The organism is Acidobacteriota bacterium (assembly GCA_016715115.1).
Lineage (GTDB): Bacteria > Acidobacteriota > Blastocatellia > Pyrinomonadales > Pyrinomonadaceae > JAFDVJ01.
In genome coordinates this window covers 1-45,883 of the sequence record JADKBM010000014.1, presented here as the reverse complement: position 1 = coordinate 45,883, position 45,883 = coordinate 1, and the positions used below count along the sequence as shown (strand labels likewise).

Annotated in this window: 35 protein-coding genes; 21 read left to right on the top strand and 14 right to left on the bottom strand. The window is 56.8% G+C overall.

Annotated elements, in window-relative coordinates:
• The first annotated feature begins 372 nt into the window (after positions 1-372).
• The 4 genes from IPN69_17680 to IPN69_17665 all read left to right on the top strand — a co-directional run bounded on the left by IPN69_17680 (position 373) and on the right by IPN69_17665 (position 3,259).
• The gene (locus tag IPN69_17680) at positions 373-621 is read left to right on the top strand and encodes a hypothetical protein (GenBank protein MBK8812544.1); all 249 of its coding nucleotides are present in this window, start codon (positions 373-375) and stop codon (positions 619-621) included.
• 413 nt (positions 622-1,034) lie between these two features.
• Positions 1,035-1,652, top strand: a complete 618-nt coding sequence (locus IPN69_17675; GenBank protein MBK8812543.1) for a hypothetical protein — start codon at positions 1,035-1,037, stop codon at positions 1,650-1,652.
• Entirely contained in the window at positions 1,624-2,478 is an 855-nt protein-coding gene (locus tag IPN69_17670) for a carboxypeptidase regulatory-like domain-containing protein (GenBank protein MBK8812542.1), read from the top strand. The genes IPN69_17675 and IPN69_17670 overlap by 29 nt, the downstream gene beginning before the upstream one ends.
• Positions 2,479-2,689: 211 nt before the next feature.
• Positions 2,690-3,259 (top strand): hypothetical protein, encoded by a 570-nt coding sequence (locus tag IPN69_17665; GenBank protein MBK8812541.1) that lies wholly within the window; start codon positions 2,690-2,692, stop codon positions 3,257-3,259.
• 65 nt (positions 3,260-3,324) lie between these two features.
• On the opposite strand, the gene IPN69_17660 is transcribed toward IPN69_17665, so the two are convergent.
• Together IPN69_17660 and IPN69_17655 are read right to left on the bottom strand one after the other, a co-directional pair.
• Positions 3,325-3,822, bottom strand: coding sequence for an MFS transporter (locus tag IPN69_17660; GenBank protein ID MBK8812540.1), 498 nt, complete (start codon positions 3,820-3,822; stop codon positions 3,325-3,327).
• Positions 3,823-3,858: 36 nt separating this feature from the next.
• Positions 3,859-4,455 carry an MFS transporter gene (locus IPN69_17655; protein MBK8812539.1) on the bottom strand — a complete coding sequence of 199 codons (597 nt, stop codon included), beginning with the start codon at positions 4,453-4,455 and terminating at the stop codon, positions 3,859-3,861.
• Between the two features lie 613 nt (positions 4,456-5,068).
• Here IPN69_17655 and IPN69_17650 point away from each other — a divergent pair.
• Positions 5,069-6,439 carry a M61 family metallopeptidase gene (locus tag IPN69_17650; GenBank protein ID MBK8812538.1) on the top strand — a complete coding sequence of 457 codons (1,371 nt, stop codon included), beginning with the start codon at positions 5,069-5,071 and terminating at the stop codon, positions 6,437-6,439.
• Positions 6,440-6,443: 4 nt separating this feature from the next.
• On the top strand, positions 6,444-7,721 hold the full coding sequence (locus tag IPN69_17645) for a hypothetical protein (GenBank protein MBK8812537.1): 1,278 nt from the start codon (positions 6,444-6,446) through the stop codon (positions 7,719-7,721).
• Here IPN69_17645 and IPN69_17640 read toward each other — a convergent pair.
• Positions 7,653-8,540, bottom strand: coding sequence for a hypothetical protein (locus tag IPN69_17640; GenBank protein MBK8812536.1), 888 nt, complete (start codon positions 8,538-8,540; stop codon positions 7,653-7,655). The genes IPN69_17645 and IPN69_17640 overlap by 69 nt on opposite strands.
• Between IPN69_17640 and IPN69_17635 the strand changes: the two genes are divergently transcribed.
• The gene (locus tag IPN69_17635) at positions 8,535-9,071 is read left to right on the top strand and encodes a DinB family protein (GenBank protein ID MBK8812535.1); all 537 of its coding nucleotides are present in this window, start codon (positions 8,535-8,537) and stop codon (positions 9,069-9,071) included. The two genes, IPN69_17640 and IPN69_17635, sit on opposite strands and share 6 nt — an antisense overlap.
• A gap of 112 nt (positions 9,072-9,183) precedes the next feature.
• Here IPN69_17635 and IPN69_17630 read toward each other — a convergent pair whose 3' ends face one another.
• From IPN69_17630 to IPN69_17580, 11 genes are all read right to left on the bottom strand, one after another.
• The gene (locus IPN69_17630; GenBank protein MBK8812534.1) at positions 9,184-11,334 is read right to left on the bottom strand and encodes a VCBS repeat-containing protein; all 2,151 of its coding nucleotides are present in this window, start codon (positions 11,332-11,334) and stop codon (positions 9,184-9,186) included.
• A gap of 665 nt (positions 11,335-11,999) precedes the next feature.
• On the bottom strand, positions 12,000-13,346 hold the full coding sequence (locus IPN69_17625) for a S8 family serine peptidase (protein ID MBK8812533.1): 1,347 nt from the start codon (positions 13,344-13,346) through the stop codon (positions 12,000-12,002).
• Between the two features lie 77 nt (positions 13,347-13,423).
• Positions 13,424-16,213, bottom strand: a complete 2,790-nt coding sequence (locus tag IPN69_17620; GenBank protein MBK8812532.1) for a CHAT domain-containing protein — start codon at positions 16,211-16,213, stop codon at positions 13,424-13,426.
• A gap of 114 nt (positions 16,214-16,327) precedes the next feature.
• Positions 16,328-16,831, bottom strand: coding sequence for a hypothetical protein (locus tag IPN69_17615; GenBank protein MBK8812531.1), 504 nt, complete (start codon positions 16,829-16,831; stop codon positions 16,328-16,330).
• Positions 16,832-16,998: 167 nt separating this feature from the next.
• Positions 16,999-17,589, bottom strand: a complete 591-nt coding sequence (locus IPN69_17610; protein MBK8812530.1) for a sigma-70 family RNA polymerase sigma factor — start codon at positions 17,587-17,589, stop codon at positions 16,999-17,001.
• 96 nt (positions 17,590-17,685) lie between these two features.
• The gene (locus IPN69_17605) at positions 17,686-19,725 is read right to left on the bottom strand and encodes a VCBS repeat-containing protein (GenBank protein MBK8812529.1); all 2,040 of its coding nucleotides are present in this window, start codon (positions 19,723-19,725) and stop codon (positions 17,686-17,688) included.
• A gap of 737 nt (positions 19,726-20,462) precedes the next feature.
• Positions 20,463-21,353, bottom strand: coding sequence for an SCO family protein (locus IPN69_17600; GenBank protein ID MBK8812528.1), 891 nt, complete (start codon positions 21,351-21,353; stop codon positions 20,463-20,465).
• 46 nt (positions 21,354-21,399) lie between these two features.
• Positions 21,400-23,367, bottom strand: coding sequence for a WG repeat-containing protein (locus tag IPN69_17595; protein ID MBK8812527.1), 1,968 nt, complete (start codon positions 23,365-23,367; stop codon positions 21,400-21,402).
• A 708-nt stretch (positions 23,368-24,075) separates the two neighbouring features.
• Positions 24,076-26,490, bottom strand: a complete 2,415-nt coding sequence (locus IPN69_17590; protein ID MBK8812526.1) for a transglycosylase SLT domain-containing protein — start codon at positions 26,488-26,490, stop codon at positions 24,076-24,078.
• Positions 26,487-27,695 (bottom strand): alpha/beta hydrolase, encoded by a 1,209-nt coding sequence (locus IPN69_17585; GenBank protein ID MBK8812525.1) that lies wholly within the window; start codon positions 27,693-27,695, stop codon positions 26,487-26,489. The genes IPN69_17590 and IPN69_17585 overlap by 4 nt, the downstream gene beginning before the upstream one ends.
• Positions 27,696-28,387: 692 nt before the next feature.
• The gene (locus tag IPN69_17580) at positions 28,388-29,344 is read right to left on the bottom strand and encodes a VCBS repeat-containing protein (GenBank protein MBK8812524.1); all 957 of its coding nucleotides are present in this window, start codon (positions 29,342-29,344) and stop codon (positions 28,388-28,390) included.
• Positions 29,345-29,539: 195 nt separating this feature from the next.
• Here IPN69_17580 and IPN69_17575 point away from each other — a divergent pair, with 195 nt between their 5' ends.
• The 14 genes from IPN69_17575 to IPN69_17510 form a co-directional block, all read left to right on the top strand.
• Positions 29,540-30,457 carry a bifunctional methylenetetrahydrofolate dehydrogenase/methenyltetrahydrofolate cyclohydrolase gene (locus IPN69_17575; protein ID MBK8812523.1) on the top strand — a complete coding sequence of 306 codons (918 nt, stop codon included), beginning with the start codon at positions 29,540-29,542 and terminating at the stop codon, positions 30,455-30,457.
• A 114-nt stretch (positions 30,458-30,571) separates the two neighbouring features.
• Positions 30,572-30,874: a nucleoside triphosphate pyrophosphohydrolase family protein gene (locus IPN69_17570; protein MBK8812522.1), complete on the top strand. Its 303-nt coding sequence runs from the start codon at positions 30,572-30,574 to the stop codon at positions 30,872-30,874.
• 64 nt (positions 30,875-30,938) lie between these two features.
• Positions 30,939-31,544 carry a dephospho-CoA kinase gene (locus IPN69_17565; protein ID MBK8812521.1) on the top strand — a complete coding sequence of 202 codons (606 nt, stop codon included), beginning with the start codon at positions 30,939-30,941 and terminating at the stop codon, positions 31,542-31,544.
• A gap of 7 nt (positions 31,545-31,551) precedes the next feature.
• On the top strand, positions 31,552-33,375 hold the full coding sequence (locus IPN69_17560) for a peptide ABC transporter substrate-binding protein (protein MBK8812520.1): 1,824 nt from the start codon (positions 31,552-31,554) through the stop codon (positions 33,373-33,375).
• Between the two features lie 159 nt (positions 33,376-33,534).
• Positions 33,535-35,994 carry a hypothetical protein gene (locus tag IPN69_17555; GenBank protein ID MBK8812519.1) on the top strand — a complete coding sequence of 820 codons (2,460 nt, stop codon included), beginning with the start codon at positions 33,535-33,537 and terminating at the stop codon, positions 35,992-35,994.
• A gap of 5 nt (positions 35,995-35,999) precedes the next feature.
• On the top strand, positions 36,000-36,914 hold the full coding sequence (locus IPN69_17550; GenBank protein MBK8812518.1) for an ABC transporter permease: 915 nt from the start codon (positions 36,000-36,002) through the stop codon (positions 36,912-36,914).
• Between the two features lie 6 nt (positions 36,915-36,920).
• Complete coding sequence (locus tag IPN69_17545; protein ID MBK8812517.1) at positions 36,921-37,883, top strand: ABC transporter permease; 963 nt, start codon at positions 36,921-36,923, stop codon at positions 37,881-37,883.
• Positions 37,884-37,913: 30 nt separating this feature from the next.
• Entirely contained in the window at positions 37,914-38,435 is a 522-nt protein-coding gene (locus tag IPN69_17540; GenBank protein MBK8812516.1) for a hypothetical protein, read from the top strand.
• Positions 38,436-38,443: 8 nt separating this feature from the next.
• Positions 38,444-39,106, top strand: a complete 663-nt coding sequence (locus IPN69_17535) for a Uma2 family endonuclease (GenBank protein MBK8812515.1) — start codon at positions 38,444-38,446, stop codon at positions 39,104-39,106.
• A gap of 7 nt (positions 39,107-39,113) precedes the next feature.
• On the top strand, positions 39,114-40,139 hold the full coding sequence (locus IPN69_17530) for an ABC transporter ATP-binding protein (protein ID MBK8812514.1): 1,026 nt from the start codon (positions 39,114-39,116) through the stop codon (positions 40,137-40,139).
• The gene (locus tag IPN69_17525) at positions 40,136-40,804 is read left to right on the top strand and encodes a hypothetical protein (GenBank protein MBK8812513.1); all 669 of its coding nucleotides are present in this window, start codon (positions 40,136-40,138) and stop codon (positions 40,802-40,804) included. Before IPN69_17530 ends, IPN69_17525 begins: the two co-directional genes overlap by 4 nt.
• A gap of 26 nt (positions 40,805-40,830) precedes the next feature.
• Positions 40,831-42,009, top strand: coding sequence for an ATP-binding cassette domain-containing protein (locus IPN69_17520; GenBank protein ID MBK8812512.1), 1,179 nt, complete (start codon positions 40,831-40,833; stop codon positions 42,007-42,009).
• A gap of 1,990 nt (positions 42,010-43,999) precedes the next feature.
• A complete protein-coding gene (locus IPN69_17515) occupies positions 44,000-44,146 on the top strand; it encodes a hypothetical protein (GenBank protein ID MBK8812511.1) in 147 nt (48 codons plus the stop codon).
• Between the two features lie 159 nt (positions 44,147-44,305).
• A partial coding sequence (locus IPN69_17510) for a hypothetical protein (protein MBK8812510.1) occupies positions 44,306-45,883 on the top strand: 1,578 nt, incomplete at its 3' end.

Below are 45,883 nucleotides of genomic sequence, written 5' to 3'. Positions count from 1 at the left end.
TGATATTCCCACCAAGCAGTGAGAATCACCCTTTTTCATCGCCAGAAACTTAGAAATCTCCAAAATCCCGCAATTCCGCCCTGTTTCAAAGATGGCATCCTTGCCCTGAATGTAGGGTGTAACTACCACTTAATGTTAGGAGGTGAGTAAGATGACTACTCCAAACCGAAAGGAGATTTATGTTCACGCAATCCGGGGTTTTGGGCTTTGCTATCCGGATTGGCTATTCTTATGTTTGCAGGAAGCACATTCTCTCAGCCTCCGTCAAGGCCAGTTCTGTCCTGCAAGAGGTTATCGCGACAGGAGCTTTGATCATTCCGATGGACAATGTTCATCAGGGAAATTCGTCCGGAACGACGTTCAACCTGAGTCATGCGGACGCCAAACTACCTTCTGCAGAACAATGTTCCAATCAAATGGGCAACAAAACCCGGTAAAGCGAAGGTTGATGAGGACTTTACCGCAGGCTTCTTCACCGATATTCCGGCAATACCCAGTCGGCCTCCGGAACGAACGTCGATTTTTCCGGCGGGGCCGTTCATCATCTCGCCGGAATACGGCGGTCATTACCAAGCCGGTTGTGACCGCTTTCAACAACATCATTTCCGGAACCACGGATGATGTCACGGTCTATCAAAACGACCGCGTCGGCAACGATCGATATCCGCTACACGCTGACACATAAGCCGCGGATCGCGATCGGCCCCGACGGCGGCGGTTTCGGAACGCTTGTTTGCAATTGCTGCTGAATTCGGCCGGCATCGGCAGCGCATATTATGCGGCCGTCGATGATTCGACGATCAATGTAGGTTCGTGTTTTACGATCCCCACTCAAGCGCACTCGACGTCGACCCAATGGGTCAGCGGCTACCGCGCTTTGTCGAAAGCAGCGCCAACTTGTTGCTTCAATGCGCGTCGATCAATACGTTCGAGAACAACGCTACATACAGGCGCTTTCAGGCGACCTTGGGCTATAGCGTTTTGGAACCAACGACGGCTCGGATGTTAACGGCACCGGCATATCGAACGGCGCGATGCCATTCGGCCAGTTCCGCGGAAATCTGAACGGCGAGCAGGACGGTGCGATCACCGACTATTCGCTCGCCAGCGGTTCGGTCTTCCAGAACGGAACACTGATCGCGGCGCGGCACACTGGCAGCAACGACGACGTGTATATCGCAACCGTCTCGCAGGTCGGAAACACCGGACTTGGCGGCGGCTATGTCTTTGAAATGGGCGGCCACGACTACACGCGCGGCACTTCGTCCGACCTTACGAACATCAACGGACGACGAATGTATTTGAACTCGTTGTTCGTTCCGCCTTCACGGCCGGTGACGTGCGGACTCGACCTCCCGACGATCTTCGGCTACAAGTGGGTAGCGCTGACGACCGACGTTCCGCCGACCGGATTGAGCCCGAACGACACGGTGACGTGGACGATAAACTATGTCAACACGGGTCTCGCGGCGGCGGCCAATTTTCAGATCGCGGATGTTCTCCAGTCCGATATTACGCTGGCCGGAACCGCGCCCAGCGCGGTCACGGTGACGGCAACAGGCACCGGGACGATCGCGGTCCGCAACGATTCTTATACGGGAATCAGGGGCGAATACGAATCTTTTGGCTCCGGGCGCGGTGCTCGGGGTTAACGGACGAATCGCGGTGACCATCAGGACGACGATCAACAGCGCCTATTACGGCACGATCCTGAACTGGCCGCTGGCAACCGGCACGAACGTGTCCGGTTCCGGCGTACGCTCGGATACGCTTGACGGTACGGTTGTCACCACACAGGGCGGTGTCGTCGCTCCGTCGACGTCGATCTGCCAGGGCGAGGCCGGCATTGGCTGTACAGGGCCATCGGAAACATTCCAGACCCCTGGAATCGATCCTACCTGTCTCAGAATCAACGCACCGACGGCCGCCGAAGCGTCGTATTCCGGAGCGGTTTACACGGCGGAAGGCATCGGCATTCGCGGCGTGACCATCTCGGCCCTGAATGTCTCGACGATGGAGGTCGCCTCGGCAGTTACCAATTCGTTTGGCAACTTTGCGCTCGAGGGGTTGACGGTGGGTGACTTGCACATCGTGACGCTTCGCCACAAGAGTTTCCATTTCTCGAACAATGACTTCAGGTTGACACTCGACGGCGATGTCGTCGGAGCGAGACTCGTCGCCGATCCCGAAACCGAGTTGACAACACCGGCAAGTCGCGATTCCGTGGAACGCAAGGTCGCGCCAATTTCAAACCCGATCATCAATTCGGCGAACGCTTCGATAAGCGGCTACGTAGTTGACTTAAACAACATTGGTCTTCCAAACATCTCGATCTCGGCTGTCGACACGCTGAATGGCGGTGTTTTCAGAACGCGAACGAATTCGTTGGGATACTATTCGCTTACGGATCTTCCAACAGGCGTGGTTTACAATGTGTCCATCGCCAGCAAAAGTACGCGTTCTCAACGAATGCGCTGACTTTGTTTCTTCGCGATGAACTGTCCGATCAGAACTTCTATCTCACGAACGAAAAGTGAGAACTGAAGGTTATTCGGGGCATCGGAAACTCGAAATTTCCGGTGCCTCTTTTCTTGTCCCGGCTTTTTCCCGCACGCCGGCCCGTTAACTTTTCCAAATCAACTTGCTATCATTTTGGCGCGCACGGACTTAACCATTCCGGGAGAATCGTATGAAAACCACCATCGGCTTGCTGCTATTGTTCATTCTTACTCAAGCGATTCCGGCTCAAAGCGTTTCATTCTGGGCCGAGCTAACAAAACTCTGCGGCAAAGCATATGTCGGAAAAGTCGAAGCGGCGCCGGCCGACGACACGACGTTCAAGGGAAAGGACCTTGTGATGCATATCCGTCGGTGCGACAAAAATCGCATTTTCGTTCCGTTCTTTGTCGGTGAGGACCGCTCGCGGACCTGGGTCTTTACGAAACTGAAAAACGGCCGGATCGAACTCAAGCACGATCACCGGCACGAAGACGGAACGCCCGACAAAGTGACGATGTACGGCGGCACATCGCCGAACGTCGGTTCTGCTATCCGGCAGATGTTTACCGCCGAAGAAGAAACGGTAAAGGTGATCGCCGCCGCGGCGACCAACGTCTGGTGGGTCGATCTCGTCGCGGGCAGTCATTTCACGTACAATCTCCGGCGAATTGGCACCGAACGATATTTTTCGATCAGATTTGATCTGAAAACCGAGGCGCCGGCACAGCCCGCGCCGTGGGGTTGGGTAGACAAGAAATAGCGGCCTCTATGCGTTCAGACTCTTCTCTTCGTTGTGCGTCATAAAATAGACGGCGACAAACAACGTCACCAAAGAATCGCAGCGGCCGTCCAGAAATTACGCTTGAGCGAATCCGCGTCGACTTGATTGACGGCGTTGTTGAGCAGATAACCGGTGAGCATCGGCGAGACCGCACGCGCGAGGCTCGCGGCCGATTGCATCACGCCAAGCGCCTTGCCCTGTTCGTGTTCGTGCGCGACCTTTGACGCAAGCGCCGTCAGCGATGGCGACGACAACCCGTTGCCGATGGCGAATCCGGCCGCGCCGATCAGCAATCCGATGAGCCCGAATGATTGCGCCGAAACATACGGGACCGCAAGAAAACTCACCAGTAAAATGAATACTCCGGCGATCACAAGCCGCGTCAATCCAAAGCGTTTCGACAGTTTGTCGAGCAAATAGCCCTGCATTATGACCGCCAGCAATCCAACGTAGGCGAGAACATATCCGGTGTGCTCGGCGTCGTAGCCGAAACTGAATCCGGTGTAGAGCGGAAACGCCGTGTTCATCATCGAAAACGCCATCACAAGCAGAAAATACTGCAGCGTCAGGGACGCGAATCAGGAATCGCGAACCGATTCGAACAGTTCCCTCAATCGGCCCTTTCTTTCGCGGACCGGCGCGCCCGGCTTCAGTGATTCCGGCAGAATGAAGTAAAGCAGCCCGGCGTTCAGGAAACTCAGTCCGGCGGCCACGAAGAACGGGATCTCGTGCCCCCATTTGCTCAGGATTCCAGCGATCGCCGGCCCCATTATGAACCCGAGCCCGAACGCCATACCGAATAGGCCCATCCCCTTGGCGCGATTCTCGCGCGTCGTGACATCGGCGATGTACGCCTGCGCCGTCGACAGGTTGGCGCCGGTGATCCCACCGAGCACACGGCCGGCGAACATCATCGCCAACGAACCGGCGAGGCCGATCATCAGATAACCGATACCGGAGCCGATGATCGAAAAGAAAAGTACGGGCCGCCGTCCGGTCCGGTCCGAAAGACTGCCGAGAATCGGCGCGAAGAAGAACTGCATCCACGAATAGACCGATACCAACAAACCGATCTCAAGCGGAGTCGCCTGAAAATCCTGGGCAAAAAACGGCAAAAGCGGGATGACCATTCCGAACCCGAGCAGATCAAGAAAGATCGTCAGGAAGATGATCAACAGGGGGTTTGGTGAAAAACTTTTGTTCGGCGGATTCCGTATGCATCTGGTCCAAAGTTTAGCAAATTATCTTAACGTAGTAGAATAACGGGAAATGAAACCGATCCTGGGGAGTTTGTCACTTCAATGCAGAAATCGCACAAAATAAAGGTTTTAGGGTTGCTTGCAATCGTAGTGTTCTTTTCTATGTATCAAGAATCGCCGGCTCAGCGCAAAAAGCCGAAGACCAAACCGCCGATCGTTGACATAAAACCGGTTCCGCCCGCGATCGGTTTCACGATTGGAATGTCGAAACCGTGGACGCACCGGCTCGAGGTCGAGATGCGCGTCAGTTGGGCGCAAATGCCGCCGACGGCCGAGATCGTGATGCCCGTCTGGACGCCGGGAAGTTACCTTATTCGCGAATACGCGCGGCACGTCGAGGATTTTTTCGGCGGAAACGCCGGGCGGCGCGAAACTTGTTTGGAAAAAGTCGAACAAGAATACCTGGGCAGTCGAGACCTCAGGGTCCAAAGAGCTCGTCGTGCGTTACAACGTTTATGCGAACGAACTTTCCGTGCGCACGAGCGAGCTCAATGCCGACCACGCGTTCATCAGTCCGGCGGCGCTGCTGATGCACCCCAAAGGCCAGATCGGTGCCGCTTCAACGGTTACGGTCGTACCGTTCGGCGATTGGAAGGTCGCGACCGGGCTGCCGAAAGTAGACGGTCAAACGAACGTCTTCAAATCGGAAAACTTCGACGTTCTCTACGATTCGCCCTTTGAGATCGGCAATCACACCGAGTTGAACTTCACGGTTCAGGGCAAACCGCACCGGTATGTCATCAACGGCGAAGGCAATTACAATCCACAAAAGCTCGTGCGGGATACGACGAAAGTGATTGAAGCGGCGTTTCAGATCTTCGGCGAACTGCCCTACACCGATTACACGTTTATCCTTAACCTTCGCGGCGGCGGCGGGCTTGAGCATTCGAATTCGACCGCGCTTCAGTGGAACCGCAACGGATTTGGCGGAGACCGCCATAACGATTTCATAGGCCTCGTCGCGCACGAGTTTTTTCATCTTTGGAACGTAAAACGGATCAGGCCGGACGCGCTCGGGCCATTTGATTATTCGAACGAGAATTACACGCGTCTGCTGTGGGTCGCCGAGGGGACGACGAGTTATTACGAAAACGTTTTGCTGCGCCGCGCCGGACTGATCACCGACAAAGAATTTCTTGCCGCGAAAGCGTCGATGATCCAGCAATTGCAGGAACGTCCCGGACGCTTCGAAACCAGTCTCGAAGAGGCGAGTTTCGACGCCTGGATAAAGTTTTACCGGCCCGACGAGAACTCGGTCAATAACCAGATCTCGTATTACGACAAAGGCGATATCGTGAGTTTTGTTCTCGACATCGAGATTCGTACGGCTTCAAAGGGCGCGAAATCGCTCGACGACGTTTTCCGTCATCTTTACGACGAGTTTTTCAAGAAGAACAAGAACTACACGCCCGAGGACTTTCAGAAATCCGCCGAGTTGATGGCCGGAAAGTCGCTCGGTGACTTCTTTTCGAAATATGTCCGCGGCCGCGAAGAGATCGACTTCAATGCGATCCTCGGCGGCATCGGACTGCGATTGAATGAGGGCCGCGGCAAGGAGACCGCTTACCTAGGCGCGACACTTCGAGAGGCGGGCGGGACTCTGACGGTCTCGGGCGTGCCCATCGGGACACCGGCTTTCGAGCAGGGATTGAACGTCAACGATCAGATCGTCGCGGTCGATGGCCAGCGCGCGAGTCAGCAGTTTTTGCAGTCGTATCTGAACGAGAAGAAACCGGGCGACAAGATCAGGCTGACGGTCTTTCGCTTTGACCAGTTGCGCGACATTGAGATCACGCTCGAGGGGCGTGGCCGCGCGAACTACTCGATCGTCAAGGTCGAGAACCCGACAGAAGATCAGCGACGGCTCTACAGCGACTATCTCGCGGCTGAGCTTAGGTAAAAATATGCGGACGAAGTTAGTATTTCTGGCTGTAATCGCGGCGGCGTTTTCGGTGGCCTGTCAGTCGAATGTTTTCAAATCACCGGCGATCGCTCCGGCGACCCTGCGTGAGGTTCCGTCGGTGAAACTCGGCTTTCGATATGAGGGCGATGTTCCGCAGCCCGCGACGGCAAGTCAAAACGCGGTTACGGAGGAACTTAATCCGGCCGTTCGGGCGGATTTTGACGGCAACCGTTCGGCCGACCTGCTCGCGAAGACGATCATTTCGCCGGACAACAAGCGAACTTTGGTGGCGTATAGTCGTGCCGGCGATCTGCCGGACACGTTTCGTCTGGATATGTACGGAGCGGACGGGAAGTTTCTTCGACGCGTTTCGCCGGACTCGATGGCGGTTGACTTTCTCGACAGCATCGTCTGGTCGCCCGATTCGACGAGCGTCGCCTTCGTCGCGATAACGCGCTCCGGCGGTTCCAGCCTTTCGACGATGCCGATGTCATCGAATTCGAACAGTACGGTTCCGGCGCTGGATTCGAATTCAAATACTGCCTTGCCCGTCGAACCGACTGCCGAAGCCACTCCGGCCCCGGCCCCGCCGCCGAACGTGCTGACGTTCCGAACCGAGCAGATCTACATTTGCACGGCGGAGGGGACGGACGTCAAGCCGATCACGCAGACTGAGAATCTGATCTACTATTACTTTGTCTGGTCGCCGGACAGTTCGATGCTGGCCGCGCTCGCGACGCGACTCGACGAATGGCGCTACCTGATGGCCGTCGCGAATCAAGCCGGCGAGAAGTTCGTGCCGGTCGGACGCCCGCGAATCATCGAAAAGAACGGCCGTGAGCGAACGCTCGATGACAGCCCGACCAAGGTTCATCCGGTCTGGTCGCCCGATTCCGGGAAGGTCGCGGTCGCTTTCGACAAGCCGGCGCAGATCCGCGTTTATGACGCCATCGGCAACGCGCCGACACAGGCCGCGATCCCGCTCCGCAACCCGCTGTTGATCTCGTCGCAGGCATACGACCGCGCCAAGGACAACCAGGCCGAGCAGAATTCGAACGTCGCGCCGGTGGTCGATCCGAATGCGGCGCAGGATGTGACGACGCTGCCGAACGAAAAGGATCTGGTTTCGTTTCAGCCGATCATCGGACTCGATTGGTCGGCCGACAGCAATCTGTATTTTCAGACCGGCTTCGTGCGCGAGTACCTGAACTCATCTGAAGATCGATTCTCGAGTCTCCGTTGGCACAGGCTGGTTTTGAGCGCGCAGGGAAGCAGGTGATTTTCGATTTCGGATTTTCGATTTGCGATTTGGGAATTGGGATTTCGGATTTCGGAATTGGGATTTGGGATTTGGGATTTGCGATTTGCCCCGAGTCAGTACCGCCTGCGTGAGCGGGCGGGCAACCGTTGGGATTGGGGAATGCCTGGAATCTGGAATGCCTGGAATCCGGAATGCCTGGAATCCGGAATGCCTGGAATCTGTAATACCTGGAATCCGGAATACCTGGAATCCGGAATGCCTGGAATCCGGAATGCCTGGAATCTGTAATACCTGGAATCCGGAATACCTGGAATCTGGAATGCCTGGAATCCGGAATGCCTGGAATCTGTAATACCTGGAATCTGTAATACCTGGAATCTGGAATACCTGGAATCTGGAATACCTGGAATCTGTAATACCTGGAATCTGTAATACCTGGAATCTGGAATACCTGGAATCCGGAATGCCTGGAATCCGGAATGCCTGGAATCCGGAATGCTTGGAATCCGGAATGCTTGGAATCCGGAATACCTGGAATCCGGAATACCTGGAATCTGGAATGCTTGGAATCTGGAATGCCTGGAATCTGGAATGCCTGGAATCTGGAATGCCTGGAATCTGGAATGCCTGGAATCCGGAATGCCTGGAATCCGGAATGCCTGGAATCCGGAATGCCTGGAATCTGGAATACCTGGAATCCGGAATGCCTGGAATCTGGAATACCTGGAATCTGGAATGCTTGGAATCCGGAATACCTGGAATCCGGAATGCCTGGAATCTGGAATGCCTGGAATCTGGAATACCTGGAATTTGGAATCTCGAACAAATCTTATGCAATATACAAAAATCTCTGAAATCTACGATGCGAACGATCAGATTCGCTTGAAACTCAAGGCCGTGATCGGCGATCTGACCGAAGCTCAGGCGGGCACGCGGGAAAACGACGAGGGGTGGACGATCCGCGAGATCGTCGAACATCTCGCGATCGTCGAAGACGGTATGACGAAGATATGTGCCAGGCTTCTCGCTGGCGGGGCCGAAAAGGGTGCGAAAGCCGACGGCGACGCAAAGATCTCGGGGGCGTTTCTCGAGAAGACATCCGCCTGGGGCAACGCGAAGGTCGAAGCGCCGGAACGCGTGCATCCGACCGGCACAAAGTCGATCGCCGAATCGGTCGCCACACTCGACGAAAACCGCATTCGCCTGAACGATCTGCGGAGCGCTTTCGAAACTGTCGAATGCACGGAGTTCACGTTCCCGCATCCGGCCTTCGGCGATATGAGCGCACACGAATGGCTCGCTCTTCTCGGCGCACACGAAGCGCGCCACATCTCACAGATCCGAAGAATTTTGGCCGGCACTGAATAAACAAAATGCAGAGTGCAAAATGCAGAGTGCAAAGTGCAGAGTGCAAGTATGAACTATGCACTCTACACTTTGCACTCTGCACTTGAATCCAAGGCGAACCGCCGTTCGATTCTTAGCGGGCCGTCGGGATGTCACCCGAAAGTCCGAACTGGCGGAAGTCGTACGTGTTGTCGACGCTTCTCCAGATGTACCACTGACCGGTCGACGGGCGGAACACCGCGATGTCCGTCTTGTTGTCGCCGTCGTAGTTGCCGGCCACCGGGATGTCTTCACTGATACCGAACTGGCGGATGTCGTAGCTTCCGTTGCCCGAGTTCCAGATGAACCACACGCCTGTTGACGGTCTGTAAACCGCGATGTCGTCGCGTCCGTCGCCGTCGAAATCGCCCCGGACCGGCTTGTCGCCAGGCGCTCCGAAGTGGAGGATCGTGATGCCGCCGTCCGAACTGCGGACCGAGTACCAGTCGCCGGTCGAAGGACGGAACACCGTGATGTCTCCCTTGCCGTCGCCGTCCATATCGTGCGACATCGGGACGTCTTCGGCGATGCCGAACTGACGGATCGTGTAGCCCGTGTTGTTGCTGTTGCGGACGTACCACGTTCCTGTTTCCGGACGGAAGACCGCGAGATCGTTCAAACCGTCGCCGTCGAAGTCACCGCGAACCGGCCTGTCGGTCGCGAAGCCGAACTGCGTTGCCGTCACGCCGCCGTCCGCGCTGCGGTTGACCTCCCAGACACCGAGGCCGTTGACGTTGCGGAATACCGCACGGTCGGTTTTGCCGTCGCCGTCATAGTCGGCCGACATCGGAACATCCGCCGCGTTGCCGAACGTTGCCGCCGTAAAGCCGGCGCCGTTCTGCGAGTACCAGGTTCCGGTTGACGGGCGGAAGACCGAGAGATCGTTGCTGCCGTCGCCGTCGAAATCCGAGTTGTGCGAATCGTTCAGGATTCTGCCGCCGATCTCGCCCGAAGGGTTATTGGCGCTGCCGATGACCGCGAACCACGAACCCATACGGAGAAGCTGGACTTGCTGAGCGGTAACGTTGACGGTCGTCGCATTGAAGTGTCCCTCGCCTTCGGGACTCGGAACCACGCCGAGATCGACGATCGTCGTCGTCACGTCGCCGACGGTTACCTGAACACGAGCCGACGTCTGCGTGCTCGTGAAGCGGTTGAATTCACCCGTCACGGTCGCCTGTGTTTCGGCGGCGTTGAGAAGAACCTTCATTTCGCCGATCGCATTGGTCGTGACGGCCGGCGTCAATTGCGCGCCGTTCAGGTGACCTTCGAAGTAACGGCCCTGCGGAGTGCTGTTCGGGCTCGGGCTCGGCGTCGGACCGCCGGCTGCTGTAAACGTTCCCGAAAGAACCGTCGTGCCGCCGTTCTTCATCGTGATCGTCGCGCCCGGAGTTACCACCGGAACCGTATCGCCGCGATCCGAACGGAGTCGAAGTCGGCCTTCGCCGCCGGTCTCAAGGACCAGACTGCCGATCGCCGCGTCGTTGATCGAAACCGCCAGCGACGTTCCCGCGGGTAGATTGACTTGATAAACACGCGCTTCGATCTCGGTGCGGCTGCTGTGAATTTCGTACGCCGCGTAACCGCGCGGCAGAATGCCGTTGATCGTCGCACCGTTCAGGATCGCATAGATCTCGCTTTCGCCCGGAGAAGGCGACGGCGAAGGACTCGGCGAACCGGTCGGAGTCGGACTTGCAGTCGGTGAAGCGGTCGGAGTCGCTGTCGGACTTGCCGTCGGTGAACCCGTCGGAGTCGCTGTCGGAGAACCGGTCGGAGTTGCCGTCGGGGTCGGCGTGCCGCCGGTGCCGCCGCCGAAAACGCCCGAAAGGATCGTCGTCGCGCCGTTCTTTACATCAACCGTCATCCCGTTGGAAACGGTCGGAACGGTCTGTCCGTCCTGTGTGCGAAGTTTCAGCCGCGCGCGAAGGTCGCTGCCGACCGTTGCCTGACCGATCGCGTTCCCGTTTAGGAAAGAGGTCAGGACCGCGCCGACGGCGTTGACGTCCTGCGATTCGACTTCGAGTTCGCGCTGACCGTCGTCATAAACGGTGTACGTCGCCAGCCCGTGCGGGTTGATCCCGCCGCCCGGCGCCGTCAATGTCGCCGTCAGCGTCAGAACCGGAACGCCTGCGGCATTCGCGGAAACCCTTTCGTTCATCACGAACGGCGCCGACACCCACGCGAAGATCGCGATCAAGACCAAACTAACTTTCCAGATTTGCCCATTTTTGTTTGCTTTTTTCATCTTTTATTACCTTCCTGTTTATTTCCTAAACGGGGGTTCAACAAAGGGACAGTGCGGAACGATCGACAAAAAAGACATTGGGGCGAAAAAAAGTTTCTGAATTCCTGACTCTCCCAAATTGCCGATCGGAAACGACTGAGCACGGAAAAGAGCCGTCACCGGCGACTACAATATCCGGCTTTTCCCGCAAACACGCGGAAAACGCGAAAAGCAGGATTGAAAAAAGTTCATTTTCAGGATTTTTGGCGTGTTTCACGGGAAAGAAGTTTTCTATGGCGCGATCCGGGATTATTGCGGCCTGTCGGAAAAATCGATGCCAGTGTGCGGAGCAAACGCACGTACGACAGCACCACGTGAAGCGGAGCGGAACCCAGGTGTCAGCTTCGATAAATTCAAGCAAGCGTGTAGAACACGCGGATCTGTTGCAGCCACAAGAGTTGCGCGTGTTACACACGCTTGGGAACTCGGTGCGACGGGCCACCATGTTCCGCTCCGCTTCACGTGGCGCTGTCGCAAGTTCGCGTGCTCCGCACGCTTGAAGAAGCAGATTCAGTTGTCAAACGGCTCTTTCCGACAGGCGCATTGGCCGTCCCAATGCGGAAAACAGGAAAGAGCCCGACTCTTCAGCCGGGCTCTTAAATAAGCGAAGACTATAATGGGGTCAGCTACTTTGGTTCTTTCGAAACCGGCACGACGACGAACGGCGACGTGACGGCGAGATACGCGTCGATTCGATTGACGTTCTGGGCATCGATTCGCAAGCCGAATTCCTTGACGTGGCCGACAATCTCGTCCGGCGTGCGCGTCGGATGTTTGGCCATCACGAGCGCGGTCACGCCCGAGGCGATCGGCGCCGACATCGAGGTTCCGCTCCACGTCGCGAATCGTCCGCCCGGAATCGCGCAGACGATGTCCTCGCCGGGAACGAGCATCCTGATCCAATCCCGGTTGAATGTCGAGAATGTTGACAAAATGTCGAATCGATCGGTGGATCCGACTCCCAGGAGGCCATGGATTCCGCCCGAAAACTTCGTTTCCGCGGCCGGAAGGATCGGTTGATCGTTGCCGCCGTTGCCGGCGCCGGCGATGACCGCGAGCCGGTTCGCGCCGATCTCCGGGAATGTCGTCATATCGTCGTCATCCATTCCGTCGTCGCAGGAGTCGATCAGTCTCTTCAGAAGATTGTTGCGATGCGGTCCGCTTTCGGGAGGATATCCGAAACTCACGTTGACGATCTTCGCGCCGTTGTTCGCGGCCCAGATGATCGCGTCCTTGACACGCCAGAGTTCGCCCGAGCCGTCCGAATCCAAAACACGGATCGGCATTATCTTCGCGCCGGGCGCGGTCAGTGCGATGAGGCTCGCGACCGCCGTTCCGTGGCCGTAAGCGCCCTGCCGCTGCACGCCGACCTCGCTCGGGTCGTTGTCATTGTCAACAAAGTCGTAGCCCGGGACTAGCTTTCCGGCGAAAACCGGATGGCTGAGATCGATTCCCGTGTCGAGCACCGCGATGATCACGCCGTCGCCGTTTGAACCGTTCGGCGAGTTCAGCGCTTCGTCGAGGCGGATCTTGTCCGGGAACCACTGCCGCCCGAATCCTTTGGCGCTGCCGATGGCCCACGAGCGTCCGATCGCCCACGAGCGTCCGATCGTCCAATTGAGTCCGGGATTTTCAACCGAAACGAGTTCACGGTTCGGTTCAACCGAGCTGACGCGCGGGTCGGCGAGCAACGACGCGACTTTCGGGCTGACCTTCACTCCGTCCGTGATCGCGAGGCGGAACGTCGGCGGCAGACCGACCTGGCCGAGCGGCGTCGGATTGAGTCCGAATTGGGCCGCGATGGTTGGCAGATCGCCCGGATTGACGAGCTTGACGATAACCTCGCCGGCAACGCATTCGGACGGTGTCCGGTCCTCGCAACTTGTTTGAGCAAAGGAGTTGAATGTGAAAACCAAAAGCGGCATAACGACGCCGCCAAGCAGCGCTCTTAACCAAAACCCTTTTTTGCTCATTTCTAGCCTCATAAACCGGACTGTTATCCAAGCTTACAGTGTCGCCCGAAAAAGAAAAAAGACGGGCCGCAAGGAAATTATTTTCCGATCGCGATAAACGGCGACCAGAAATATGGATGAACGCCTTCCCGGACGAAGTCGAGTTGGGCTTCTCTTAGTGATGCCGCGACTCCGTTACCGCGTTGCAGGCTTTTGTAAAACGCCGTCATCAAGCGCGCCGTCGCCGCATCGTTCACGGTCCAAAGACTGAGAACCAGCGACTCCGCGCCGGCCGTCAGGAAACCGCGAGCAAGCCCGAGGATCTCGTCGCCCGCAAAGACCTTGCTCAAGCCTGTTTCGCAGGCGCTGAGAGTGACGACGCGGGCCCGCAGGCGCTGGGCGCAAATGTCACGGACGGTGACGAAACCGTCGGCGAGATGGAGACTCGAGAACATCGGATTGTCCGGCCGAAACTGTCCGTGACAGGCGATGTGAAGCGCGTCGAACTCGCCCGAACGGTCTCGGTAATTCGCGAACGTCGCATCCGGGCCGAGCAAAACCTCCGCGTTCGGAATCGCGCGTCTAAGTTCTTCGATTTCATCGTTGACGAGCGGGATCTTCTCGTCGGCGAATCCGATGAGCAATGCATTCTTCGGCGAATCGCCGCGCGTTTTCAGGAGCCGGAGGCCGACGGAGGCGCTCGGCGCGGTCCAGACGTCGTGTTCCTCGATCAGATAGCGATCGCCGCGGAGACCGTTGAACGGAACGTAATTCAGGACGCCCGCCGGGACGACGATGATCTCGCGGCGACCGATCGAGTCGGCAAGCGGTGCGATGAGTTTCGCGTGCAGTCGTTCGAGATAGCTGTCGGCGCGTTGCTTCAGATTCGCGACGAACGGTCCGATCCCGGCTCCGCCGTAGCGGAGTGCGCCGAATTGAAACTGCAGACCTTCAAGCAGCGCGAGGATCTCCGCCTCGTTCGCGAGGTCGGGAAAGAATTCGATTGTCTCGCCGGTCACCGTAAAGGCCGAATATGACTCGCCGAATCGGATGAATTCGATCAGCGCGGTTTGCCTGCCGAGCGCCTTCTGAAGACCCGAAAGCTCGAAGCGGCCGAGTTCGTCGGCCCGCGCCGCGCCTAGAGTCGCGCCGATCTGGCGCTCGATGTCGGCGATCTGCCGTTCGCGGCGCCGAACTTCGGCTTCAAGCCGCGTTACGTCCTTCGCATCGCTGCGATTGAGCCGGCTGTAAAACCAATTCAGTTCCTCGCGGACCTCGTCACGCTTGCGCGATAACTCCGACGATTCGGATCCCGTCGATTCGGAAACGATATTTTCCGAGAGTGTCCGCGCCTTTGCGCGTTCGATCGCCCCCAGAGCCTTTCCGAGTTCGCCGCGCCGGAGATGGATCTGCGCCAGACTCTCATAGGCCGACAGTTTGTCGGCAAGAAATGACATCCGGAACTCTTCGGCCGGAAGGGGCGCGCGCAACGATTCGACTATCTCGGCCGCGCGCGTGAACGACTTTTCGGCCGAATCAAGATCGCCCCGTGCCATCGCCAGACTGCCGAGCGAATTCATACAAGCCTGCGCAAGATTCGTGTGTTCTCCGGCGATCGCTTTCGCCAATACGCCGGAGAGCGCGGTCTGCGCCTTTGCCTGTCTGCCAAGTCCGCGAATCGCTTCCGCGCGAATCCAGTCCGCGATCAATTGTTGCCGCCTGTTTTCGCTCCGCTTGAGTTTGCGGACAGCCATCATCGCGATCTCAAACGCCTTTGGTGGGTTATCGCGCGTCAGTTCAAGTTCGGCGGAACTGATCAGAACGGCCGCCGCGCCGGCCGGATCTTTCGCGTTCGCGTACAACTCGGCCGCACGTCCGAGCGCCGTTGAAGCTTTCCTCAGATTTCCGCGTCGGAATGCGACGCGACCAAGCCCGGCGGCGGCGCGCGCCTCTTCCGATCCGAGTTGGAGTTTCTTCAGCCGCTTCGCGTTCTTCTCGAAGATCGCCTCGGCTTCGGCGTCGAGATTGAGTTCGGCATATACGCCGGCGATCTCAAGTTCCGCAATCGCCGACTGATGCGGCATTTTCAGTTCGTCGTATTTCTGCCGTGAAAGTTCAAGCAATCGCAAGGCTTCGTCGAACCGACCACGAAAGATCGCGAGATTTCCCATACTCGCCTCGATCTCGGCTTCGGTGACGAGCATTTTTTCCGAACGCGCTTTCGACAAGGCCTGTTCATAGAAGTCTTCGGCGTGCCGAAAGTCATTCATTTCGGAATAAGTGTTCGCGAGATCGTTCAGCGCCATTGTTTCCCAAGTAACGGCTCCGCACTTGCGGAATCGCGCGAGGGCCGAGAGGCAGAACTTTTCGGCGTCGCGGTGTTTCTCGCGCCGGGAGACAATATTGCTGAGGTTCATCTCGATCTTTCCGGCCGCGAGATCGTCGCCCAGTTCGATAAAGGTCTTGAGCGCCGAACGGCCGACCTTGACGGCGTCTTCATAACGGCCGACAAGCGCCAGCGCGATCAGCTTCGCGACCTGCGTGTTGGCGGCTTCGGCTCGGTTGCCAAGGCGGCGGAAGATCTTCGCCGCGCCGTCGAGATTCGTGATCGCCACCTCGAACCGGCCGCGCGTGATCGCCGCGATCCCCGCGACCCAACGGCCATTCGCGCGGATGAGGTCATCGGGAAATGAATCGGCCAACGAGTCGATCGCGACCGCGGCACGGCGCGCCTTCAAAGGTTCTGAAGTCCACGTTTCGTAGCAGATAGCGCGAAGATTGGCCGTCACGTCGCGCGCCGATGCGGCATTGAGTTTGTCGACGATGCGTCGCCGTTCGCGGACCGAGGTCGCGGAGACGAGCAGTTCGGCGGTACGTCGGTTGGGCATAAACGCTATTGTAACTTATGTTTGCGGCAAGAAAAGTCGCGAAAAAAAGCGAAAAGACCCGTAAAGAGTCTTTCCGCCCTCGTTCATGTTTCTTCTACCCCCGAAGAAGAAACACTAACCGACCTCGATTCCGTCGATGATGATCTCTTTCGCTACGCCCTTTGCGGTCAGGCGATAGATTCCTTTGCCGATTTTGGGGAACTTGAACTCGCTCAATTCGTTCGTTTCGGCGTTGATCGCCAGTTCCGGACTCTCAAGCGTCACGACGGCTGATTCGAAGCCGGGGCCGAGGATCTGTCCGGCGATCGAGAACGTCTTGCCCGATTCGGCGATTCGCAGATCGATCGAATTGTCTCCGGCGCCGAAGAGCATCTGCCGGGCAGCGGCGGCCGACGCCGAACGTTCTCCGAAGGCCGCCTTGTTCGGTGCGAGATCCATTTGAAGGACCGCGACGATCTTCTGTACAAAGGACCGGCGCGGCTCAACGGCGCGGGTCCGGAAGATGTTCTTTGCCCATTTGACCGAATCCGCCGGCGCATCGGCTGAATCATCGTTCTGCATCAGATATACGATCTTGTCGATCAGATTTTCGTTGTTCATAAAGCTTGTTATGTTCATCGCTCAAACGCCCTCTCACTAGCGACAGTGCGCGCAATCGGGGGAAAAAGACAAGAGACGGAAAAAAGTGCAGAGTGCAGAGTGCAGAGTGCAAAGTGCAGAGTTGAGAGTACAGGGTCGTCCGACAGGTCAGTATGCACTCTGCACTATGCACTCTGCACTATTCACTACCCCAAGATCTTCGCCAGTTTTTGCAAACAGCGCGCGCGCATCGGGCTGATGCTTGTTTCGCCGACCCCGATCTCTTTGGCGACCTCGACATAGCTCGCGGCCGTGTCGCGAAGATAAATCATCGAAAGGATCTTCTGACAGCGCTCTTCGAGCTTCCTGAGCGCGGTGCGGATCAGATGCTGCTGCTCGGACTCGATCAGCATTTCGTCGGCGAGCGGTGACGAGTCCTTCAGATTCGCCATCTCGAGTTCCATTTCCTCTTCGGTTTCGGGCGTATAGTGGCCTTTTTCGCCGCGGACGATTCCCCAGGTTTTGAACTTGGCGGTCGTCACCATCCACGAACGGATGCGGTCGGGCTGTTCGATCTCGTCGAGTTTCTCGAACAGCGTCATAAAAACCTCCTGAAAAACGTCAGACGCTTGTTCTTCGCTGAGGCCGGCGCGGCGCGGGATCGTGATGATCAGCCGCTGGTAGCGCTCGACGAGTTCGTTCCACGCCGCTTCGTCGCCGCCGCGGCACGCGCGAACCAGTTCGGCGTCGTCGCGCGCAAGAGTCTTCGCATTGAATTCGTTGTTCGTTTCTTTCACGTCTCTAAACAAAAAGCAGCAGGCGATTTGCGTTTCGCCCGCTGCTTTCTATAAATGCCCTTATCGGATCAAAAATTCAAGTTCGATCCGAAAGGTTTAGTTTTTAGTCGTCGGGACATCTCCTTCGACGCCGAAGAATTTGGTGTCGTAGGTGCCGTCAGAACTGCGCCAGATGTACCACGTGCCGGTCGACGGACGGAACACGGCGATGTCGGTAATGCCGTCACCATCGTAGTTGCCCGCGACAGGAACGTCTTCACTGAGACCGAACTGCCGAATGTCGAACGTGCCGTCAGAACTGCGCCAGGCGTACCAAACGCCGGTCGATGGACGATAGACCGCAAGATCCGACGCGCCGTCGCCGTCGATATCACCCGCGATCGGAATATCGCCGGCGGTTCCGAATTGGGATGCCTGTGTGTCGCCCTTGCCGCTGCGCGTCCAGTACCATGTACCAGTCGACGGACGGAAGACGGTCATATCCGTCCTGCCGTCGCCATCCATATCGGACGCGACCGGAATGTCGCCGGCAAGTCCGAAGCGGATGATCGTGTAACCCGTTCCGTTGCTCTTTTCGACGTACCAGGTGCCGTTCGACGGACGGAACACCGCGAGATCGCTGTCGCCGTCGCCGTCATAGTCGCCGCGCGTCGGAACGTCGCCCGCGAGACCGAATTGACGGCTTGTCTGACCGCCATCGGAACTGCGACGGATCGTCCAGTTTCCATTGCTGAAGACTGCATAATCGGTCTTGCCGTCGCCGTCGAAATCGCCCGAAACCGGAACGTCGCCCGCACCGCCGAGGATTTGCTCCGAATAACCGGTTCCTTCCTTGACGTACCAAATGCCGTTCGACGGACGAAAGACCGCGATGTCTTCCGTTTCAGCGCCGAGGAAATTGCTCGGACGCGTCCGGCTGCGGATCTGCCCGCGGATCTCGCCGGTCGGATTGTCGACCGAACCGATTTGAACGTAGAGCAATCCGTGTCGCAGTTGCGTGACCTGTTCCGCGGTTACGTCGAACGTCTTCATCGGGAACCGGCCCATCGTTCCGCCGATCGCTCCGATATCGAACAACTCCGGACCCGTCTCGCCGGCCATCGCCGGACCGTAGATCTTGGCGCTCGTTTGAGCGCTCGAGAGTCCGTAGAAACCGCAGAAGACATTGATCTTGGTTTCCGGTTCATTGAGAACGACGAATATGACGCCGCGGGCATCGGTCGTTACCGGCGGCACGACCTGCCGGCCACCCAGGTGACCCGCAAAGGCGCGGTTCGGGCGCGGTGGCGGCGGAGTGCGCGTCGGCGTTGGCGAAGGCGTCACGGAGGCGCGGAAAACGCCGCCAAGTATCGTGACGTTACCGTTTTTGACCGTTGCCGTGTCTCCGGCGACGATCGTCGGGACGCTGCCGCCGTTGTTCGTGTCGAGCCGGAGAACCCCCTCGCCGACGTTGTTCAGCGTGATCGTCCCAACGCTTGCGCCGTTGACCAGCACGTCAAGCACGGTTCCGCCCGGAAGCCTGATCTGATTGACGAAGACCGTTAGGCGCTTGGCCGTGCCGAATTCGGCATACTGGGCCAAGCCGCGCGGCATCGTACCGGTTGTTGTGATCGGTCCGTTAAGCTGGGCAAAGAAAGCCACGTTCGGCGTCGGCTGCGGACTCAAGGTCGGCGAAGGGGTCGGCGGCGGCGCGAACGTTCCGGCAAGGATCGTCGTCAAATCGTTGCGAACGGCGAGCCTTGAGCCGACGGTCACCATCGGGACGGTGTCGCCGGCGACGGTGCTGAGTCGAAGCAGTCCGTTATGGAGCGCGCTAACGCGAATTCGGCCGACGAGTGCGTTGTCGACGAAAACTCCGAGCATCGTGTCGACCGGAAGATTGACCGCGGTCACTTCGGTTTCGAAGACCCGGTTGTTGGCTGGGTCAACAAAGTATCTGCCGAGGCCGCGCGGTCCAGGCGTTGTGGTGTTGGCCGTCGGACCGCTCAGCGGCGCGACAAGGAGTGTTCCGGTTGATGTCGTTTGCGCCTCGCTTTGGTCGCCGAAATAGAATGGCGCAACGGATGCGAGACAAAATGCGAAAACGACAAAAAGCGTCCTCCAAATTCGAAATTCGGGAAGAACTTTTCGCTTCATAAGTTTTCTCCTAAGGAATATTAAGATTTCGGAAAATCTGATGCGATTTTTAGACGATCGAAAGTAACAGAAAGTCTAATAAAATTTCGGGGGATTAGTTAACAAGATTAATGCAAAACCGCCGATGATGTCCAAAACGTGGCCCGCAAAACCAGATGTATTTGAAACTGCGCGACTGCAAGTGCCAAATTCCTGAGATTTCGAAAAGAATCCTTGGTTTCTGAGGAATTGTCGCGCGTGGCTGGGCTTGAGATCTCAAATTTCAGACTTCAGATTTCAGAGCGTCCGCCACTCGGAAAGTTCGCCGACACCAGCCTTTGCCTTGGAGCCTGTCGGAAAAATCGATTCAGTGTGCGGAGCACACGCACGGACGATAGCACCACGTGTAGCGGAGCGGAACGTGGTGTCGTACGCGACTAACTCAAATGAGCGTGTGGAACACGCGGACCTGTTGCAACAACGAGAGTTACGCGTGTTGCACACGCTTTGGAAGTCGGCGCGACGGGTCACCACGTTCCGCTCCGCTTCACGTGGTGCTATCGCAAGTTCGCGTGCTCCGCACGCTGGAAGAAGTAAATGGTTCCTTGAATTACGAATTACGACCGAGCAGTCGGTTCGTGGAATCGGCACCATTGCTGAATCAAAGACGTTCAAGACGGAGATGCAAAACCGCCGATGATGCGAGTCTATCGGCGGTCACAATTCTAAGCCTTGCAAAACGATTTGGTCCTACGAGGTCATTGTTTTTCAAGCGTCGCGCGGAGTTCTCTCAGGAGGTCCGCCGGGGTCCAGTCGTTGCCCGAGAGGACCTTGACGACCTTGCCGTCGGGGCCGATCAATGCGGTTCGAAGCGAGTGGTTGAACTGCGTTTTGTCGTTCGCGTCGACCTCGTAACGCAAGCCGAAAAAGTCCGCGACCGGACGGATCTCCTTGTCGGTTCCAACGGCGAGCTGCCAGACGCTGAAGTCCGGTTTTGCATCCTTGCCGAGATAACCCTGGCCATATTGCCGGAGCTTCTCCGGCGTGTCGCGTTCGGGATCGAACGAGACGCTGAGCAACGCGATCTTGTCTTTGAACTCCGAATCCTTGATCTGATGCGCCGCGTCCGAAAAGTTGGTTGACATCCGGATGCAGTAGTCGGGCAGGGGACATTGCGCGTAGATGAACGTGATCGCCCACGCCTTGCCGCGGAAATCGCGCGACGAGACCTTTTTGCCGTCCTGATTGGTAAGCGTGAAATCGATGACCTCTTTCCCGACCGAGGCGAAACGGTCATCGACCGGAACCGGCGCGTCCGGGTTCGGGGCCGAAATGATGCCGATGTTCTCGAGCCAGTATGGTTCCGGCGCGGTTTCGTCGACCACCAATTCGGCGCGGACCTCGGCGCCCGGCTTGAGATCGTCCCAAACCCAGTCGGCGTGGATCGGAAAATCCATCGTCATCGCCTTCATATAGTCCTTGATCTCGTCGTGTTCGATCGTCGCCTTCTTCTTCGCGCGGTCGACGGCGATAACCTTTCCGGTAAGCTTGTAGCGTTTTTGATTGGCCGGATCGGATTTTTGCGGCGCCGGTTTTTGGCACGCGGAAAACAATAGCGAAACGGAAAAAAGCAGAATGATGTAGCGCATACCAATCATTCTGCCTAATTCGAAAAGCTAATTCAAACGTCTGCGATTACGGAGCGAAAAACTCCGTGCCGTCAAACGAAATATAGAACTCGCGACCGTCCGCGGCCGAGCGGACGCGGGCCAGATTGCCGTTGAACGGCGCCGCGTCGCGGAAGCGAAAAGGAATCACCAGCGTTCCATAACGGTTGATGTAGCCGAATCGTCCGTTGAGCGGTACCGCCGCCAATCCTTCTGAAAAGCGTGACGATTCGCATTCGTAAATGAACGGGACCGCGACTTCGCCCTTCTGATCGATGAACCCCGACTTTCCGCCCGAGGTGACCATTGCGAAACCTTCGGAAAACTGCGCTGCGCTCGAATAATCCGCGCTCAATACCTCGCGGCCCGAAGTGTCGATGAAAAACGCCCGCCCGTCCTTCTTCACGGGCGCCTTGCCGGCAGAGAAGTTTCCCGCGAAATCGAACGCCGGCTGAATCACCAGCGCGCCCTTCTTGTCGACGTATCCGAACTTTCCGGCGCGTTCGACGACGGCGTAACCGCCGGAAAAACTCTGCGCCCCGTCATAGTCAAACGGCACAACCGTTCCGGAATTGGTATCAATAAAGCCCCATTTCCCTTGAAAACGAACCGCGGCAAGCGATTCCGAAAATCCGTGTGCGGCCTCGAATGTGAACGGCACGACAATGTTTCCGGACTGATCGATATAGCCGTAACGCCGGTCCGAAGTGGAGGCCGTAAATCGCCCAACTTTCGCGAGTTTCTCGGAAAAACTCTCGGCGTCGTCGTATTCGGGCGCGATTACCTCGCGGCCTTGAGGGTCAACAAATCCGAACTTGCCTTGAAACTCGCCGCTTCCGTTATAGGTTCCGATTCCGACGAGCGCGCGGTTGTATGTGAACGGTCGGGCGAGATCGTAGCGCGGTTCGACAACAGTCTGCTTTTCCCAGGTGCTGAAGCCGAACTTGTCGCCTTTTCGGAACGGAACGGGATGCGGACGGCTCATAAAATAAACCCCGGCAGTCGCGGCGAATCCGATCGTCAGAATCAGCAAGATCAGCAATTTCATCGACAACAGACGCGTCATCCAACCCCGGCCCGAATGTTCCGGCACCAACTGCGAATGATTGAAGAACGAGTGTTTCGCCTTTCGTTCCGGAACTGCGACCGGCGTTTCGGTTTCATTCGCGAACGGCTCGCCGTGCGTCTCGTATTCGGAAAGCTTCGGAACCAGATTCTGAAGATCCTCCCGCATCTCGGAAACGGACTGATAGCGATCTGCGGGCGATTTTTCAAGCGCCCTGAGGATGATGCTTCGAAGTTCGCGCGGGACGGTTTTCGGCAACGGGAGAGGTTTGTCGTTGAGCACGGCCTGACAGATCTCATCGACCTCGTCTCCGGGAAAAGGCATCTCGCCGGTCAGCATTTCGTAGAGTACGACGCCGAATGACCAGATGTCCGACTGACGGTCGCGCTTTCGGCGGAACGCTTCGGGTGCCATATAGTAAGGCGTTCCGCTGACCTGCATACTGATGGAATTGCTCAAAACGACGCGTGACATTCCGAAGTCCGTAAGTCGCGGCGTGTCGCCCTGAAGCAGCACGTTGGCGGGCTTGACGTCGCGATGGACGATGCGGCGCGAATGCAGAAACTCAAGTCCGTGGGCGATCCCGAGCGCAAGTTCGACGGTTTTTCGAAGCGGAAGTTTGCCGTTTCGTCCGAGAATGTCGTCGAGCGTTCCGTCGGAAGCATACTCGCTGACGATCACGACCTGGCCGTCGAATTCGTCGGCCTCGATGATCGGCAGGACGTTTGGATGACCGCTCGCCTGTTCCCAAAGGATCGCTTCCTGGCGGATCGCGTCGAAATCGATCTGATCGGTGTTCGGGAGTTTAACGGCGACCTTGGTCGTCACGAATTTGGCGTGGCGCATCGCCAGCCAAACTTCACCGTAAGCGCCCTTACCGATCTGCTTGACCAATGTGTATCTGCCGAATTGCTGGCCTGCGAAAAACATTGGGACCCTGTCTATACCGAGGAATTCCGCATCCTTGGGGAGAGGAGCGGATGATTTCGACACTAAAATTATAACTTTTCGAGAGGTGGGCGGTAAACAGTTTATTTTGCCGGGCTGACGACGCTTAACACCCTATTTTGTCATACACCCCCCCGGATTCCCCCCCCCCCCTTTTTTTTCCCCCTCCCCTCTTTTTCCCTCTTTTCCCCCCCCCCTCCCCGGGGGGGCCCGCCCCGCCCCGGCGGGCCGCCCCCCCCCCCCCCCCCCCCCCCCCCCCCCCCCCCCCCCCCCCCCCCCTCCTCCCCCCCCCCCCCCCCCCCCCCCCTTCCCCCCCCCCCCCCCGGGCCCCCCCCCCCCCCCCCCGCCCCCCCGCCGGGGCCCCCCCCCCCTTTCCCGCCCCCCCCCCCCCCCTTTTTCCCCCCCCCCCCCCCCCCCCCCCCCCCCCCCCCCCCCCCCCCCCCCCCCCACTCCCCGAATCCCCCCCCCCCGCAACCCCCCCCGGGGGGGGGGGGGGGGGGGGGGGGGGGCCCCCCGGCGGCCCCCGGGGCGCGGTTGGGGGGGTTTTCGGGGCCCCCCCGGGCCCCCGGGGGGCCCGGGGGGGGGGGGGGGGGGTGGCGGCGGGGTTGGGGGGGCCGGGATTTTCCCCCCCCCCCCCTCCCGGCCGGCGCGGCGCGCGCTCCGCGCTTTTCCCCCCCTGCTCAATCCGCATTATTGGGGTTTAGGGGCGTCTCGCCGGCGAAGCCGTTCGTCGTATAAGAACTGATAGACCCGGTAATTCGCGAGAACCTTGTAAACGTAGTCCTTTGACTGCGAAAAAATGATCTCCGGAACGTATCGGTCGGGAAGTTCGGTACGCGAACGGGCCATCCAGCGTTTCATATTGTCCTCGCCTCCGTTGTAGCTCGCCGCGACCGCCGCGTGCTCGCCGGGAAAGAGCTTGTAGATATTCGCGAGATACTGCGAGCCGAACAGGATGGCCGTCGGCGGGTCGTAAAGCTCGTCCTGACGAAAGCTCTTTCGGCCGAGTTCGGCCGCGATCTGATTCGACGTCGTCGAGATGAACTGCATCAGCCCACGCGCGGCGGCAACGGATTTGACGTCGGCTCGATAACGGGATTCCTGACGCATTATCGAGAGAACGTAACGCGGGTCGACGCCGCGCGGCGTGGCGGACCTGAGAAGCGATTCGGCATACGGCGCCGGGTAGAGCAGTTCCGCCTGATCGACCGGAATCAGTTCGATCTGGAAGTCGGAAGGAACCTTGCGCCAAAGCGGCTCGATGAAGGCGACCGATCGATTCGCCGTGTCGCCGCGTTTGTAGAGAACCGCGAGCGTGAACTTGACATCGTCGGAACTTGGATTCGGGTTTTGGCCCGCGAGACTCTTTTCCAACTCGGGCGCGCCCTCGTCGTAAAGACCCAGAAACAGAAGTTCGCCCGCGACGGTACCGTCCTTGGACGACTTCAGCAAATCGCGTCGTCCCAATTCCAGCAGTTTGAACGTCGGTATCTGCCGGTAACTATCGATCAATCCGTAGGTTGCCCGGATTGTCTCAAGCAGGTTCCGGTCGTTCGTCAGCCGGTACAACGACTGTGCGGATCTGCGGACGGCGTCGGCGTTTTCCGCCGTTATCGTTTGATTCGAAGCCGCGCGAAGCTGACCGGTCTTCGTCTCGGTGAACCGTTTGGACGCGGGATCGGCGGCGAGCGCGCGCATACGCTCCGTCGCCCGCCAGCCGTAGTATTCGCTTCGGCCGTCCGGAATCGACAGATAAATGTCGATCGATTCGGAAAATCGCTGAAGATTCTCGAGGATCAGTCCCTTCAGGAAGGTGATCTCGGCAACATTCGTTCCGCCGGGAACTCGCGTGCCGCCAAGATCGCCGAAGGTCAGCAGTTTTTCGGCATCGATCAGGGCATTGGGCCAATCGCCTGCCGCGATGCGAATTCGCAGTTGCGCGAAGAGCGCTATCGCTTCGGGCGGTTTTCCGCGGAAGACCTCTTGCGTTTTCGCGGCCCAATCAAGCGCGCCTTTTTCGTCGTTCGCGTCACGCAGGACGTCGACGATGTTGAGATAACCGCGCTCGATCCGTTCGTCGTTCGGAAACTTGTCGATGAACGCCCGATAGCGTTCGACGGCCTTTTTCGAATCCCCAAGCCGGGCGTAGGCGGAGGCCGACTGATTCAGCGCGTCCTTCGCGACCGGATGATCGGGGAACTTCTCGAGCAACCGTTCGAACCAGATTAGCGCTTCGCGATAGTTTGCGCTTTGCGCGTAACCGCGGCCGATCTGGAAGAGCGCGTCGGGGACATTCCCGCTTTCCGGGTAGCGTTCGATGATCGCGCGATAGTGAAGGCGCGCGTCGGCGAAATCGCGGTTGAACTGGTAAATGATGGCGCGCTGCAGATGCAGATGGTCGGCAAGTCCAGGGGCCGATCTGCCGAAATTCTCACCGGCGTCAAGCCGATCGAGCCCGATGGCGCCGGCAAGCGCGAAGTCGTCGGGCTGCGCCGGATTCGGAAGATTGTCGACGAGTTTGAGAAATGCCTCGCGGGCTTCGCCTGCCTTGCCGCTCCGAAAAAGCGCTTCACCGAGCAGAACGAGATTCTCCCGCGCGCGCGGATCGGTCTTGAGGTTCGGCGTTCCGGCGCCCCCGGCGCGGGCGAGCTGTCTTGCGGCGCCGTCGTAGTCCTCGCTTTCAAACAGACTGCGCGCGAGTCTGATCGAGGCGGCTTCGGCCGATAGACTCTCGGGCGCGATCGTCAAAAGTTCCTGAAGATAGAGGCGCTCGAGGATAAGATTTCCGCTCGCGCTCGCGATGCGCGAAAGATGCCAGAGCGCGTACGGCTTCAGGATCGAACCGCGCGCGACGACTCTCTGGAAACTCGCGGCGGCGGCCGACGCATCGCCGCGGCGTTCCTGCAGGCGCCCGAGAAGATAGTCGTAATTATTGAGTTCGAACAGTTTGCGGTCCGTGCGGCGGAGCGATTCGAGTTCCGCGATGGCGGTTTGGTTGTCGCGGGTTTCTACGGCCTGTCGAATCTGGATTGCCGGGTCCTGAGCCGGTACCGAAATGCAGATCAGCGCGATGAGCAGGGCTGAAATTGGAAATTTCGCTTTCATTCGAGTGTTATCGTAGCCAGGCTGCGGGTCAGATTATCGGAATTGCTGCGCGCCGAAACGATCAGAGAGTTGAGCATCCGCGGCGTTTTCCAGAGACGTCGGACCGCCAGATTGACGACCGTCGATTGATTCGGTGAGAGCAGAGCCGTTTGCGCCGGATTCGCAATGCCGAGCCAGCGGCGTTGTTCGATGAAGATAGTGAAACTCGCCGCCGAAGCCCCGCGATTCGTGACGGTTATCGGGATCGTCGTTAAGACGCCGACGGGAGCGGCCACGGTGATCGACGACGGCGAAAGTTCAATTCCCGAACGCGTCTGCGACTGAACCAAAGAATTGTTGAGTTCGTTGCCCCAGACTTGCTTCCAGACCGTTTCGTCGCTTTTCAAATAGAGATTGAAAAACGAGGTCAGAAGTCGTCGTGTTTCGGCAAGCTGTTCGGAGCGCGCGATCGTCCCGGAATCACAGCCGAATCCGTTGGCGTCGATGAATCCGCAATGCCAGCCGCCCTGGATTACCGGCAGCAGTTTTGGCGGCGGTCCGGCGTTGAACATCAACTGACCGTTCGACGCGACGGGCACGATCGTATCGGAACTCGCCGAGATGAGCGATGCCGGAACAGTCACCGACGGCATCGCATTCACCGCCGACGGATTCGTTTCTGCGGCGGCGAGATTCGCCAGCGCCTTGATCCGCGGGTCCTGCGAAGCGGCGAGAATGCTCGCGCCGCCGCCCATCGAATGTCCCGATGCGCCGAATCTCGAAGTCTGGATCTGATTGAAGAGCGTCGATGCCGAATTCGAGTTTTCCGATTCAAGATATGTCAGAGACTGTCTCAGATCGTTGGCGAAATTCTGATGGCTCGGCAACAATCCGCCTTCGGAATCGGAGGCGATGACGAAATAGCCGTGGGTCGCGAGATGTTCGAGAGTCGATTGATAATTCGAAACGGCCTGGAAAAATCCGTGACCGAACGTGATCGCCGGATATGGCCCGCCGGACGGATCGTAAGTCGCGTTCTGTCCGTTTGTCGTTGCGGGATAGAAAAGCCGGGCCGTGAAAGTCGTGTTGTTCGGGCGGGTAACCGTAACGCTCCGCCAACCGGCGCGAAACCGGCCGGCCGCGCTCAGTGGATTGGTCTGCCCGAATGTGCCGGAGACGGTCAATAGGGCCAAAAGAACAAGAATCGGAATCCGAACCTTCATCATCAATACTCTATCGCTTTCGTCGCAAACGGCAAAGACGCGATCTACTAGAAGATGGCCTTGAATTTGGTTTATGGAGACAATGCTGTCCAAAACGTTTTTGATTCAAGAATCAAGAATCAAGATTCAGGAACGGTGTCGATCGCGGGTCTCATAAACCCAGATCAGCAATTGCAGCGCAAAAGAGTCTTTTGCCAAACCGATTGCTCGTGCGGACAAGCTGAAATCTGAAATTTGAGGTCTGTCCGAATGAAATACATCTTGCATTTGTCTGTAATTACGCTTCTTGATCGAGGAGCCTGTCGGAAAAGACTGTTTGAGAACTGAATCTGCTTCTTCAAGCGTGCGGAGCACGCGAACTTGCGATAGCGCCACGTTTCACGCGCTCGCCTGATTCGTGGCTGACACCACGTTTCGCTTCGCTCCACGTGGTGCTATCGTACGTCCGTGTGCTTCGCACACTGAATCGATTCTCCCGCAGGCTCCGAAATCAACTTCGCGTTCTTCGCGAGCTTTACGTGAAGCCTCCCGCCAGGCCCGCAAAGAACGCGGAGTTGCGGCGGGCCACAATTCCCCAAACGCCAAGGGTCCTTTCGAATCTGAGGTTTTTGATGCTTGCATTCCGCAGTTTCCGGCACGTCCGGTTTTGCAATCCGACGTTTGGGACAGCATTGGGCCGAGACCGGCGATTACCGTTACGGGATCGGGACGATGCTCGGGCGAACGCGGAGCGCGGGAAGCGGAACGTCACCGGCAAGGCCGTAGTTGATCGCATCGAAATTGCCCGTCGCGACATCGAGGATGAACCACACGCCGTTTCGGTAAACCGCGGGATCGGTCTTTCCGTCGCCGTTGTAGTCGGCCGGAACCGGTTCGTCCGACGCGAGTCCGAATTGATAGCTGGTCCGTGCGCCCGTTACGACGTCTTCGATGATCCAGAGCCCGCGTCTGAAAATCGCATAATCGGCGCGGCCGTCGCCCGTATAATCGCCCGGAACGAGCCGGTCGAATCCGGACTGGCCGAGGACGGTCGTTCGCCAAGCGTTGTCGGAACTTTGACGGATGTACCAACGGTTTTCCGTCGAGCGAAAGATCGCTTCATCCGTCAGATGATCGCCGTCGTAATCGGCCGGGACGGGAATGTCGCCGAGCTTTCCCCATTTTGAAGTCATCGCGTATTCGGGATTGAAGCCCTGCTTCGAGAGCAGAACGTACCAGGTCCCGGTTGACGCTCGCCAAACGGCGAAATCGTCGTTGCCGTCGCCGTCATAATCGCCCGGAACCGGTTCGTCCGAGATCCAGCCGACCGGGACGAAGACTTGCGTGCCCCAGTTGACGGTTTGCATCTGCGCGTCGCGGCTCCGAAGCACATACCAGATCCCGGAATTCGGACGCCAAACAGCGATGTCAGTCAGTCCGTCGCCGTCGTAATCGCCGGGAACAAGGCGATCGTTCCAAAGCCCCCAATTATTTGCCGCAGTCGAACCCGATTCGGACGATCGCGCGTACCAATTGCCTTCCGTCGGCCGGAAAACGCCGAGATCCGCCTTCCGGTCATAGTCGAAAAACGGCTGGGCACAGACCGTTGCGACGGCTGCAAATGAAATGAGGCAAACGGCCAGTAACTTCGGAAATCCGGTCGACGTTGACATAGTTCTCCCATCTGAAAAACATTGAAAGTGTTAAACAAAGACGCCTGATGACGGGGTCTTTTGCCACAAGAATTTTTCGGTTCGGTTGATTCAAACGCTCAATCCGCCTGCATTTCCGCAAATGCCCGCGTTTGCACCACTTTCGGCCCGCGTCCGATTCACAGGCGTTTCGAAATCGCGTAAAATCAAGATGTTATGACAGCCAATATTTTGAGCGGCAAGGAGTTTGCCGAAGCCATCAAACAAGAGGTCGCAACCGAGGTCTCGCGGCTCGGGTTCAAGCCGACGCTGACGGTCGTGCGCGTCGGCGAGGATCCGGCGTCGGCGGTTTACGTCGGGAGCAAGGTCAAGACCGCCGAGGAACTCGGGATAATTTCGGAGCATCGCCATCTGCCGGCGGAAACGACGCAGGCGGAACTGCTTGAGATCGTCGGTGAGTTGAACGGGCGTGACGATGTTGACGGAATTCTCGTCCAGCTTCCGCTGCCGCCGCAGATCGACGAGCGCGAGGTGCTGGAGCGGATCGATCCGGCCAAGGACGTCGACGGATTTCATCCGATCAACGTCGGCAAGCTCTGGGAGGGCCAGAAATCCCTCGTGCCGTGCACTCCGGCCGGTGTTATCGAAATTTTGAAACGTTCCGGGATCAAGATCGCCGGCGAGAACGCGGTCGTCATCGGCCGTTCGAACATCGTCGGCAAACCGATGGCCGCGCTGCTGATCAAAGAAAGCGCGACGGTCACTGTCTGCCATTCGAAAACGAAGGATCTTGCGGCCGTCGCATCGCAGGCGGACATCCTCGTCGCCGCCATCGGCCGCGCCGGATTCGTCCGCGCCGAACATATCAAACCGGGAGCTACGGTCATCGATGTCGGCATCAACAACGTCACCAGCGAATCGCTCGCCCGCGAACTTTTCGGCGACGATGAACTCGAAAAGCGTCTGCGCACGATCGAAAAGCGCGGCTTCACGCTGGTCGGCGACGTTTGCCCGAAAGACGCGAAAGAAAAAGCCGGCAATTTCACGCCGGTGCCCGGCGGCGTCGGACTTTTGACGGTCGCGATGCTGATGAAGAACACGGTCGACGCCGCAAAGATGCGCCGCGGGAGTTAGCTCCGGGCGACACACCGTTCGCGGAGTTCGATCTGATCTCGCGGCGATGGTTTCGATGCAAGTTCGCCGGATCGGATGGAATCGATTCCGGCTTCTCTTTGGTTCTAAACAAAAATGAAATTTGAAGATTATCAGAACGAAGCGAAACAAACGGCGCTTTATCCGCGCCGCCTAAGCAATCTTGAGTATCCGACGCTCGGCCTCGCGGGCGAAGCGGGCGAGGTCGCGAATATCGTCAAGAAGATCCAGCGCGACTTCGGCGGCGAGATCACCGACGAGATCCGTTTGAAACTGAAGGATGAACTCGGCGACGTCCTCTGGTACATCTCGGCCTGCGCCGACGAACTCGATCTGACGCTCACCGAGATCGCCGAATTCAATGTCGAGAAATTGGCCAAGAGACACAATCGGAAATGATCGGCAGGTTGGTGCCGCATTGGATCTGTGTCGAAGCGCAACTCCAGAGTAAAATAGAATTGAGATGCTGAAAGTTGGCTTGACCGGCTCGATCGCCGTCGGAAAATCATTTGTTTGCGAAGTGCTGACCGAACTCGGCGCGCACGTTCTCGATGCCGACAAAACCGCCCGCGATGTCTTGAAGGCGGGAACGGTCGGATTGCAACGCGTCGTCAGCGAGTTCGGCGAGGACATCTTGACGCCCGACGGCGAACTCGACCGTCCGAAGATGGCGTCGATCGTCTTTGCGGACGAATCGAAACGGCAAAAACTCAATTCCATCGTTCATCCGCTGGTCATCGAGGCACAGGATCTTTGGATCGCCGAACGCGAGCTTGAAGACCCGAAAGGCATCGCCGTTATCGATGCCGCACTGATGATAGAATCAGGCGGCTACACGCGTTTCGACAAACTTGTTGTCGTTTGGTGCGATTCGGAAGTACAATTGGAAAGACTCAAAGAACGAAACGGTTTCGACGACGCGGAAGCTCTCCGGCGCATTGGATCTCAGATGCCGCAGGACGAGAAGAAGCGCTTCGCCGACTATTTGATCGAGACCAACGGCGGCTTCGAAGAGACCCGTCGTCGAACGATTGAAGTTTTCGGGCAATTGCGACTTTTGAGTCATTAGAACAAGAATGAAACCGACCAGATTCCAATTCGGGGCAATCCGCGGAATCTTTTGGTGCGTCTATCTGCTGACGGTTTTCTTCATTGCCGGATGCAGCGAATTCGAAAAACCGATAACCGAACCTTTTTATTCGCAAACCGCGCCGCCGCAAAGACGGGAATTCCGCTGGAGCAACGGCAAAATGCCGAAGTCGTTCGATCCCGCCTTGGCCTCTGCGGCGCCCGAAACCGACATCGTCCGCGCGATTTTCGATGGTCTGACGGAAACTGACCCGAAGACGCTCAAACCGTTACCGGTCCTCGCCGTCAAATGGGAATCGACGGACGATTTCAAAACCTGGATCTTCCATCTTCGCAAAGACGCGAAATGGTCGAACGGCGAACGGATCACCGCACGCGACTTCGTTCGTTCCTGGGAGCGGATCGTGAAGCTCGGCAAGACCGTTCCCCAACGCGGACTTTTTGAGAACATCGTCGGAATGGATCGGCTCGGTGAAACCATTTCACCGAGCGCCGAACTCGGGAACGAGGCCGTCAAACCGGTCGCCGAAACGCCTTCGGGATTCGTGAAGAAATCAACTCCGACGACCGAGCCGGAACGCACCAACGCGGCCGTTTCGGTCGAGGCGACGCCTTCACCGACTCCGAAGCGGGAAATTGGAGCGGTGGCGATCGACCCGCAAACGTTGAAGGTCACGCTGATCAGACCGGATAAGGATTTCCCGACGCTCGTGGCCCACACGGTCTTCCGCCCGGTTTTCAAGGACGGCACGGAGTTTGAGGCGGGACTTAATGCCGGAATCGTCACCAGCGGGGCGTTCCGCATCTCTTCCGTCGGTCAGGACGGTGTCACGCTCGATCGGGCGGAGAACCATTGGGATCGCGCAAGCGTCCAACTCGAACGCGTCAAGTTCGTGCCGATCGAAACGGCCGAAACGGCGCTCGAGGCCTACCGGCTCGGCGAGATCGATGCGGTTACCAACGCGCATTTCGAACCGCTCGCGCTGAAACTCCTTAAGCCGTTCGAGGATTTTCGCCAGACCACCCACGGCGCGCTGAATCTTTATGAGTTCAACCTAAAGAAACCGCCGTTCGACGATCGTCGCGTGCGAGAGGCGCTTTCGATCGCGATCGAGCGTGAACGTCTGACCGACGGCGAGATGGAAGGCTCGACGCGTCCGGCAATGTCGTTTTTGCCGTTCGGTTCCGGCGAGACCGAGAAACTCGTCGAGGACAGCGCGAAGGCGAAGAAGCTTCTTGAGGAAGCGGGATTTCCCAATGGCGCGAATTTCCCGACGATCCGGCTCGTTGTTAACCGAAACGACGTTCAGCAACGGGTCGCGCGCCTCGTCGCCAAGATGTGGGAACAGGAATTGAACGTCAAGGCCCAGGTCATCGTCGTCGAATCCGCCCAGGTTGAAACGATCCGCTCGATCGGCGAATTCGATCTCATCCGGCGCGGGGTCGTGTTGCCGGCGGCGGACGAGATGACTTCGCTGCTCGCGATCTTCGCGCCGCCGCTGAAACCCGAACCGGTAATCGATCCAAACGCGACACCGACGGCGACGCCGACGCCCCCGGTGGCAGGCGCGGTTCCGCCGACCGAAATACCGGCGACTACTCCGGTCGTGCCCGATCTCCCGGCGTATCTGTTGACCCACAAAACGGCGCTTGCCGAACTTCCGGCGATACCGCTCTATTTCCCGACCTCGTACTCGCTTGTCAAACCCTACGTGCTCGGATTCGAGATCAACGTCCTCGACTCGCCTTCGCTGAAAGACGTCCGGATCGATACCGGCTGGCAACCCAAAAAGACGAAAAAAGAATCGTAATACCTCGCTTCGGGACATTTTGGCATTCCGGACGTTCTTGCCTGAAAAACCTGTAACGTGATAAATTCTAAGCAGTTGCAAGACTCGTCCTGGACTCGCCAAACGTACGCATTTCAAATCTGAACCGAAGATCTTGTCAAAGAAAGGAGTTTCCGCGAGATGACACGAATCAGTTTATTCAAGGCCGGCATCGTCATTATCCTTGCGGCTTTGTTCATTTCCGGCTGCTCGAGTTCCGCGAAGAGCCGGTATTTCGGCAGTATGAAGCCGCCGAAAGACAATGTCCTGCGATACATTTCGGGCTCGGAACCGGCGACGCTCGATCCGCACATTTCGGGCGGCCAGCCCGAAGCGAGAATCTACGGCGCGCTCTATGAAGGCCTCGTCGATTATCATCCGAAAACGCTGCAGCCGATCCCGTCGCTCGCCGAACTCTGGGAGATCTCGCCGAAGGTCGATGAGTTCATCTTCCATCTCCGCAAGAACGGCAAGTTCAGCGACGGCAAACCGATCACCGCGCACGATTTTGTTTACAGTTTCCGGCGTGGCTTCAACCCCGAGGTCATCTCGCAGACCGTTCAGCTCGGATACTTCATCAAATACGCCGAGGCGTTCAACGGCCACCAGGTATTCATCAAGCGCGATGGCAAATTCGTGACTGAAAACGATGTCGCCGAAACTCCCGCGGTTCCCGTGGAGCGCCCGCCGTTCGGCCCCGAGACCGAGTTTCACAGGTTTTTGCAGTCGCCGGCCCGGCTGACGCTTTCCGATGAACCTTTGAAACGCGCGCAGGCCGTAGAAAGTGCTCCGAAACTAAAGGAGTTGCTCAAGTTTCAGCCATCCGATCTGAAGAACGCGGCCGTTCTGGCGACGAAGATAAAGTCGGGGGAAGACGATCTCTCGAAGTTTGTCGCGTCGAATCTGTCTCCCGATGCCCTTAACTGCGCCGCCGAATGCAGCGACGCTTCGAAGCAGGCGCTCGCCGACGGCCTCAACAAAGCGACGGACGCGGCGTCGTTGTTCGCGCAGGAATGGTTCGCATCACTGACGCTGCCCGACGAAGCGAAGAAATTGTCCGATCAGATCGCGGCCGAGAACAAGAAGCGCGCCGACGGAAACAAGAAAATTGACGACGAGATCGCCGCAATGACCGATCCGGCAAAGATCGCTGAGAAGGAAAAGTCGAAAAAGAAGCCGATCGGAAAACTCGCATACGCCAATCGGTTCGTTCTCGAACAGGTTTTCGCCGAAGAGATCGAACCCGTGTCGATTGTTCCGGTCGAGGCAACTGACATCGGCGTCGAGGCGATCGACGACTTCACGCTGCGCATTTCGCTGCGTCAGTCGGCGCCGTTCTTCGTCGGGCTTTTGACGCATCAGTTCTTCCGCGTCGTGCCGCAGCAGTCGATCGAGAAATACGGAAAGAACTGGACGCGTCCGGAGAATATCGTCACCAGCGGACAGTTCCGGATCAAGGAATACCATCCGTACGACCGGCTCGTCGTCGAACGCGATCCGAACTACTGGGACAAGGAAAACGTCCATCTCGACGGAATCGAGTTTTATATGATCGAGGAGCAGGCGACGCAGCTCAATCTATACAAATCCGGCGCGGTCGACGCGCTGCTGAACCACGCGGTTCCGGCCTCGTGGATCGAAGAGATCGCGCAGTACAAGGACGAGTATATGAACCTGCCGGAGAACGCGACGGCCTATTACAGTTTCAACGTCCGCAAACCGCCGTTCGACAATCCCAAGCTGCGCCAGGCGTTCTCGCTCGCGATCAACCGCGAAGCGCTTTCCAAATTCCGCAAGATCACGAAGCCGCTTTATTTTTATACGCCGACCGGTATTTTTCCTGACTACGACAAGGCGATGGCCAAGGTCGGCGAAGAGATCCGCAAGGAAAAAGGCATCGCTCCCGAAGATTGGGAGAAACTTCAGAAACAGTTCGACCCGGCGCTTGCGCGCAAACTTCTGGCCGAGGCGGGTTTTCCGGTCATCGAAAACGGCGGCAAGTTCGAATGTCCGAGCTTTCCGACCGACAAGATCGCCCTGACTTTCAACACGACCGAATCGAACCGGCAGATCGCCGAATTCATACAGGCGCAGTGGGCGCAAAATCTGGGGATCACGATGCCGCTCAAGAATCAGGAGTTCAAGACCTTCCTCGCCGACCGCAACGCGATGCGATTCGAGGGTTTGGCGCAGAGCCTTTGGGCCGGCGACTATATGGATCCGTACACGTTTCTCGGATTGCATTACGGGCCGGTCAACGACGGCGGCTCGGGATTCAACGATCCGAAGTACGACAAGATGCTTGACGACGCGAATTACGAACTCGACCCGCAAAAGCGTTACGAAATGCTCGCGCGTTCGGAGTACTATCTGCGCGATCAGCTGCCGTCGGTCCCGCTCACGATCAACGCCACCAATTGGCTCAAGAAACCGTGGGTCAAGGGGCTCTATCCGAATCCGGGAACGCTGTTCACCTGGAAGTTCGTGTACCTCGAACGCGATCCGGCGAAATGGGACACGGACGTGAACGACATTATGGAGCGCTCGGACCCGCAGGTTGAAGAACAGCTCAAAAAACTCGAGGCAACGCTCGCAAAGTAAAGACTATGCTAAGTTTCATCATTCGACGCCTGTTGCTGATAATTCCGATGGCGCTGATAGTGATCACGCTGACCTGGGGATTGGTGAGGATCGCGCCCGGCAGTTTTTACTCGGCGGAGAAGAAACTCCCGGCGGCGGTCGAGGCCAACATCAAGAAGAAATACGGGTTGGACAAACCCTGGTACCAGCAGTACGGAATAATGATGTGGAACGTCGTCCGCGGTGATTTCGGCGATTCTCTCAAATACGAGGGGCAGTCCGTCAACGAGATCATCCGGCGCCATTTCCCGTACTCGGCGACAATGGGAATTCTCGCCTATCTGCTCGCGCTCGCCATCGGCCTTTCGGCTGGTGTCGTCGCTTCGCTCAAGCAAAACTCGATCTTCGATTACGGTTCGATGTCGCTCGCGATGCTCGGGCTTTCGATCCCGAATTTCGTACTCGGCCCGATCCTCGTGCTCGTCTTTTCGTTGTGGCTGTTTTGGCTCCCGCCGGCACGTTGGAGCGCCGCCGGACTCGTCTTGCCGGTGATCACGCTGTCGGCGATCTACGCCGCGTACATTGCGCGTCTGACTCGCGCCGGAATGCTTGAGGTGATGCGGTCGGACTATATCCGGACCGCGCGCGCGAAAGGACTCGACGAAAAAACGGTGCTGCTGCGCCACGCGATCCGCGGCGGACTGATTCCGGTCATATCGTTCACCGGCCCGGCACTTGCCGGACTTCTGGCCGGAACCGTTGTCGTCGAACGCGTCTTCGCGATCCCGGGGCTCGGAAACATATTTATTCAAGCCGTGCTCAACCGCGACGAACCGCTCGTGCTCGGGATCGTCGCGTTCCTGTCGATCCTGATAATGGTCTTTAATCTTATTGTCGATATTTCCTACGGGTTTCTCGATCCAAGGATCCGATACGAATAAACGAATATGAGTCAAAATCCTGAGATCGTAAAAGGAGCTTCGCTCTGGGCCGATGCCTGGAAACGCCTGCTGAAGAACAAGTTGGCCGTTTTCGGGCTGATCGTGATGGCGGTGATGGCGGTTGCCGTGATCTTCGGTCCGTGGATCATCGAACGCCTGACCGGGTTCACGTTCGATTTCATTCCGCCCGAATCGGATCTGACGAGATCGTTTCCGCCGTCGATGAAACATCCGATGGGAACCGACGACGCCGGGCGAGACATTCTCGCGCGGGTTCTGCAAGGCGGCCGGATCTCGCTGATGGTCGGCATCATTTCGACATTGGTTTCGCTCGTGATCGGCGTTTCTTACGGCGCGGTCGCCGGATACGTCGGCGGATTCATCGATAACTTGATGATGCGCATCGTCGACATATTGTTCTCGATTCCGTACATCCTGATCGTCATCGTCCTTTTGGCGGTTTTCGGCAAGGAGAACACGCCGGACTGGATCCGCTCGATCTCGGCATTTTTCGGAGGGGAGAACAATCAGGGGTTGAGCCAGATCTTCTTGCTGTTCTTCGCGCTCGGATGCGTTTCGTGGCTGACGATGGCGCGGGTCGTGCGCGGCCAGATCCTGAGTTTGAAGAATCAGGAGTTCGTGCTTGCGGCGCGCGCGACGGGCGTTTCGACCCCGGCGATCATTTTCCGGCATCTGGTGCCAAACGCGCTCGGGCCGGTGATCGTTTACGCGACCCTGACGATCCCGAGCGTGATGCTGACCGAGGCGTTCCTTTCGTTTCTCGGGATCGGCGTCCAGCCGCCGTTCGCGTCGTGGGGAAGCCTCGCGGCGGACGGCATCAAGAGCATCGGCATCTATCCGTGGCAAATGATCTTTCCCGGCGTGACGATGGCGCTGACGCTCTTTTCGCTCAATTTCTTAGGCGATGGCCTGCGTGACGCGCTCGATCCGCAGACGCGCAAGTTTTAGAAAATTCGCCCCCGAAAATGGAGGATGAAAATGAAACAAAAGCTAATTATCTTATCGATCTTCACCGCTTTGATTCTTGCCGGCGCGACCGGGGTTTTGGCGCAGGGCGCGAAAAAACAGACAAAAGAAACGGCCAAGGTCAAGGTCGCGAAAGAAGGCGTCGGACTTGACGGCATCGCGGTCGGAAAATCGAACTCGAACGACGTCATCAAGAAGTTCGGCAAGAACTACAAACTGGTCAAGTACAAAAAGTATTCGGCGCAGTTGGTCTATCCGGGAGGGATCTCGTTCTATTACTGCCAGGCCGACCGAAAGAAGACGATCTTCGACATCGAATTCCGTGCGCCGTATCAGGTCAAGACCGGCAAGGGGATCACGCTGAGCAAGAGCACGCTCGAGGACGTCTACAAGATCTACGGAAAGTCCAAGGAAGGACTCGAATATCGCGGCGTCAGCTTCTTTTACCAGAAACAGCGGAACGGCAAAAAGGTCGTGACCGTGATCGACATCGTCGAGAACGGCGGGATCCGGCAATGTTCGGAAGCAAAATAGAAGACCAAATGTTCACATCCCAAGTATCAATTTCGATCGAGACGCTGCTCCACCTGCGGCATCCGATGCAGTACGTCGGATTCGACTGGCCGGCGTACAAACGGCTTTCCGAAGAGATCGGCGAAGGCAGCGGTCTCAAACTCACCTACAAGGAAGGGCTCCTGACGATTGTTCCAACCTCAGAACTGCACGAACTCATTGCGAGTATTCTTCACAATTTCATAACTTTTGCAGGCATGTCCCTGCAAAAAGAGATCATCTCAACCGGAAGCGCGACCCTGCGTTCCAAGCGCAGGAATTTCGGCGTCGAGCCCGATCTTTCGTATTTCGTAAGCAAGGCCGACATTCATCAGACAAAAGCGACTGTCGAAGAAGAGATCGACCTCGCGCCGGATATCGTCGTTGAGATCGACATTCATCACAAATCGGATCAGAAGGTCGAGATCTACGCGGAATTCGGGATCTCCGAGTTCTGGCGTTACGACGGTGAACGGCTCGTGATTTCTCGGCTTCAACCCGAAGGCAGCTATCTGGCGATCCCGGACAGCGTCGAGATCCCGGTTCTGAACGCCGAGGGCCTTTCCGAATTCCTGGCGCGCGGACAGAAAGAAAAACAATTCGTCGTTTTGTCGGATTTTCAAAACTGGCTCGGGGAGAAACTCGGAGCCTGATCAAACAATGAGCGAAACCAACGGCACAATCTTATCGGTAATCGGTCTGAAGACGTATTTTCAGACTGAGGACGGCGTCGTCAAGGCGGTCGACGACGTTACGTTCGAGCTCAAAAAGGGCGAGACGATCGGAATCGTCGGCGAATCGGGGAGCGGCAAGTCAGTCACGAATCTGTCGGTAATGCGTCTTATCCCGGAACCTCCGGGAAAGATCGTCGGCGGAAAGATCACGTTCGACGGAATCGACGTCCTCGGGCTCTCGATCGACGAGGTCCGCAAGATTCGCGGAAAACGCATCGCGATGATCTTTCAGGATCCGATGACCTCGCTCAATCCGTTTCTGAAGATCTCGACGCAGCTGATGGAAGTCACGCGGCTTCATCTCGGCCACACGAAACAGCAGGCATACGAACACGCGATCAAGATGTTGAAGCTTGTCGGAATCCCCGACGCCGAAAGCCGCGTGGACGGATATCCGCACGAATTCTCGGGCGGTATGCGGCAGCGCGTGATGATCGCGATGGCGCTCAGCTGCGACCCGGAATTGCTGATCGCGGACGAGCCGACGACCGCGCTCGACGTCACGATTCAGGCGCAGATCCTCGAACTGATCAAGGATCTCAAGGAGCGTATGGGGACGAGCGTCATTCTCATCACGCACGACCTCGGCGTCGTCGCCGGAATGACCGAAAAGATCATCGTGATGTACGCCGGCAAGGTCTTCGAGCAGGCGCCGACCGCCGAACTCTTCGCGACGCCGGCGAATCCGTACACGAAAGGCTTGCTCAAGAGCGTTCCCGATCCGGCGCACGAACAGGGAAAGGAACTCTATCAAATTCCTGGACTTCCGCCCGACGTCGCGCATCTGCCGCCGGGCTGCCCGTTTGCCGAACGTTGCGACCGCGCCGTTGATGTATGCCGAACGGAGTTCCCGCCGTTTGTCGAGATCAACCCCGGACATCATTCGCTGTGCCATTTCGCCGCGGATGTCTACAGGGAATCGGTAAACGAGCGCGCGGAGAAAGATCGATGAAACGAAACCGAATCATTGTAATTGTGCTCGCCTTTTCGTTGCTCGGCGCGTGTTCTTCCGCGCCCGATCCGAAAAACGCGGTTCCGGCGCCGAAGGACGCGCCGGTCAATTCGAACGCGAGCCCGAACGTCAATTCCGCCGAATCCGAAAAGGCGAAAGAGGACGTCGTCGCCTCGACGCGCAAACTCAAGGACCTGAGATTCTGGACGGCGAAGACCGAGATCGAAAATATGCCGGCTTTGAGCGGCGAGATCAAATACGTCGCGCCCGACCGTTACTATTTCAAGCAGGGAGAAAACGAAGCGATCGTCGTCGGCGATCAGACCTTCACGAAGGAAAACGGGAAGTGGCAAAAGTCGGATTTCGATATGAGCGGTCTCACGAAGATCCGCGAGAACGCTTTGACCGAAGAGGATGTGAAGAAGATCCAGAACGTATCGGTCATCGGCAGCGAAACGCTGAACGGCCGCAAGACGACCGTTTACGCGCATCGGGCGACCAGCGGCACGGTCGAATCGGCGACCAGGATGTGGATTGACGAAGAAACCAAACTCGTGATGAAAACGGTCGTCGAAAACCGCGCGGGCAAACAGACGCAGCGTGTCACGACCACGTACGATTTCGACACGCCGGTGAAGATCGAGTCGCCTAAGATAGGTTCATAGTTTTTCGGGTCGAAAGTTAATTTGTTATGGCAAAAGCATTCAAATGTCCAACGTGCGCGGCATCCCTCGAATACGACGGAGGAAAGTATCAGAAATGCACATTCTGCGGAACTACCGTGATACTGTCCCCCGATTCCGTTTCGCAAACCGATTCCGGAAAGGAGACCGGAGCCGTCCCCGAACCCGGGCACCACACGCCTTCGGATGAAGTGCTCATTTCGATTCGAAATCTTCAGGTCTTTTTCAAGGGGTCGGGCGGCGGACTGTTTTCGGGCAAGGGGCACGGGGTCGTCCGTGCGGTCGATGATGTCTCGCTCGATATCCGGCGGGGTGAAACGCTCGGGCTTGTCGGCGAATCGGGTTGCGGAAAATCGACGCTCGGCAAGGCCATTCTGCGCCTCACCGATCCAACCGGCGGCCGCGTGATGTACAACGGCAAGGATCTCGCGCATCTTTCGGGCGGCGCGATGCGCGACCAGCGGCGGCATCTTCAGATGATCTTTCAGGATCCTTACGCGAGTCTCAATCCGCGAATGACGGTCGGTTCGATCATCGGCGAGCCGATCCGCACCTTCGGCCTCTTCAAGGGCGAATCCGCCGAAAAGCGCGTTCAGGATCTGATGGAAACCGTCGGATTGTCGCGCCGCTTCATCAAACGCTATCCGCACGAGTTCTCCGGCGGCCAGCGCCAGCGCATCGGGATCGCCCGCGCGCTCGCCGTCGATCCGGAGTTCATCGTCGCCGACGAACCGATCTCGGCGCTCGACGTTTCGATCCAGGCGCAGATAATGAACCTGATGGAACAGCTACAGGCGGAGAAAAACCTGACGTATCTGTTCATTTCGCACGACCTTCGCGCCGTCCGGCACCTTTCGGACCGCGTCGCCGTGATGTATCTCGGCAAGATCGTCGAACTCGCCGACGGCGCCGAGATCTACAAGCAGTCGCTGCACCCCTATTCGAAAGCGCTGATCTCGGCCGTTCCCGTTCCCGATCCCGAGATCGAAGCCAAGCGCGAGCGGATCATCCTCAAGGGCGACGTCCCGAGTCCGATCAATCCGCCGCCGGGCTGCCATTTCCACACACGCTGCCAGTACGCGATCGCCGAATGCAAAACGAAGATACCGCCGCTCGTCGAGATCCGCCCGCGCCACTACGTCGCCTGTCTGAGAGTCACGCCCGAAAAACCGGACATCGACGATTGATCGCGATAGGTTTTTCGGAACCACGAAGCGCACGAAGATGCACGAAGCTTTTTAACGGGATTTTCTTCGCGTGCGGTGCGTAGCGAAAATCGCCACGGTTGTTCTGAACGATCGTTCCGCCACCCAAGGTGACGGGCACACGGGATTGAATGTTCGACATTTGCCTCGTTTTGCCGGTGAATTGACTTTAGCGGCGATTCAATGGCGGCTTGCCGCCCGGATGTGGGGAAATTCTGAGCGTTTCCGCGAACCACCCACTACAAACACGGCTATGCCACCAAGCCACGAGTTGTTTGAGGAACTCACTATCCTCTGAGTTCAAATTCGATTGTTTCAAAAAAATGGCCGACGCCAAACCGGGATGGTAGCCGCAATCGGCTTTCGACGTCTTAACTCACTAAATTTTCTTCAACCGATTTCAGTCGGTAACGTCTTTCCGATCTTCCGATTCGTTTCGTGATTCTAACGGTCCAAAGAGACTGACTGATTTGATCACCGAAGCAGTCGCAATTTGGATTTGGTTCTGACCTTGTAGTCGACTATCGTAGGAAAACAAATCTGCGATCATTGGGGAATGAAGATGCGACTGGCAGTCGAAGACGTGCGGTACGATCTTGTGCTCCCGAGCGTGACGCATCCCGATCTTGAGGAAACGCTAAGGTCAGAACCGCAACGGGCGGGGTAGCGAAGGAGATTAAAAATGCCGAATGAATTGTCAAAATACTCCGCCAAAATAAAGGATGTTTACATCGAGCTCAAGAATTACGAGTTCTTTCATAGTCCATATCGTGATGAATCTGACCAAAGGCGTTTCATTGGCAGACGGAAGGTCAAAGAGCGGATAGTTTCAATCCTAAGAAATTCTGATGTGAAGTCAGGCTCATACCTTATCGCGGGATTTCGAGGGATGGGCAAGACAAGCGTCGTCCGTGAGTCTATCGATGAGTACAACAATACAAACGGACAAGAAGGTTTGACATCTCGAGACACAGACGCAAATTCGAAGTCTCCGAAAGACAAATTGGCGGAGTTGGGAAAGCCGGTTCGTGTTGCGTTGGGCTATTTGTTCATAATTCTTTTAGTCAACTTTCTGGCATCCACCCAAACTTCTTCGGATCTGCCGGGTTGGAGTTGGACGTTCTTCCTGTTCGGGATCATTGCACACACTGTTCTCGTTTATTTCAATCCAAGAATCTTTGAAGCGACTTGGAGTGCATTTCGGGCAGTCATTGTTATCAGCGTATTCATTTGGTCAACGCTTTTCTATGTGAATTACAGTTATGTATGCCGGGATTCGCGTTGTCCCAAATTCATCAGTGATTTTATGGGAGCCTATTTTCCTGTTGAATCTATCGACGGAGCCGCGGCGGCAGCGTTGACGTCTGTACAAAATAATACGAACGACAATGCAAATACGATGAAAGCCGAAGACAATGGTGGCGCGGACACTCACGCTACGACACGGGAGACACAATCGAGCAGCAATGTCACGGGCGACAACTCCACATCGCAGATGGCGCAATCAAGCGATTCGCTGAACAATAGTCGCGGACAACAACTTCAAACGCAGAAGGCGCAGCCAAGCAATTCACTCTCGGTGGTGTACCGGATCGTTGTCGGTCTTATATGCGCATATTTCGTACTGTCTGCGTTCTTTTTCGCTGTCGACTTTTTCTCTTTGATTTGGTTAACCGCATGGGAAAGGCGGGAGAAACGGAAGGGCCAAGGGAAACGGCACGCTCGATACAAAAAACTCGAGATCAATCTGTCCCAGGAAACCTTGACGGAGATGGAGGTTCTGCGGCGAATTGCAATCCAGTTGGACGCCTACTGGACAAAGCATCAATTCCAATTTGACCGACCCGTTTTCAATAGGAGTTTCTATTTTCTATGGCGGTTTCTGATTCCAAGGATCAGCAGACCGAGAAAGCAAACGGCCGACGCGTCGTATCAGAGTATACGAAAGCAACTCCGGGATCTAAGAAATCGGATGAGCGGTCAGGTGACGTTGCGACAAGAGAAGCGCGTTGCACCGAACATAACTACCGAAATCGCGGGCGGACTTGCCGAACTCGCGATGCCGTTCGGTTCATTCTCGAAAAACGATGAGATCTCATTATCAGATCGCGAGCGCTAAAGAGGTTGAGGACGAACTGATTGCGATTTTCAATCGGATCGATGATCTCCGGCGTAAACCGGTTGAAATACCAAATTTTGTTTTCATTATCGATGAACTTGATAAGATCGGGCCGCACAACATAACCGCGATACAGATCGGGAGTCATCAAATCCGGTATTGGACGCCAGTATCTACGCGCAGGATACCAATCGATCGCGTGAACGTCGGGAAGCCGTTGCACGACTCCTTGCAAATCTTAAAGGCTTTCTTAACGTAGTCTCGGCCAAGTTCTTTTTCATCGGCGGCCGCGAGATGTTTGATGCGGATCTAGCCGATATCGCCGATCGCGAGTCGTTTTATAGCAGTATCTTCAACGACGTGATTTACGTCGACAGTTTCTTTAAGGATTCCGCGAAGGATGCAGGTAATCGTTCGGGCGGAATAACGGAGATGACTGAAACGTATCTCGTCAATATGATTTCGAATGGACACCCATCGATTCTTGGGTTAAAGGGCTTGTTTGAGTCACTCCGAATCGATAACGAAGGGGTTGTGGTCGTCGGTTCTATTCAAAACGGAAAGGAATCCGAAGAGGAAAGACGAAAGAAGTACAAGGTCATCTTCACGTTGCAGAATTATGTAATTTACCTTACATACCGCAGCAACGGAACACCCAAGAAACTCACTGGACTTACTGAACAGTTGATTGTGCGCGGACCGACCAAGAAGGAGGATGAAAGCCAGCGTGATTGCAACGAGGCGTTCTTCCGTACGAACCTTGTTGTTCTTCACGAATCAGCCGACAAATCCCTCGACGCTGATTTGTCCAAGCGCTTGTTTTTGAAGTTCGGATACAATACCCAGTACGAAATTGGGATGACCTCGAATTTATATCGACCTTTTTTGATCGCCAATAGCCGCGAACTGAAGTCACTTGGAGACAAACTCTTATTTTCTTCCTCATTTATCATCGACCACATACTGAAGTTCCATCCGTTTGGTTTCTCTTGGCGGAACCTGGAACTGATTCCTGAGGTTGTCCTTGTAAATCGCGAACCCAATCTTCGAGAGTTTATCGAAGAATTAATGAGATTCTATTCGATGACGTATATTCGAGATACGGTTAGCGGGATCTTCGATTATCGATTTCGCAGCATCATTCGGCGTGAGTTGATTCATCTTTCAAAAACTTCCGATCTGAGTTCGGCAGCCTTCAATTTTACGCTCGACGAATCGTTGGCAACGAAGCGGCACTATAAGAGAAAGCTGATCGAATTAAGGGATAAGTACGCGAACTATACACCGGTCGACGGCGACAATCATTTTGTTCATTCTCTTTGCTTTGTCCAGACGATTCTAGGCGACCTGCACTATTACGACAAGGAATATGATGAAGCGATCCTTTCTATACCGAGTCGATTCAGACGCTTCAGGGATGCGGTTGCTAACCGCAAAATGACCCGGCATCAGTTCTTGTTGTGGTTGCGCAACAAACTCAAACTCGGTCTGACTTTGGAAAAGATCCGAGCGTTTGATTCGGCTTTTTCAATTTATAAGACGTTGGTTTTGGACACGAATCGCTATTTTCAGCACTTGGGCGGCATTTCGAAACTCGACTCAAATGAAAGAAGAGCGTGGAGGCGGATTTCGAAAACATCATACATCGATGCGCTGTCGGAAGCCGAAGACCACCGGACAATTCAATTTGTTTCGATGCCCTTTGTAGCCTTGATCGCCGTTACTGAGAAAGCACGC

Bases quoted from the DNA above. Each gene is read 5' to 3' on its own strand.
- IPN69_17615 (MBK8812531.1), bottom strand. From the start codon at position 16,831: ATGAACATAACAAGCTTTATGAACAACGAAAATCTGATCGACAAGATC.
- IPN69_17675 (MBK8812543.1), top strand. From the start codon at position 1,035: ATGCCATTCGGCCAGTTCCGCGGAAATCTGAACGGCGAGCAGGACGGT.
- IPN69_17515 (MBK8812511.1), top strand. From the start codon at position 44,000: ATGAGCGGTCAGGTGACGTTGCGACAAGAGAAGCGCGTTGCACCGAAC.
- IPN69_17540 (MBK8812516.1), top strand. From the start codon at position 37,914: ATGAAACAAAAGCTAATTATCTTATCGATCTTCACCGCTTTGATTCTT.
- IPN69_17635 (MBK8812535.1), top strand. From the start codon at position 8,535: ATGCAATATACAAAAATCTCTGAAATCTACGATGCGAACGATCAGATT.
- IPN69_17575 (MBK8812523.1), top strand. From the start codon at position 29,540: ATGACAGCCAATATTTTGAGCGGCAAGGAGTTTGCCGAAGCCATCAAA.
- IPN69_17630 (MBK8812534.1), bottom strand. From the start codon at position 11,334: ATGAAAAAAGCAAACAAAAATGGGCAAATCTGGAAAGTTAGTTTGGTC.
- IPN69_17595 (MBK8812527.1), bottom strand. From the start codon at position 23,367: ATGTTTTTCGCAGGCCAGCAATTCGGCAGATACACATTGGTCAAGCAG.
- IPN69_17520 (MBK8812512.1), top strand. From the start codon at position 40,831: ATGGCAAAAGCATTCAAATGTCCAACGTGCGCGGCATCCCTCGAATAC.
- IPN69_17560 (MBK8812520.1), top strand. From the start codon at position 31,552: ATGAAACCGACCAGATTCCAATTCGGGGCAATCCGCGGAATCTTTTGG.
- IPN69_17590 (MBK8812526.1), bottom strand. From the start codon at position 26,490: ATGAAAGCGAAATTTCCAATTTCAGCCCTGCTCATCGCGCTGATCTGC.
- IPN69_17645 (MBK8812537.1), top strand. From the start codon at position 6,444: ATGCGGACGAAGTTAGTATTTCTGGCTGTAATCGCGGCGGCGTTTTCG.
- IPN69_17680 (MBK8812544.1), top strand. From the start codon at position 373: ATGCGGACGCCAAACTACCTTCTGCAGAACAATGTTCCAATCAAATGG.
- IPN69_17600 (MBK8812528.1), bottom strand. From the start codon at position 21,353: ATGCGCTACATCATTCTGCTTTTTTCCGTTTCGCTATTGTTTTCCGCG.
- IPN69_17570 (MBK8812522.1), top strand. From the start codon at position 30,572: ATGAAATTTGAAGATTATCAGAACGAAGCGAAACAAACGGCGCTTTAT.
- IPN69_17650 (MBK8812538.1), top strand. From the start codon at position 5,069: ATGCACCCCAAAGGCCAGATCGGTGCCGCTTCAACGGTTACGGTCGTA.
- IPN69_17525 (MBK8812513.1), top strand. From the start codon at position 40,136: ATGAAACGAAACCGAATCATTGTAATTGTGCTCGCCTTTTCGTTGCTC.
- IPN69_17535 (MBK8812515.1), top strand. From the start codon at position 38,444: ATGTTCACATCCCAAGTATCAATTTCGATCGAGACGCTGCTCCACCTG.
- IPN69_17550 (MBK8812518.1), top strand. From the start codon at position 36,000: ATGCTAAGTTTCATCATTCGACGCCTGTTGCTGATAATTCCGATGGCG.
- IPN69_17530 (MBK8812514.1), top strand. From the start codon at position 39,114: ATGAGCGAAACCAACGGCACAATCTTATCGGTAATCGGTCTGAAGACG.
- IPN69_17580 (MBK8812524.1), bottom strand. From the start codon at position 29,344: ATGTCAACGTCGACCGGATTTCCGAAGTTACTGGCCGTTTGCCTCATT.
- IPN69_17625 (MBK8812533.1), bottom strand. From the start codon at position 13,346: ATGAGCAAAAAAGGGTTTTGGTTAAGAGCGCTGCTTGGCGGCGTCGTT.
- IPN69_17555 (MBK8812519.1), top strand. From the start codon at position 33,535: ATGACACGAATCAGTTTATTCAAGGCCGGCATCGTCATTATCCTTGCG.
- IPN69_17545 (MBK8812517.1), top strand. From the start codon at position 36,921: ATGAGTCAAAATCCTGAGATCGTAAAAGGAGCTTCGCTCTGGGCCGAT.
- IPN69_17620 (MBK8812532.1), bottom strand. From the start codon at position 16,213: ATGCCCAACCGACGTACCGCCGAACTGCTCGTCTCCGCGACCTCGGTC.
- IPN69_17565 (MBK8812521.1), top strand. From the start codon at position 30,939: ATGCTGAAAGTTGGCTTGACCGGCTCGATCGCCGTCGGAAAATCATTT.
- IPN69_17605 (MBK8812529.1), bottom strand. From the start codon at position 19,725: ATGAAGCGAAAAGTTCTTCCCGAATTTCGAATTTGGAGGACGCTTTTT.
- IPN69_17585 (MBK8812525.1), bottom strand. From the start codon at position 27,695: ATGATGAAGGTTCGGATTCCGATTCTTGTTCTTTTGGCCCTATTGACC.
- IPN69_17665 (MBK8812541.1), top strand. From the start codon at position 2,690: ATGAAAACCACCATCGGCTTGCTGCTATTGTTCATTCTTACTCAAGCG.
- IPN69_17660 (MBK8812540.1), bottom strand. From the start codon at position 3,822: ATGGCGTTTTCGATGATGAACACGGCGTTTCCGCTCTACACCGGATTC.